A 57,671-nucleotide genomic window follows, 5' to 3' on the forward strand; every position below is an offset into this window, starting at 1 on the left:
CTTCAATCTCCGCCTTTGTATAGACGCCACCAATTTCGGTCGTGTCAGAGATATAGACCAGCTTTGGCTTCACCATATGCTCATCAGTATGCGTATCAAGCGCAGATTGAATGGCAGCTGGGTCCAGTTTCCCGCCCGGAGCGCCGGGAACGGCAATCACCTTATGACCCGTGGCTTCAATCGCGCCGGTTTCATGCACGTTAATATGGCCTGTCACGGCAGCAATCGCCGCTTCATGCGGCCGCAAAAAAGAAGAAATGGCAATCATATTGGTCTGTGTGCCGCCGACAAGTAGATGAATCGCTAAATCATCACGATTCAACAGCCGCTTGAATTGATCAATCGCGGCAAGTGAGAAGCGATCCTCACCGTAGCCGGTGTCTTGATCCATATTTGCCGCAGCGAGTGCGTCCATAATACGCGGATGCGCGCCCTCGCTATAATCATTTGTAAAACTGTACATGCCTGCCCCTGCCTCCGTTTCTCCTACCTAAAATTTTGACGAAAAAATTTTTTATTCTTTCTTTGACTATAGCACAAACAAATTGTCGACGAAATGGATGAACGATTGCTTGCATGGAACAAGACCTTGTTATATTCAACTGTTTTTTTGGGCGAATTTTTATTCAAATCCCGCTATCGGCGTTCCGTCGACCGAGCAAGCGTCTGACTACCCAAAAGCATCAAAGCGGCTGTGAACGGAAAGCCATGAGACAAAAAGGATGCCGCAAGGTCGAATTGATTCGACTTATGGCATCCATTCATCCACTACCTCATTGAGAGACCGTTGAATCAGCCGCCGTAATAGAACCCGGTTTCTTTCATCGTCAGCGGATCGCCTTCACGGTGAACACCAGCGTTTATTACTTCGCCAACATAAATAAAGTGATCACCCTTCTCGACTTTTTCCACGACTTTGCATTCGAAAAAGCTCAGCGCATCTTCAAAAATGGGGCAGCCTGTTTCCTTGAGATAGAAAGGATAGCCGGCCAATTGATTATCCTCCTGAGTAATCGACCGAAAGAAGGCCGTAACCATGTCTTTTTGTCCAGATTCAAGAATATTGACACTGAAGACACCCGATTGAGCAATTTCCTGCTGCGAGCGCGTTCCCGCTTTGACAGCTAGCGTTACGAGCGGTGGTTCAAATGACGTTTGCGTAAGAAAATTGCCAGCGAAAGCATTGACTCCAGCTTCGCCCTTCGTGCCAACCAGATAGAGTCCGTAAGTGATTCCGCGCAACGCGGTTTTTTTCGCCTGTTTATCCATGTATTGTTAATTCCCTTCTATTCATTCACATTTTGGTCACAAATAGTATAGTGCAAAAATGTGCTTTTTTCCAACAGGAAGCTGCCGCACAGTCACAGCATTATCCTAGGAAGAAATGAAATGATTCGGTGCAAATTTCTATAAATTAGGAGCAACTTTGGCTTGATTTAGTGCAATAATTAAATTTTTTTATGGGGATTTTTGACCTAACTTCTCAGATTCGGCCTAACTTTTCGTCGCTTCGGTCTAAAAATTCATTGGTTTAACTTAATTTTCCGTGAAAGGTAGTAGCAATTGTTCTATCTGTTATATATAATATATAACAGATAGAACAAAAGGAGTTGATGAGATGCAGCTGTCCGTTGATTTTCATTCAGAGAAGCCGATTTACCAGCAGATTCGTGATGGTATTGTGACTGGAATCGCGTCGGGTACGCTTCAGGACGGTGATCCGTTGCCATCGGTCCGCGCGCTTGGTATGGAGCTTGGCGTCAACCTGCACACTGTCAATAAAGCCTATAAATTGCTTCAATCCGAAGGTTTCATCGAGATTCAGCGTAGCCGGGGTACACAGGTCAAAGCAGGAAAAACAGCGCAAAATGCTGCAGAATTTCTGCAGACGTCAGGCAGCGCGTTGCGTGCTGTTCTCGCTGAAGCGATGAGGCGCGGCATTGATCGCGCCGTTCTGCATCAGATGATTGACCATTTTTATGACCAATTGGAGGGAGAAAACCATGCTAAGCATTAGCCATGCCTCGATCATTACCTTCTGGACCCTTGCCGTGCTCTTCTGTATTCAGCCCTGGTTCTCAAGGAAGAATGTACTGTTCGGTGTTGTCTTTCCGGACGCAGCGGTTTGGCAGGCGCCCGTGCCGAAGCGTATCATCCGCCGCTATATTATCGGCACTGGCCTTGCCGCTGTGCTTCTTTTTATCGTGTGGATCGTCAGCTTTTCTAGGCTTGAAAGATCTATTTCCTTCAATCTTGCAATGGCTGCGCTACTGATTGGCGATTCTGCCTTTTTTGTCCTCGCCAACCGGCAAACGCGCACCTATAAGAAAGCAGTTGTCCCAGCTGACCGGCTGACAAATAAGATGATTATTGACACGACGCAAAGTGCGCATGAACCATTGATGCCACTCTCCTGGCTGCTGGCATTGCTTCCGCTGTTTCTCGCTACGATCGCTGTTGCTATTTGGGGCTATCCATTTATGGGATCCAATATTCCCACCCACTATGGGCTGACTGGTCCGGATGCCTGGACGCATAAGTCGCCGCTAGCCGTTATGCAGCCGCTTATTTTTGACGTGCTGTTGGTAATCATTATCTTATTCACACGTCGCGCGCCGGCCGCTGTGAAAGGAAATCCGAATGCCGCACCTGGTTATGCCCTTTATCGCAAGTGGTTGAATGGGCTGCTTATCCTGTTTGGGCTTGTGACAGAATTGCTGTTTTTCCTGATGGAACTGAGTTTGATTCGGCCCATACACACGTACCTGGCACCAGCCTTGACTTGGGTATTTCCAGTGCTCAGTTCGTTTACACTCCTTTTGATCGCTTTTATGGCTTATCTTTTCTTCCGGATGGTTCGCGCGAAAGAAAGCAGCGGTCCAATTTTTGATAATGACAGGCATTGGATCTGGGGTCTCTTCTATTTTAATCGGTCCGACCCGTCACTCTTTATTGAAAAGCGTATTGGCATCGGCTACACCGTGAACATGGCGCATCCGATCGCCTGGCTAATTCTTGTCGGCATTCTTGCTGCGGTCGTCATTTCCTCCATTTACCATTAAAAAAGTGCCCAAATATTAGAAAAACCGATCCTGGCCCTTATTGGCAAAGGATGCCTCAAAATTGATTCGATTTTGGGGCATCTTTTTTTGTCCCCATTCATTCTTCTTTTTCTTGAGTGCTAGGGTATTCACCTCGCTAAGTTCTGCCTGTTAAAGGCCCCAGTCAAGCAGACAATTTTTACCATTTGCTGTCTAAATTGAAAAACTATCTTCTAAAGCAGTTAATCCCCGCTATAATTGAAGCGTTAGATCTTTTTATTCAGGAGAGGATTTATTTGCAAACACAATGGTTTTACGCAGACGGCCAGGACATTAAAGGGCCGCTTTCTGAACAGGAATTTATCGAACAGGTTAAACAAAATATAATTCAGGAAACGACACTTGTAATGGCTCAAGGAATGAGCGAATGGCAGTTGTTTCGTGACACAGTACTGTATCAGCAGCTAAACGCGCAACATTCACAGAAAGACGCCCGTAGTTTCATCAGTAGTGCGGCGGAACGGATCAATGAGATGACTGGCGAAGCGGGGTCTTTTTCTTTAAACCTCAGCACTTTATTCTCTGATGTTTTCAAGAAGCACACAAAAGAGGAAAGCGAACGGATTTTTATCGCTGGAACTGCCTACACAACGCCCGATATTGCTGATCTGACATCAGACTGGCCGAAGCCATGGCTATTCTCCCGTATTTTTCTTTCTTTTGTCTTAATTTACGCGTTACTTTTTCTTTGTCTGAACGGATTCAGTAATATTTATGCGTTGCCGGGACTAATCTTAATCGGATCATTTGCCGTCCCTTTCTCGCTCGTCATTTTCTTCTTTGAGACCAATGTACCGCGCAACATTAGCATCTTTAGCGTCGTCGAGATGTTCTTCGTTGGCGGTGTATCCGCCATGTTTCTTACACTCGTTCTCTACAGTATCGTCCACGTGAACAATTTGACGGTCTTTAGCGCTGTAATTATCGGTTTGATTGAAGAGACAGGCAAACTATTCATTGCCGCTTGGTTTATCCGGGAAATGAATGCGCGTTATCTGCTCAACGGCCTGCTGATCGGTGCAGTTGTCGGTGCCGGTTTCGCCGCCTTTGAATCAGCAGGTTACGCTTTATCCGCAGTGCTGACAAATCATACAGATCTGCTGTACAGTTTAATCGACACAAGAGCTTGGACAAGTATTGGCAGTCATGCCATTTGGACTGCCATTGCCGCTGCTGGCCTGTTGGTTGTTAAAAAGGAGCGTCCGTTTCGATTGGAACTCCTACGTCAGCGCCAATTTCTGCAATTTTTTGCAGTTGCGGTGCTGCTTCACGCTTTATGGGATATGCCGCTTTTTGATGGCTCCGATATGAAATTACTCTTTTTGATTGCCTGCGGCTGGTTCTTCGTCTTCGTGCTGATGAACAGCGGCTTGCGCCAGATCAATCGAATCGTTCGGAAAAATCAAGGCTTACGATGAAAAATTGCAAATCATCGAAGCATGGCTTGCTTTGAGAAGCTATTTCTTATGAAATATGTCATACTAGAAAAATATGAAAAAAATGAGGCGAGGAAAATGAAAGTAAAAATTAACCGCAATGCGGCAAAGGTCATGAAAGAGATGTTGACTAATGAGGACGCAAAGGGCGATATGCTGCGTGTCATCGTCAGCGAACGTCATGGAAGCCATGTACATTATGCATTGACCTACAGCAAACCAACGCCATACGATGAAGTCGTTCATACAGATAAAGACGTCGATGTGCTGGTCGATACACGCGAAGACATGCTTGACGGCATCTGGATCCAATTTTTCTACGTTCCCGAACCCGGCTTCGAGATTACAAACCCATCAAAAGGAAACGTCGGCCATCATTAAATGTATGGGTCAGCAGGCCTATCAAAGCGTTTAAATTTTGTTAGGCTCTGTTTAAAATTAATATTGATAATTCTATAAAATTTTAGAGAAAACCCAATTTCATCGGTTTTCTTCTCTCTTGGTATACAGGTTAGGTTAGATTAATAAGAGTCGACTCGTATTGCTGAATGTAGAACACGAATTGCATCAACAGAGTGGCTACCCCAATGAATTGTAAAAGTAAACTTCCACTCCCAGATGGCTTCAGAGATGTCATTTTTCTCATACAAAATTATTCCTTGTTTAACATCTTTATAGATATCCAATATGTCATCAGTCAAACTTGTCCTAACTGGCTCTTCTAATTGATAGGGATTAAAAACTTCCCAATAATCGTTGTATTGACCAAGATTAATTTGCGGTACAGTTAGAAATACGTCTACCGCTTCTTCGGATTCCGATTCAATGTCGGGCAAATGTATTGCTTTTGTGTATAAATCTAAAAGAGAAATAAGAAGGCTCATTAAGTTTTCATTTATCGGTTTGGAGTCGAAGGTATCGATCAGACTACAATAGCGTTGTGCTGATTGTAAAAATTCAATACCAGCCTGATTTTTCATTTTATCGCCTTCTTCTGCACATGTGCTCGCCTTCTATTTTGACGTTATTATCGTTTGAGTTCCCAGTAGCAGCGTTTCGGCGAGACGATTTTTTCTTCTTTTTTCAGTTTGGTCATCACTTTATTGATTTCCTTCTTGTCGATACCTGTTGCCTCGGCCACCGCGCCTGCATTGGCTGGTTCTGATGCCGCCTTGAAAAAATTTAGCACAGTTTCATAGTTTTCCATCATTGATCGCTCCCATCATTGCTTGAATAGCTCCATTATAAGTCATTCCTTTGTGCTTGACTCAGGATATATTGAGACTTTTTCGTGACTAATTGCACGCCCACTCGGCGATCTTTCGGATTTCATCCGGCGACGTTCGGCAGCAACCGCCGAGCAGCGACGCGCCTAGCTGGAACCATTGTCTGGAGGATTGCCCATAATCAACATGCGCAACTGGATGATGCCAGGATTTCGTTTGCGGATCGTACGTCTCGCCTGAATTAGGGTAGACGATTACCGGTTTATCAGTCCCCCGGCGCACGCTCGTAATCGCCTGACTCGCCCATTGAGCAGGTAGACAATTAACCCCGACAGCGGCAATTGCCTCATGCGCACCGGCCCAGGCAGCTGCTTTCTCAAGCAGCGTCCCATCGCAAAGATGTTCCGGGTCGCCAAGACTAAACGATACCCAGGCCGACGCCTCTGGAAAATCTTTTTCAAGCAAATCAATCAGCGCTTCGACTTCATCCATATTCGGCATCGTTTCAAAGGCAAAGAGATCGACATCCGCTTCCTTTAAGGCGTTCATTCGTGAAAAATGAAAAGATTGGTAGTCGCGGCGGTTCAGTGAATAGGCGCCGGTGTATTCGGACCCGTCGGCCAGATAAGCGCCATATGGACCGACACTGCCAGCAATAATTGGGTACAAGCGCGCGTCCCGTTCTGTCGCCGCAAGCTGTTCCCAAAATATTTGTCGCGCTTCGTCAGCTGCCCAAACGGCGGCTTTAATCAGGTGGTTACCTTCTTCTTCACTGATCCCAGCCTTCTGAAAGCCAGCGATAGTCGCTTGATAGGTGTCAGTAATCGCAACATCGGCGCCTGCTTGAAAATAGCGCAGATGCACGTCTCGAATCGCCATTGCATGATCACGAATCACAGAAGCCGACCAGAGCGTATTGCTGATATTGAGCCCCTTTTTTCAAGTTCGGTTGCCATCGCGCCGTCTAGAATCATCGGGTTTTTCCGTATCAAACCATCCGCGAGAATCGTTCGCCTCATTTTTCTTTTCTCCATTCTAGAATTAATTGGTGTAGCCCCTGCATTCATTGCTACATATTATCCCATAGATTAAGCCAGCTTTCGATGATAAAGAACAGGCTTAACTAATGAAAAAAGATACAAAAAACGAGGTCGTCTCATCGCTGAGAGGCCTCGTTTGTTGACCATAAAATTTTACTGCTGTGGCATGTTCAGTACACGGTTTGGAAAAATCAGATCCGAAGTTAGCTGGTTGTCTGAGATCAGCTGCTTTACTGTGGTTCCATGATCCTTGGCAATCTTCCATAAAGTATCGCCCGACTTAATCGTATATTTTTCCACCGGCGTCTTCAGAATCAATTTCTGTCCCGGATGAATCAGCGTCCCGCTCAGGTGATTGAGCTTCTGAATTTTTGTGACTGTCAGTCCCGCTGTGTGATTGGCGATCGCCCAAAGCGAATCACCAGCAGTTACAATATAGACACCATGATTGACTGCATGCGATGGACTGCTCGACACAGTCTGAACCTTGGTTGACGCCGCTTGCGAAGCGGAACTCTGCGCTTGACTCGCTGCTGGTTGATTGGCCGAAGCAACTACTGCCGGCTGATTGTCTGCAGTCTGTTCGCTAGATGTTGCGTTAGAATTCTGGTTGCTCGATTGCGATTCGCTAGATGTTGCATTAGAATTCTGGTTGCTCGATTGCGATTCGTTAGATGTTGCACTGGAATTCTGGTTGCTCGATTGCGATTCGCTAGATGTTGCACTGGAATTCTGGCTGCTCGCTGGCTGTTCGCTTGTTGTCGTGCTGGAACTCTGGTTGTTCGTTGCAGCACTCTGGCTCTGCGTTTGCGTTCCAGCGGCCGATCCACTCGTCACAATCCGTCGTGCTGTAACGAATCTCGGCTGCCAGTAACTCGATGCGCCGCCGCCAAATATTTGCGTTTCGCGGACACCGACTGCAGAGTTTTCTGAGCTAATCATTCGATTATTGCCAACATAGATACCAACATGCGAGATGCCACTCCCGGATGTATTGAAAAAGACCAAATCGCCCGGCTGTAAATTTGACGCACTGACCGGCGTCCCATAATGGGATTGTGCTGCAGAATTATGCGGCAACGTCACACCGAATTGGGCAAAAACACGTTTTGTTAAACCCGAGCAATCATTGTTTCCCCAGGAATAAGCCTGACCAATATCTGCTCGAGCGGCATCGGCGGGATTGGCGAAGGATGCCGCTTTGGCCTGATGCAGACCACTCCCCGTCACGACAAGTCCTCCTGCTATAGCAACAGTAAGAATATTTGTTTTCATGTGTTTCCCTCCATAAACAATTGAGATTCGATAGGGCCTCTTGCTTGTCCCCAAAACTGATCATAGTCTCCAAAAATTTCATTGGTATAACATGGTAGTTGCAGAAGAAATACAACTTCGTAACAAAAAATATGAATCGGATAATATTTCCGCAATTCTCTGGATCAATTGGTAAAATAAGCAAATATGTAGGTAAAGGCAAAGTCAAATGCTTCCTTGTCTTTTTATGATATAATTAGCCGTCGAAGAGATAGGTCGTGAATCAAGTGGCCTACTTTTTTGCAAGTTAAGCGCACGCGTACAGCATGTGTTGATTGCATTCAATAAGCTCGATCAAAATGATAATGGTAATAGCCTGGGTTTAACGTACAGGGGACTCCTCCTATCGAACAAAAGGTATATCTATGGAACATTTCTGTTCAGTTAAAAGCTAAACTGATACACTATCGATTAGCACCTGCTTCATATTGGAATGAACTGAAGAAAGATTTTAACAAGCTTGAGATCAGTACCAAGATCAAAATTATTGAAGAAAAGTTGCTGACCGTGCTGCAGCATCCAAACAGTTCGGAATGACCGATTCCAGCCTGATGCACGGTACTGGGAAGAAAAAAGAATGAAAGAGAGGAAGTCAATTATGAGCGAATCAAAAGCACAGGAATTCGTGCCTGAGCAAGCGCAGACGAATCATCGATGGTGGGTACTCGTTGCCGTCTGCTTTGGTCTCTTTATGTCGCTGCTAGACGTCACCATTGTCAATGTTGCATTGCCGGTTATCCAGCATGATTTGAAAGCCAGTTTTTCGAGCATTGAATGGGTAATCAGCGCGTATACCCTTGTTTTCGCCGTTGTTCTTGTCACGGCATCACGTCTTGGCGATATATACGGACGGAAAACGATGTTTACCATTGGACTGAGTATTTTTACTATCGGTTCACTTTTCTGCGGATTGTCGAGCCACTTTACCCTTTTTGGGCTTTCCCACATTCAAACCTTGAACGTTTTCCGCGGTGTTCAGGGACTCGGCGGCTCGGCAATGATGCCGCTGTCGCTTGCGATTATTTCATCGGTATTCACCGGCAAACAACGCGGCATTGCGATTGGCATCTGGGGTGGCATTAGCGGCCTTGCCACAGCGATTGGTCCGCTAATTGGCGGTTTTCTCGTTGACACATTCAGCTGGCAGTCAATTTTTTACCTGAATGTTCCGATCGGTATTCTTGGAGCTGCGCTCTCCTTATGGGCTATTCCTCAATCGAGGGATGAAGAGGCAGCAGGAAAAATAGACTGGTTCGGCTTAATTACTTTCACCGTTTTCATGTTTTGCACTGTTTACGGACTGATTCGCGTCAATGAATACGGAATCGGCTGGACATCGCCACTGATTATTTGGCTTGGGATTATCGCTGTTGTCTCGCTGACTGCGTTCATCATCGGCGAATGGCGTATCGAAAACCCGATGATCGATCCACGCTTGTTTAAAGTCCCGAGCTTCACTGGTGCCGGTATTGCAGGGTTCTGCCTCAGCGCCGGCATGTACGCTCTTCTGCTATATATTTCTATCTATTTCCAGAATATCCTCGGTTATGACGCGTTTCAGGCTGGACTCCGCCTGCTTCCATTCTGCGTGCTGTCGCTCCTGCTTGGACCGGTTGCCGGCGCATTAATGGGCAAAATCCAGCCGAAATGGTTGACTGTCAGTGGTCTGTTACTGCTTGGCATCGGCGTCTGGACAATGGGCGGGATCTCAGCGAATGATAAGCCGGTCGACTGGGTTATTCTCTTACCTGGTCTGATGATCGCCGGTTTCGGAAATGGTCTGGTCAATCCGCCGATTTCTAATCTCGCCGTTGGAACAGTCGCTCGCCACCGAGCCGGGATGGCTTCCGGTGCCAGCGGTGTCTTGCGCCAGATGGGCATTTCATTCGGTACAGCCATTTTCGGCGCAATTCTCTCCAGCCGCTACAATGCGGTGTTGACAGAGAAAGTCAGTAAGTTACACGGTCCTGCTTATTTGACCAGCGGGATCAAGCAACAAATCAGCTATGACCTTGAAAAGGCAGGTCCGCTTGCCGGAAGCACCGGATTCAACGGCGTGGTGCCGGCATCCTATAAACAGAACCCGCTATTCAGTCCATTACAGCACATCGGTCAATCGGCCTTTATGAGCGGTACCGTCACCGTCATCCACATCGCTTCGATTATTCTTTTAGTTGGCGCCGTCTGTTCGCTGTTTCTGATTCGGCAGAAAGATATGAAGCACTAATAGCAAAGGAAAGTTTCAAAAAGATCAGGCCTGAATTCGCGTGTTGGCGATTCCAGGTCTGTTTTCTTTTTTTATGACAATAACAGCAGCCCTAAAAAGTAGTTCATCGAATCGAGCCCCCAAACGCCTTGAAAACTTAACAAGAGTGAATAGAATACAATATTCCTATTTTTTAAATAATTATTTTGATAGACTATGTTAAAATAAGGTATAAATTTCCAAGACTAGAAGAAAAGGAGGAGCAAATGATTGTTCAAAAGTTGGAATCTTTTTTAACCAAAAGGCTTAACGATCACTTAATCCTGATGATTTGTTATATCTGGTCTATTGCTGCTGCTCTTCTTGTTGCTTGCACAAACGGAACGAGCAACGTCTTCACGAATATCATGTATTTACCGATCGCCTGCGCATCGGCAACTAATTCTATAAAAAAGGCGGCTGTTCACGCTTTGATCAGTGGGCTGCTCATTGGTCCACTGATGCCGCTTACGTTCGCTCCCTATCAAAACCAGAAATTGTTAAACTGGATTATCCGTCTCATCATTTTTATCATCATCTCGCTCGTCATTAGTTTCATTGCAAAATATCACAGAAAAGAATTCAACAGAAATTTGGAATTAAATAAAGAATTATCCGAAGCGCAGATGGCGACGATTTATTCATTAGTCAAATTACTTGAATCCCGAGATGCAAAAACTGGTTTTCATGTAGAACGTGTGGCCGCGTTGTGCCAACTCCTGGCGATTAAATTGCAAAAGTTACCAAAGTACCAGAAAACATTAAGTAAAACATATATTGAAAGTCTGGTACGCTCAAGCGCGCTTCATGATATCGGCAAAGTTGCGATTCCTGATCGGATTCTGCTTAAACCGGGTAAGTTGTCGCCCGAGGAATTCGAAATCATGAAAACACATACAACACTCGGCGCCGACACGTTAGCTGAAGTCTTTCGCAAATACCCAGGTAGCACTTTTTTGAAATTGGGAATACAGATTAGCCGTTTCCATCATGAACACTGGGACGGCAGCGGCTATCCAGAAGGGCTGCGCGGAGATGACATTCCGCTCTGCGCCCGAATTGTCGCTCTTGCAGATGTTTATGAAGCGCTACGCTCGGAACGTCCCTATAAAAAAGCTTACTCGCACGAAAAGTCGCTGGCTATTCTCAAACAAGGACGCGGTTCGCACTTTGATCCCGATATTGTTGCTATCTTTGATCGCAATTCCGCTGAATTTCTTACTGCTTTTGAACAATTTTAAAAATACTAATGGCGTGTTTATATGCCATCATCTAAATTGATGTTCACAGATTTTTTGTATTGAAGAAACTTAGGAATAGAGCAACACACCCTTGCTCTTTCAGAAACATCTTCCTATACTTAATCTTGCATTCTACTATACGTATGCACTTCTTTTTGAAGAACGGTGAAAAAACAATGGCGTTATTCAAGCATGATCGCACCCAATTTAACTATATTGGCAAAGGGCTAATCGTCGGCATCCTTACCGGGTTTGTAGTTAGCCTGTTCCGACTGCTCATTGAAGTCGCTCTGAAACTGTGGATGTTTCTCTATCAAAACATTCCAGCCCATCCACTGCTTATCCTTTTAATCCTCGCGCTTTGCATTGGTATTCCGCTTCTGATCGGTTGGCTCATTAAAGGGCATTCAGATGTCACCGGATCAGGCATTCCTCAAGTCGAAGGTCAGCTTATCGGTGATCTTGAAATGAATTGGTGGCAAGTACTTTGGCGCAAGTTTGTGACCGGTGTGCTCGGCATCGGCGCGGGGCTTTTTCTCGGACGCGAAGGACCGTCAATACAGCTAGGCGCAGCTGTCGGCCAAGGGATTGCGGAACAGTTCAACGAAAATCGCTCCTTCAAGCGTATTCTGATCGCCGGAGGCGCGGCATCGGGTTTGTCCGCGGCTTTCAACGCGCCAATCGCGGGTACATTATTCGTTCTTGAAGAAATCTATCATAATTTTTCACCGCTTGTCTGGATAGTCTCGCTGACTGGAGCGATCAGCGCTGATTTTGTCTCCTCATCCATTTTTGGATTACTGCCCGTGCTGCATGTCCCTGTGACCCGGAACTTCCCGCTCTTCGACTATTGGCAAATCGTGCTTTTTGGCCTGCTTCTCGGACTTTGTGGCTATATTTATCAGCGGGTACTCCTTGTCATGCCAAAGCTTTACGCGAAAATACCGAAGCTTCCACGCATCTACCATGGACTCGTTCCCTTTCTGCTTGTCATCCCGATTGGTATTTTCTGGGCTGATACGCTTGGTGGCGGCAATGCACTCATTCTAGCCCTTGGGGTTCATACGCCTGTACTCCTTATTCTAATTGGCTTATTTTTGCTTCGTTTCCTATTTTCTATGGTTTCTTACGGCTCCGGCTTGCCCGGTGGCATTTTTCTGCCAATCCTATCACTCGGCGCGCTGCTCGGCGCCATCTATGGCACGATCATGGCTAGAGTAGGCTTGCTGCCAAATAGTTTAATTGCCAATCTGATCATTTTCGGCATGGCCGGCTATTTTGCCGGAATCAGCAAAGCACCATTTACAGCGATTATTCTCATCACCGAGATGGTCGGATCCCTCGAACATTTGCTGCCACTTGCTATCGTCTCGCTGCTCGCCTATCTGATTGTTGATTGGCTTGGTGGTGCGCCGATCTACCAATCGCTACTCGAGCGAATGACATTGAAGAAAAAAGCAGATCGCTCATCCGGCCAATTGGATCGGCTCGAGATTCCTGTATTTGCGGACGGTTCATTCGTTAATCGTCAAGTCCGTGACATCCGCTGGCCCGATCGCAGTCTACTCATTGCCATCCGCCGCGGCGAACACGAGATAATCCCGCACGGAGACACACTCATTCGTTCAGGCGATCACCTCATTCTCATGATTGAAACGGATATTCGCGCCAACGTATACAATCATTTGCAGCAGATGAACACCAGCAGCCCGAAGGAATAAAAAACAGTAATGATAGGCGTCCCGTTTCGATCACCCTCAGACAGTTTTCAAAATGAACATTATGGCAACAGGACGTTTGTTTCCAATCTCCAGCTTCACGGTCGTTGAATCAGAAAACGCACTTGGGCAACTGAACGTCCGCGCTTCACAGGTTCATAGGTCAGCTGAAAAATCCCGGTTTCATTAATTTCCTCAACAGCAGGCTCAATCACGCGCCGTTTCAAGTCAACCCATCGCTCCAATTTTCCAGTGCCAACATCCATTAAATAACGAAGCTGTTCCAAAGTCAGTGGCAACTCCGTCGCTTGTTCATGAACACGTAACAATTCGTACAAACGATTGCTGTATTTGCTTTTTAGACGGGGATCACTCGTCGTATTGTCCGCTTCCATTGCTTGAAAGCGCTCATGAAGACAAGCGATATAGGGATATAGGATCGCACTCAACGAAACATCAAACTGATCCGAGGCGACGTCATAACTGACATGATCGATCCAACTAGTTAAGATTTCTGTCTTCGACCCACGCGACGCATCAGTAGGGGTGACCCAGAACGAATGGCCACGCAGCCGGCGTAAGACATCTTTTAATGCCTCCGCATCAATCGGAAGATCGGGAAGCGACGCCATTTGCTGTGAAGAGAAGCGCAAATGCGGGTGATCAGTGTCGATGGTACAGAATTTAATCAAGTAAAAAAGCAGTCGATTTTCCTCAAGCCGACCGATACGCTGGTGTGTTTCCTTAAAGAGCCGGTTCGCTTCGAGCAACCAGTGAATCCGATCTTTCAAGGGCTTCCAGGATAAATTGTCATTGTTCATATCTTCCGACGCACCCATGATTCTTGCCCCTTTATGTTCTTCATGATGTTTCCTATCTCGTGGTCAATTTTTATATTTTGTACGGTGAATCTTGACTGTTATTATTTGAGAATTTTTCCCTCATGCAACTCTATCTGTCAATCGCTTAAACTTTTTTTAATAATACCGCTCTAGGATATATATCACAAACGATACAATTCTTACGACAAAAGGGCATCTAGCCATGAGAAAACAAGGAATCAAATGGCTGCTCGCTGCATTTTTATGCGAAATAACTTTCTTATCTCTTCAAATAAACGCACGCCAAGCTGTCCTTTGCGTGCGTCTTCTTCCATCAATATTTTTTTAATCGAAAATATCGCCAAGCATATCGATCACTGATTTTTTCTTTTTCCGATGCGGCTGATAGGACTTGCCATGCTTGTCATACCGCTCGTATTGATGATTCTCGCGTTCTCTATACCGTTCGTCCTCACGATCGTACCAATTATTGAACGGTTCTCTGACTTCCTTTACCCGGTTCGAAAGCTTATCCAATTCGCCGCGATCGAGCCATACCCCCTTACAATTCGGACAAACATCAATCAGAACACCGTCCCGTTCCACTTCCTTCATCCGAACATCGTCGCACACTGGGCAATACATCACATCGCTTCCCTTCGAATGGTGTTCTAAGATTCTTTCTTTTATTATAACAAATGCAAAGCAAACGTTTCCAATCCGCCGATCAACCAAGTGACGCCATAGTGAAAGATCGCTTGAATCGGATTATCTGTCGTTTTTCCCGCACATGCATCGAAATGCAAAAAAGCCAATGACTACAAAGGTGTATTCATGTATAGTTAACGTATCGATTATCATGAGGTGTGCGTAACGATGGAAAAGACCGCTTTAATCGTGATCGACCTGCAAATCGGGGTTCAAACTGAAACAACCCCGCTCTATCAATTGGATCGCGTGCTTGACGGCGTGAACGAGAGAATCGCTTTATTCCGAAAGGAAAACCACCCGATTATTTTTGTTCAGCATCATGATCAAGGCCTCGTCTTTCATTCCCCAGAGTGGGCGTTATTTCCGCAACTTGATTTTAAACGTACGGATTATTTTCTCGATAAAACGCATGCGAATTCCTTTTATCATACCCATCTGCAGAATCTATTGCAGGAACTGGACTGCCGGCAGTTAGAAATCTGTGGTGCCCAAACTGAATACTGTGTCGATACAACGATTCGCATGGCGCATGGTTTAGGCTATCGCTTATTCATGAAAAGAGGACTGACAACTACCGTCAACAATTCCTTGCTTGGGGCTAGAACAATCATCGACCATCACGAGGCTATCTGGGCTGATCGCTTTTTAAGCTTTTTATAAAAATAACTTATGCCAATAAAAGAATGACGCGCCTTGATCCGGATTGGGACCGTGGAACGCGTCATTGTTTCATTCTTACTTATCGCTTCGCTCTAAACGGAAGACTTTCTTCCTCCTCTCCATTACTTCTCTTCCAAACAGGCATCTTTAATTTGCGAGTAACAAATAGATGAGGATTCAGAGATAATTCACCAGCGGCAACCAGAAGAAATGGATAAAAGATCAACCAACCGCTGAATAAAAGGATCACGAGGGTTGTGACGCAAGCAATCAGGGCCAATAGCCAAGCGATTGCGTCCCTTTTAATCATTTTTAAGGCAGCCAGCATGGTCAGCACATACGAAACAATGAACACAGTGCTTGTAGCTTGAATCAAGAGCCCCAATGAAGGCTGGAATACGCCATATAATAGAAAAAGACTCAGGAATGCCGCGCCCATGGCAGCCAGCACGCGAATTGGCGTTTGATTTTTCTCGTGCAGCACGCTGAAAAATTTGGGAAAATAGCCATCTCGCGCCTGCGCGTAAACCATTCTTGAAAAGCCAGCAATATTCGCGTGAACGGCAATGAACGTGATAAACAACGCAAGCAAAGTCACCAAAATCGTGCCAAGCGATCCGAAGGCGGCGGAAAGAAGCAGACTCAGCGAAGCCATACGACCGTCGCCGTATGCGTGCGTGCCAACCGTTACAAACGAGAGCAGCAAGTATAACACTGAAATGCAAAATGCGCCGAGTAACAGGCTAATTGTTAGATCGCGTTTCGGATTTTCGAATTCCTCAGATAGCGGCGTTATCATTTCCCAGCCAACAAACGAAAAGAAGATTAGCACCGAGGTGGAACCAACAGCCGCCCATCCACGAGGCAAAAACGGATGAAAGGCTTCTATGGTCACTCTAGGGAGGGACACCGTAATAGCCGCAAAGATTAAAGCGAGAATTATCAGGACAACGGGCAAGCTAACTTTTGATGAAAGTTCAATACCCTTCATATTCAGAGCCAAAGATATGAGAAGCATCGCGGCAGCTAGCGCAACAATTTCCCATTGGTTCAGGTGATACAAATTGTTCATATAAATAGCGCCCGTCAAAGCCAAAGTTGGCGCACCAACGGGTACGGAGCCGAGCATCACCCAGCTGAGCAAATAGCTGACATGTGGGCCGAACGCCGCGCGAACATATGCGGTGATCCCGCCAGCGTTTGGTATCATCGTCGACAGACGAGCCAGGGTCAGAACAATTGGAAAAGCGAACAAGGCCATGATTGCCCAGGATAAAAGCGAAGCTGGTCCGGCATTTGCCGCTGTTATCGAAGGCAGAACGAGAATCCCGCAGCCGAGCACAGCTGAGATCGTGAGCGCTGTCCCCTGAATCCAGTTGATCGATCGTTTCAATGTCGGTTGTTCCATCTTTCAATCTCCTTAACTGTTTTCCTAAATTATATAAAGTATTTTACCAATAACATATGGTACTATTTATTAATAACCGAATATAATCAATTAAACTTAATATTAATTTTATAATTTATATTAATAATTAAGGAGATAGGCTAATGGATGAAATTGATTTCAATATTCTTTCTGAATTACAGGAAAATGCGCGTTTGACAATGATTGAATTAGGCCGGAAAGTCGGACTGACCTCGCCGACGGTCACGGAACGCGTGCGGCGTCTGGAGGAGCAAGGCGTAATCAAACAATACACCACACAAGTTTCCGCAGAGAAATTGGGACGGCATGTGACAGCCTATATTCTGATGGAACCTAAGGACTGTAAGCAATACGTCCAATTTGCGGCGTCCCACCCGGATGTTATTGAATGTCATCGAATCGCCGGCATGTACAGTTATCTGACGAAAGTGGTCACAGAAACCGTGCACACACTAGAAGCCTATATTGATAGCTGCTTGACGCTTGGGAAACCGACCACACTGATTGTTTTATCCTCACCGGTGGCAAACAGTCCGATTCAGCCCGTCAAGTCTACAAGCGAATGATCTAGCCTATTATTTTCATAGACTTGGGAACTTCTTTGCTTTTGTTTCAGTAATAAGGGTATTAGAATAGATGAAGAACAACTTGATTGTTTTTACTTTGGGAGTGAATTCTTTGGACCTACAAATACCAGAAGAGATTAATTTATTTGATGAAATGGTCAAACAAGCAAAAGCGTATCCGAAAAAAGTAATCCTTGAAGACCCGATGAATAAATACACGTATCGCAAATTCTTAATTTCTGTCAATGTGATGGCCAAAAAGATTGAAGAATCGTTAAAAAATGAAAAACGTGTTGGGCTCTACCTGCCGAATGTGACCGCTCAGGTTGTCGTTCTGTTTTCGCTGTTCAAAAACGAGCAGGAACCGTGCATCCTCAACTTCACGATGGGCGCACAAAACATCATCGACTGTATTGAAACGGCGTCTGTTGAAACGGTGATCACCTCGCGTGAATTTATCAAGCAGGCCGATCTTGGCTATGTGCTCGAAGAAATGGAAAAACAGGTTCGAATTGTCTACCTTGAAGATATGGCTGCCGGTATATCCGCCCGTCATAAACTTGCCGGATTACTTGAAGCACGCGTCGCTGGATTGAAAAAACGGGAACCCGGACAAGTGATCCTGTTTACATCCGGCACCGAGTCGAAACCAAAAGGCGTCATCCTGACTCATCGAAATATTTACGCCAATATCAAACAAATTTTTGCGCATATTGAATTGAGCCCGGAAGACCGGATCTTCAACCCGTTGCCGCTGTTCCATTCATTCGGCATGACAATCGGTTCGGTGCTGCCTTTCATTGGCAATATCAAGTCGTATCTGTATCCGTCACCGCTCCGCTATAAAGAAATTCCAAAAGCAATTTATAAGGACAAGAGCACGCTTTTTGTCGGCACGAATACATTCTTTGAAAATTACGCCAAGTTTGCGACCCGAAAGCAGTTCCAATCGCTGCGGATTGTCGTTGCTGGCGCTGAAAAATTGAAGAAAGACGTTCGCGAAACGTTTCAGGATAAATTTGGTATTACAATTTTAGAGGGCTATGGCGCGACCGAAACATCACCGGTCATTTCAATCAATACACCGAAAGCCTATAAAGAAGGTTCGGTCGGTAAATTGCTGCCGCTGATGGAAGCAAAAATTGCAAAAGTCGAAGGCGTACAAGAAGGCGGAAACCTACTGCTTAAAGGTCCGAATGTGATGAAAGGCTATCTGATACACGGACGCGGCTTTATTCCATGCGGTGAATGGTACAATACCGGTGACATCGCGCAAATTGACAATGAAGGTTTTATCCATATTATCGCCCGGCTCAAACGTTTTGCGAAAATTGCCGGTGAAATGATTTCACTGAACAAAGTGGAGGAACTGGCGCTCGATTGCTTCGGCGAATCCTCCTTCTATGCCGTCAGCATTCCGGACAATCGAAAAGGCGAACAAATCGTCATGTTTACAACGAAAAACAAAATATCCGCCAGAGACCTTAAGAAGTTCATCAAAAGCCAGAAACTGTCGATGCTCTATAATCCAGCGCGGATCGAGCATATTGACGAAATCCCACTCCTCGGCAGCGGCAAGCCGAATTACTGGCGGCTGGAAAAACTAGCAAAAGGCGAATGAAAATAATAGAAATCACAAAAACATCCACGCAATGAGTGGATGTTTTTTATTCCTTTTTGCAGTTTGGGAACAGACTCTGTTGCTTAAAATACTTAATGGCCGATCTCATGCCAAGATTCGGATGATTGGGTTAAGCGCCTTCGTTCACCTGCCGGAGAATCAGGGGATTAAACAATCACCTTGATTTTTGAACTGCGAAAATTGCGTTTAATTTAAATGATATTGTTGTTTTATTACTTCAAAAACATCTTGCAAGATTTGGATATTCTGTTGGCTTACCATGAGTAAAATTCCGCCCTCAATCATGGCAACCATGGATTCTGCATTTTTTTTCGGATTAATTGATTCATCTAACTGATGATTTTCAATCATTTCCGTTAAAATTGCAGCAACCGAGTCAACCCAATGTTTAAAGAATTCTTCAATTTTTACTCGAAATTCTTCATCTTGAGCACTCATTTCGATTGCCAAATTTCCCATGGCACACCCATACTTAATTTCCATTTCTGCATGACTTGTCTCAGCCCATTGAAGCATGTGATTTAACTTAGTAACAGAGTCATCTGAAGAATTCAGGATTCCATCTAGTAACTGTCCTTCCCAATCCTTGACTAGATCTTCAACAACAGCTAAACCAAGAGCATGTTTGGATTGAAAATAATAGTAAAATTGTCCTTTACCGATATTAGTCGATGCCATAATATCGCTGACTGATGTCGCTTGATAACCCTTTGCGTGTATAATCTCTCTAGCTATTCGTATTATTTCCTGTTTTTTAGAAGGCACAATAACTACACCCTTAATCTTGATAACTTTGAATCATATTAGCCATATGCGCATAAGATCCGCCGGCACGTACTGCTGAAGCTACCATGATGGCTTCCCCAAGTTCTTCACTTGTTACACCTTGTTTGTCTGCATTTTTGGTATGAACATCAATGCAATAGGGACATTGAATCGCGTTTGCAATTGCTACGGCAATAGTTTCTTTAAATTTAGCACTTAGTTTCCCTGCTTTTGTGGCTGCCCTACTAAAGGCTAGATAGCCTTTAAAACCATCTGGTGCAAATTTGCCTAATTGGCCTAAGTTTTTTAAGTTAGATCGAAGATAAAGGGCATCTGAAGCTTCTTGATTTTTTGCATTGTGTACATGTGTACTATGGGTAACCGTACCCCCTGCTTCAACTGCAGCGGTGACGAATACCGCTTCAGCTAATTCTTCCAATGTAGCTCCTGCTTTTTTCGCAGCCTTTGTATGCGCATCAATACAATAAGGGCATTGTGTTACATGGGTGATCGCAACAGCAATGATTTCTTTTTCTTTTTTTGATAAAGCGCCCTCTTTAAAAACAGCTACATTAAATTCATTAAAAGCTTTTAACTGTTCGGGTGCAAGATTTTTTAATTGAGCTAATTCTTGTGTATTTTCTTTAGTATATAAATTTGATGACATTTTCAGGAACCCTTTCCGTTTTTATATAGTTTGTCTTAATTAATGATCATCACGAATGGATTTAACCAACCGTTCGGTACAATGATACTAACATTATCACTGTTAATGTTCAAGAATAGTGCTTTTGAAGCTTATGGGCTACTTATCCTCTATAGCCGTGAGACCTTATTTCTTGTCTATTTTGATTGATTAATATAGCAAAAACAAACTTTAATGACGAAGATTTAAAAATTGGATGAAGGATTAGCTAAATTAAGTTTCCAAAGGAAAAAGACTCAGCCGATTTCCAAAGGATTTGGCTGAGTCTTATTTTTCTAATCACTACCTGCGGCAAGCGAGTACCTGAAGCATATGCCGGAAGTATTGCGGTTCGTACTAATCGCGTGACAGAGAACCTACGCTTAAAGCCCAGCCTTCGCCAACGCCTGTTTCAGATCCGCAATCAGATCATCTGGATGTTCAAGTCCGACACTGAAACGAAGAAAACCATGTTTGCCGAAAGCTTCCGGATAGAAATCAATGCGTTCATCATCGGCGCCAATAAATACAATCAGGCTTTCATCATGTCCGAGAGAAACCGCGGAGGTAATAACCTGCAAAGCGTTCACAAATTGATTGATTGTCTCTGAATCGGCGTTAAGCCCAAAAGAAAGCATCCCTGAATAAAGTTTCATTTGTCTGGAGGCTAGTTCATGCTGCGGATGACTTGGCAATCCGGGATAAGCGACAAAGGAGACAGCCGGATAAGACTCGAGAAATTCAGCGATTTTCTGCGCGCTTTCGCTATGCCGTTCCATACGAAGCGGCAGCGTCACAACGCCGCGCATAATCAACCAGGCGTTAAATGGACTAATGCAGCCGCCAAGGTTGACCATCGCTTCTGTTTTGATTTTATCAATTAATTCTTTGCTGCCAATCACGGCGCCGCCCATCGCATCGCCATGACCGTTGATATATTTCGTCAAGCTCTCAACAACAAGGTCCGCACCTAAAGCAATCGGCTGCTGCAGATAAGGCGAAGCGAAACTGCTGTCCACTGACAGCAGTGCGCCAGCCTGATGCGCGATTGACGCAATCGCGGCAATATCGCTGATCGTCGTCGTCGGATTACCTGGTGTTTCGATATGAATCAATTTCGTATTTGGACGAATCGCCCGCTTCACCGCATCCAGATCCGACGTATCGACGAGCGTCGCCTCAATGCCGTATTTATCCGGTAAGTATTCGTTGAGAAGCCGGTACACGGCAATATAAGAAACGTTGGAGCAAATAACATGGGAATCCTTATCCAAGAAGCTGAAGAAAACACTGGACAAAGCCGCCACACCACTGGCGAGCACAACGCAATCTTCACCGCCTTCAAGCGAGGCCAACCGTTGCTGAAGATAAATCTGATTAGCTGAGGTGGTTCGGGTGTAAATCAAATTGTTTGGATCGCTCCAGTTCAGCGCCGAGGCGTCATCGGGGAGACGGTAGCAGTTAGCCATCGTGATCGGCCGGCGAATCGCTCCTGTTTCTTTGTCGACATCATTTCCTACATGAATTGCCCGCGTGCTGAAATCAGTTTCACTATAATCGGTCATGAGCAAATAACCCCCTTGATTGAAATAAAATTAACAAAAAAATCAATAAGATTTTGGCATAGTCAAATCTTTTTGGTTTCACGCTTCGGTTGCTCGCTTGCCGCGGGCGCCGCCCATCTCCTCAGACACGCTAGTATCTGCGGGGGCTCACTTGGCTCGCTTTTCCCCCAGGCGTCTCGCGCCTTCGCTCCATGCTTTTTGCAAAGCCTTATACATTCTTATTAGAAAAACTTGGCTTAGCTAAGTCCTGTTAACAATGGCTAATCCCTAGTTTTTCTGATACCTTGAATTCTTCTTAAGCGTATAAAAAAAGCTTTCTTATTCATTGAAAATAAGAAAACATCTGCTCTTGCTCGCTCCCTTATCTTTCAGATCACTCTGCTGGAATTAACACCATACACGTTGTGCTGGTTGTCGGGCTTCATTGGGCCAGTCCCTCCGCCGCTCTTGATAAGAATCATTCATTTTTCAATTGTCAACGAGATAGAAATCAATCTGATTTTTTAAGCCGTTGTTTCAATTATAATTCATTGTATTGAGGCGTCCAATAGATAAATTCAATCAATTTTCTTGACAAAAATGAGAAAATCTCCTACAGCCAAACTTGTTTGGCAACAAATATGCTTCGCTCGCTTGCTGCAAGTGTCAGAACGCCTTCGCTCTATTTTTTGCGAAAATCTGTCAGAAAAACTGGGCATAGCCAAGGCCTTTTTCAACAATTGCGCTTCGGTTGCTCGCTTGCCGCGGGCAGGACGGGAGCCTCCTCGGTCAGACAGTAATCTGCGGGGTCTCCACTTGGCTCGTTTTTCCCGCAGGCGTCTCGCGCCTTCGTTCCATTTTTTTGCAAAATCTTATACATTCTTACCTTTTTAAAAAGGATGGCTCACAAACGTGTGAGCCATCCTTAGCTTTTACTCGTGGATGCATGAAACGAGCGCTGTTTAATCTTCCACTTGCTTCTGCTGCGCGAGAATTTTCTGGTGTGACGGTAGAAAAAGTGCAACAAGCAGCAGAGCGATTGCGATAAAAAGAGCAAGTGCGAAGACAAGGTGAATGCCGTGCGCAAGTGTTCCCACGCCGACTGTTCCGACATCGCTAGGATGGCGCTTGGCATATGCGCTCAGTGCATTGTTGAATACCGTACCGAATACAGCGATTCCGATCGTCTGACCCACTGAACGCATCAGCATATTTGACGCTGTGGCCGCGCCGCGCATCTTCCAGCCAACTGCTGACTGGATGAGTACAGTCGTCGGGGTTAACGTGTAGCCCATGCCAAGACCAATTACAATCATAATGCCAATAATGAACCAGTAGGGAGAATGTAAGGATAAAGCGCTAAGCCATGCTGCGCCCAGCGTGACAAGGCTAACGCCAAAAATACTTGTTACTTTAGAGCCGACACGATACAGATACCGCCCCGCCAATGCTGCGCCAAGCGGCCAGGCAATGGACAGCGGCATCAGCGTCAATCCCGAACTCGTCGCGCTTTTCCCTAGAATTGTTTGAATCCACATGGGCAAATAAACATTTAGTCCGATAACAATACCACTGGCAAGCAGCGTGACGATATTAGAAACAAGAATAATCGGAATTTGGAATAAGGTAGGTGGAAGCATCGGTTCCTTCGCTTTCGTTTCGACATAGGCGAAAAGCACAAAGCACAAAATGGAGAAACCAATTAATGCATAAATTGGCGTTGAATTCCATGCATATTTCTGCCCTTGTCCTGCATTCAAGAGCGCATACAGCAAGGGTGAAAGACCAAGCGTGAACAACATGGCACCAAGATAATCAATTTCATGGCTGTTTTTCTTTTCAAGCTGTTCATGAAAAAATGCAGCGAGCAAGAAAAGCGACACAAAACCGATTGGCAAGTTAATGAAAAAAATCCAGCGCCAGCTCAGCTGATCGACAAAAAAGCCACCTACGAGCGGGCCAAGAATTCCGGCAATGCCCCAGACGGAGCTGAACACCCCTTGCATTTTTGCCCGTTGTTCCCCCGGATAAAGATCGCCAATAATCGTGAAGGTCAGCGGCATGACAGCGCCAGCGCCGATCCCCTGAATGGCGCGGAACTCGATCAGCTGTGTCATGGTCTGAGCGATGCCCGACAAAGCCGATCCAATAACAAATATAAGAACACCGAAAATAAAGATGCGTTTTCGACCAAATAAATCGGCTAATTTACCATAAATAGGGGTTGTCACCGAAGTCGTCAGCGTATAGATGGCGAAAACCCAACTGATTAAACGCAAGCCATTCAAGTCTCGAACGATTTTCGGGGTCGCCGTACTGACAACAGTCACATCAATGGCAACGAGTAATATTGCAACGAGCATCGCACCCGTTACCATTTTACGATTGGTTGTTTTATTAGACATCGCGATGGTCTCCTTAACGAATAAATGAAAATACATCACATACTTGTGTCGTTCTCCTTTTTCTACTATGCTGAGAATAAGTGGAGAGCATTCTCACTTATATTAGACGGAGATATCTCCGGTTGTCAAGCTATTTACTCGTTACAGAAGGGATGTAGCACGAATGAATGAGGACAGTCCTTTTCCGAAACACAGTGAGCGTCGGGATGCCGCGGCAAATCGCCAGCGAATTGTCACAGCCGCGCTTAAATTATTTGAAGAGAACGGAATCGAAGATGTGAGCATGAATCAGATTGCAACTGAAGCCAAAGTCGGCCCCGGCACGCTCTATCGACGCTACCATAACAAAAGCGACTTATGCCTGGACTTGATTCAGGACAGCATTGATCGACTGTTCACAGACATGGATTCCTATTTGGACGCAAATAGTGGGCTTTCACCCGATGCACGGCTGATGGGTTTGCTTCGCTTATTGATTCGTTTTAGGGAAAAAAAGATCGACTTATTAAAGGGTGTTGACGTATTGGTCTCGAAGAAACACACGTTCATCAACAGCCCGTTGCACGATAAATTACAAAAACTTTTTGTCGGCTTGTTTGAAGAAATGGCCGACAGTTCCTCATCCTTGCCAACGAGCGTTTTCAAAGCTGATCTGCTGATCGCAACCTTCTCCAATCAGTTCTATCTGTTTCAGAAAGAAACGCGCTGCTACTCACCTGAAAAGTTCTTAACGCAGCTGGATGCGTTATTCCTAAAAAAGTGATTAGCTATTTGTAACCATAAGCCGCTATTTATCACTTATGACGTATTTCATTAATGAATCTGGCTAAACAGTCTAAGCCAAGCCTATTATGCAAAAATTGCACTTCGGCTGCTCGCTTGCCGCCGGCCTCGTCGAACAGGCTAGAATCCAGGCTAGAATCTGCGAGTCCGTCTGGCAGTTGTTCCCGCAAGATGCCAGCGCGGCTCTACTCTGTCGATCCTCCGCCCTACTCTGTCGATGTTGCTCCCTACTCTGTCGATGCTGGCCCCTACTCTGTCGATCCTCCGCCCTACTCTGTCGATGTTCGCTCCTACTCTGTCGATGTTGCTCCCTACTCTGTCGATGTGCCGCCCTACTCTGTCGATGTTGCCCACTACTCTGTCGATCCTCCGCCCTACTCTGTCGATGTTCGCTCCTACTCTGTCGATGCTGGCCCCTACTCTGTCGACGTTCAGCCCTACTCTGTCGATCCACAGCCCTACTCTGTCGATCCACTGCCCTACTCTGTCGATGTTGCTCCCTACTCTGTCGATCCACTGCCCTACTCTGTCGATGTTGCTCCCTACTCTGTCGATCCACAGCCCTACCCTGTCGATCCACAGCCCTACTCTGTCGATGTTGCCCACTACTCTGTCGATCCTCGGCCCTACTCTGTCGATCCTCGGCCCTACTCTGTCGATCCCGTGCCCTACTCTGTCGATCCTCCGCCCTACTCTGTCGATCCCGTGCCCTACTCTGTCGATCCCGTGCCCTACTCTGTCGATGCTGCTCCCTACTCTGTCGATGCTGCTCCCTACTCTGTCGATGTTCGCTCCTACTCTGTCGATGCTGCTCCCTACTCTGTCGATGCTGCTCCCTACTCTGTCGATGCTGCTCCCTACTCTGTCGATGTTCGCTCCTACTCTGTCGATCCATAGTCCTACTCTGTCGACGTTCAGCCCTACCCTGTCGATCCTCCGCCCTACTCTGTCGATCCTCCGCCCTACTCTGTCGATGTTCGCTCCTACTCTGTCGATCCATAGTCCTACTCTGTCGATCCTGGCCCCTACCCTGTCGATCCACAACCCTACTCTGTCGATCCACAGCCCTACTCTGTCGATCCTCGGCCCTACTCTGTCGATCCACAACCCTACTCTGTCGATCCACAACCCTACTCTGTCGATCCACAACCCTACTCTGTCGATCCACAATCCTACTCTGTCGATCCACAACCCTACTCTGTCGATCCACAACCCTACTCTGTCGATCCACAACCCTACTCTGTCGATCCACAACCCTACTCTGTCGATCCACAACGCTACTCTGTCGATCCACAACCCTACTCTGTCGATCCACAGCCCTACTCTGTCGATCCTCGGCCCTACTCTGTCGATCCTCGGCCCTACTCTGTCGATCCTCGGCCCTACTCTGTCGATCCCGTGCCCTACTCTGTCGATCCCGTGCCCTACTCTGTCGATCCCGTGCCCTACTCTGTCGATCCACAACCCTGCTCTATCGATGTTGCTCCCTACTCTGTCGATGTTGCGTTCTTGTTTGCATTGAATGTGCTCCGGCTGCTCGCTTGCCGCGGGCACCGCGCATCTCCTCAAACAGACTAGAATCTCGGGATCTCACTTGGCTCGCTTTTCACGCAGGCACCAGAGCGTCTGCGCTGCATTTTTTTAGGCAAGATCAAAGCTTTCTTTGCTATACAAAAAAGGGCGAGGAACAAGCCACTGATTCGTGTGGCCGTTCATCGCCCGATCGTTGTTCGTCTACTAATTTAATTGTTAACCGTGAATTACTTTTGAGCCTCTTTGCTGAACGTCTGGAACTTCTCTTTTATCGTATCAGCTGAATGTTTGAATTTCGCTTCTTCAGCTTCAGTCAGCGGCAACGTGAGTACTTCTTCCACACCGCGCTTGCCAATGATCGCCGGCTGCCCAACATAGGTGCCATATTTTTCACTGTAACAGGAGCAAATATAAGCAGCATGAGCATCAGAAAGAACCGCCTGGCTGAGTTTCACGGCGCATGTCGCAATCGCCCAGTTTGTATAATGCTTGCCGGAATAAACTTCCCAGCCGCCACGACGAGCAGCCTCCTCAAGTTCAACAAGGTTCAGGTTCTGCTGTTCCGCCAGTTTTGTAATAGCCAGTCCATTCACCTGCACCGTCGACCAGGCAGTGAACTGCGATTCGCCGTGCTCGCCGTACACATAGCCAGACACATTTTTCGGATCACAATTAAATTTATCCGAGACAACCTTCTGCATCCGAGCTGTGTCAAGGAATGTTCCTGTTGCAAATACTTGTTCGCGGCTCAGTCCCGTACTTTCCTGGAAATAATGCGTGATTGCGTCGCACGGGTTCATCGTATCAATGACGACACCATGGAAACCAGATGCTTTAACTTTAGGTGCGATATCCTGCACAATATCCTTCGTATATTCGAATTCAGCCCAGCGGTTGCCTTGCGCCTGTTTTTCCTGATAAGCAGTAATTTTGCCTGCTGTAATAAATAAAATGTCGGCGTCAGCCAATTCATTATAATCGTTAATCTTAATGATTGTTCGCGTATCAACGCGTCCCTGCATATCCTGCAAGTCAAGCTGTTCCGCACGAGCAAGTCCTTCATTTTTGTCAATAATCACGAGTTCGTCAGCTATGCCTTTCGTCACTAGCGTATAAGCAACAGCCGCGCCAACATGACCAATACCAATAATTCCATACTTTCTCATATATCCAACCTCGCTTCTCTATATATTTTCATCATCCTTTTACATAGTAGCATAATAACGTCGAACTGAACGTCATAAACACTAATTTTTCGAGATTTTCAAATAATTTATTATTAAAAAACGAAAATTGCGCTTCGGCTACTCGCTTATCGTGGGCGCCGTGCGTTCTTCTCTATCAAAACGTTATTCGTTTAACAGGGCTACCCGATTCCGGCCGCTATTTTTCGCCTGATAAAGCGCTTGATCAGCGGAGGACATCATTTGTGACAACGTATGATTTGTGGCATGTAAAACCGTCACGCCAATGCTAACCGTTAGAAAAAGCCGCGTCTTGTCAGACAACTCGATACGGCACAGTTCTATATTCTGTCGCACCCGCTCAGCGATGCGCATTGCCTCCAAAGAATCGGTGTGGGAAAGAAAAACAGCAAATTCCTCCCCGCCGATGCGTCCAAACAGATCATCCGCACGCAAAGAGCGCCGGCAAGCTTCTGTCACACGCTGCAGTGCCTGATCACCAACCGGATGACCGAATGAATCATTGATGCGTTTGAAATGATCAACATCAACGATAAAGAGGGCACAAGCCTCCTTTTCCAGTAAATGATGCTCAAGGGCATTAGTGGCCTGATGTTCAAATGACCGCCGATTGTGAATACCGGTCAGTACATCCGTCTGAGCCAGTTTTAATAATTCGTGTTCCAACCGATCCGAATAGCGGCGATAATAAAAAGAAGCATAGGATAAGCCGACAAAATTGGCAAGAAGATTGCAAACATAAACAAACAGCGTCATTGAATAACGGGTCTCCGTGATTGGCAGATGCGTCCGTGAATAATGATACAAAAAGAGCGTGGCAAGGAATAGAGAACCTGAGACGATTAGCCGCGCGGAAAAACGGCATCTAGAGTAGAAGACAATTGGCACTAAAGCAAGTAAATAATAGCTGTAGCCCTGCGCCCAGCCAAAGACAATGACACAGAAAAATGCATGCAGCGCAATCTCGCACGCCCAGATTAACAACCTGCCATGCCATTTTTTGTAGTTCGCCCACAAACAAACCATATCTAGAAAAACAGCGATGATATTGTTGGTGAATATGAGCGGATTGCCTAACAGATAGAAAATGGGGATAAAAAGGATATGTCCGAAAAGCGCGAAGGCAAACATATTCCGGCAAAAGACAAAAAATTTCCGGTCACTAACGCGATGATCATATGCAAATAATTGTTCATTACCTCTAAAAACATCCGCCCAAAAATGGGGCATACATTTCACTTCATTCAATAGTTTAATTTCGGTTAATAAGTAAGTGTATTAGTAGAAAACGTACTGAGAATGCGTTCTTAAGTGCAAATGTCCTATGACTTTTTCATTATACCTTATTACCTGCTTGACACAAGATAACAACAAAAATCGTTCATTTTTTCAAAAAAAACCAGCGTTTTTCTGAATTTTAAGGGGCTTTGGTTTTTTGTAATCACGCGGAAGATTCTATACGCATCTTGAAGAGACCTAGTTAGCTGATTGGCTAACAAGTTACTGCGGTCAATCCTACTCGTTGCCCCCCTCGAAACACGGAGCTACCGGCGTGTATTTTATTAATAGCAAAGCATGTCCTTAATCAGCCACTGATTCATTTACGAGAGCCACACAATTTCTTCCATTGCTTTTTGCCCGGTAAAGCGCTTGATCGGCAGAAGACATCAGTTGCGATAAACGATTATTGGTTGCCCGTAAAACCGTGACACCGATACTGATCGTTAGAAAAAGCTGTGTCTGATCAGTCAACACAACCCGGCATAATTCTACATTTTGCCGTAACCGATCGGCGATCTGCATCGCTTCAAGCGCATCGGTATGTGCGAGAAAAATAGCGAATTCTTCACCGCCAATTCGTCCGAAAAGATCGTCAGCGTGCAGCGATTGGCGACAGACTTCCGCCACACGTCGCAAAGCCTGATCACCAGCTGCGTGTCCAAATGAATCATTGATTCGTTTAAAATGATCAATATCGAAAATCAGTAACGCGCAAGCTTCTTTTTGTATCGAATGGTTCTCAAGTGCGTCATGCGCCTGCTGTTCAAAGAAACGTCGATTGTGAATGCCAGTCAGCACATCTGTGTGCGCCAACTTCAGTAATTCGTGTTCCAGCCTATCCGAATAACGACGATAGGGATGTTATTGAAATGTTATGTTTAAATTATTCAATTTATCAGCAGGGTAGCGTTCGCAAATCTTTTCAAACAAAAAATAATGATCTAAACTAGCTTCAACGAAGAGAACAAGCGCTTACTCGAAGTCTAGTAAATTGTTCTAACGCTTATCCAGTCTTTTGAAAATAGAGGGATGATCCTGTGCTGAAAATGGGTATCTATGAACAAATCATCAATAAAGCGATTAGAGATGATCTGAATAAGAATCATGAGAATTGGCTGACGCAAACCACCCCAATTGACAGTGAAGAAGCTTCACAACTGCTATCAAAATATGTCTCTTCCGTGATTGAAAAAGGATTGGCTCATTTGAAAGATACCGGTGGTGATCTGCACGCTCAAGTCCATCTGGTCAATCAAATTGTCCATACCATTTTGCAAGCAACTGATGAACAAGCACTTGACACACTGACCGTCGATCAGAAAGCGGAACAATTACTTGCGTTAATCGATAAAAGAAATAATATTTATGCACTCAATGAAAAGTCAAAAATAATACGTCCAGAAACGTCCGTCGCTGAGAGTTCTTTGTTTACCGGTGCAAGGCATGAGCCAAATATGTTTACCGAGTTAAAAAAGGAGATTCTCTCCTGCGATCGGATTGACTTGCTCGTTTCGTTTATCAAGTGGAGTGGTCTTCGGCTAATCATCGATGAGCTTCGTTCTTTCACGCAAAAAGGCGGTCAATTACGCGTGATTACTACCTCCTATATGGGTGCCACTGATTTGAAAGCCGTTGAAGCGCTCGATCGTCTGATTCATACAGAGATTAAAATCTCATATGATACAAAACGCACACGATTGCATGCCAAAGCTTATGTCTTTTATCGTTCAAACGGATTTACAACCGCCTATGTCGGTTCATCCAATCTATCAAACGCAGCGCTTTCCAGCGGTCTTGAATGGAACGTTAAAATAACAGCAACCGATCTCCCTTCCACAATTGATAAAATAAGTGCGACATTCGAAAGCTATTGGAATTCATCCGAATTCGAACCCTATACAGAGATTGAAAAAGCAAGGCTCTCACAAGCCTTGCAAATGGAGCAGCATTCAAGTTCTAATATCCAGCCCTATTTATTTGATATCGCGCCCTATCCTTATCAACAGGAAATTCTCGATAAACTCGATGCCGAGCGTAAGGTACGCAACTGCTGGCGGAATTTGCTTGTTGCCGCAACCGGAACGGGAAAAACTGTCGTCGCTGCCTTTGATTATAAACGATTTCGCCAGAAGAACAGTGGCAAGCCGTGTCGGTTGCTTTTTATCGCGCACCGAGAAGAAATTTTGAAACAAAGCCTTGCCTGCTTTCGCAGCGTGTTACGTGATAATAATTTTGGCGATTTATTTGTGGGGAAAATTCGGCCGGAAGCCATCGACCAACTTTTCATCTCCATTCAAACGTTTAATTCGCAATCACTGACTTCCCATACTTCCCCTGATTTTTATGATTTCATTATCGTCGATGAGTTTCACCATGCGGCAGCAAGAACCTATCAAACGCTCTTATCCTATTATCAGCCGCAAATATTGCTTGGACTGACGGCAACCCCGGAACGTATGGATGGCCGAGATATCCTTTCTTATTTTGATCATCACATCGCCGCGGAAATTCGGCTACCAGAGGCGATCGATCGCAAATTACTTTGCCCCTTCCAATATTTTGGAGTGAGTGATGACGTTGATCTTTCCAAAATTAAATGGACACGGGGTGGCTATGACCGAACGGAGCTATCGAATGTGTACACGCTCAATCGAGCTGCAGCTGACAAACGTGCCAAGCTGATCATTCAATCGACGTTAAACTATGTAACAGACATTGATGACGTAAAAGGACTTGGATTCTGTGTCTCTATCGCTCACGCAAATTATATGGCTGAGCAGTTCAACACGAACGGCATCCCCTCGATCTCTTTAAGTGGCCAATCGCCTGATGAAGAACGTAACCAAGCAAAACAATGGTTGATCAGCGGCAAGATTCGATTTATTTTCGTCGTTGATCTTTACAATGAAGGGGTCGATATTCCGGAAATCAACACGATCCTCTTTCTGCGCCCAACAGAGAGCCTCACCGTGTTCCTTCAGCAGCTCGGACGCGGTCTGCGTCTCGCTGACGATAAAGAATGCCTGACCGTTCTAGACTTTATCGGGCAAGCCAATAAGAAATACAGCTTCACAGATAAATTTACGGCATTGCTTACCCGTGCGACAACAGGACTGAAGCGTGAAATTGAAGAGGGATTCGTCTCCTTGCCAAAGGGTTGCTTTGTCCAATTAGAGAAGAAAGCACGCGCTTCGATCCTTGAAAATATACGCCAGTCATTTGGTTCTCGTTCCGGCTTTATTTCTCGGATCGCCGCTTTCGAAAGTGATTCCGGCAAGAAATTAACACTTGAAAATTTTATTGATTATTACCATCTCGACGTGCGCACGATTTATAAAAAAGCGAGTTTTTCGCGACTCTGCGCGGATGCTGGTGTTCGTAGCAATTTTGACGACCCGCTTGAATCCATGCTGACAAAAGCTTTCCTCCGAATCTGTTCGATCGACTCTCGCCGCTGGCTGACCTTTTTGATCGATACATTACCGAAAATAGATACAATACCTCTATCGTCACTGTCAGATGCCGAGCGACGCATGCTGCGGATGTTTTCCTTCACCGTTTGGTCCAAAAAAGCAGAAGGCAGCGAGGACACGCAGCTTCAAGAGACGCTCATACAGCTAAAAAATAACCCTGTGCTTTTTAATGAATTGCTCGAGTTATTGCGCTACCAACTGCGCCAAATTGACTTTGTCGATGAACCTGTACCGCTCGGCTTCGATTGTTCGCTTGACCTGCATTGCAGCTATACGCGCGATCAAATCCTCGTCGCGCTTGACTTTATGCGTCCGTCGACGGTGCGCGAAGGCGTGAAATACTTACCCGATAAAAAAATCGACGCATTCTTCATCACGCTTAATAAGTCCGATAAAGATTATTCACCCACAACGATGTACCGTGATTATTCGATTAGTGACCGACTGTTTCATTGGCAGAGCCAAAGCACAACAGCTGACAATTCGAAAACAGGTCAGCGCTATATTCATCACCATCAGCTTGACAGCAACATTTTATTGTTCGTGCGTGACTATCGCAGTGATCTGGGAGGAACCGCTCCGTATACTTTTCTCGGTCTGGCCGATTATGTGAAACACGAAGGCAGCCGGCCAATGAACATAGTCTGGCGATTAAGAAAATCGATTCCAGCAAAATTCCTGAAGAAAACGAATAAATTGATTGTCGGTTGATCAGGTTTCTTGAATGCGAAACGGACCTACACCTTATGCCAACTTTTGCTTTTTGTTGTTAAGGCACTGTTCGTAATGATCAAAGAAAGTACGTCTCAAACTATTCAAGTATAAGAAAAGGTACCACAGTGACAGCTCTGTGGTACCTCAATTTTTTTATCTTTGAACAAAAACACATTATGATTATTTTTCACGTTTTCAAAGAACATGACTGGTTAATAACTCAACCATCTTCGGATCATAATGTGAGAAAAAAAGGCTTTTGCCAGTATCCAATCCAGATATTTTCTCCATTTCGTCTGCGGTCAGTTCAAAATCAAACACGTTGAAGTTTTCTTCCATTCGGTCTTTATGCGTCGATTTTGGGATGACCACCACGCCGCTTTGAATCAGAAAGCGCAAGGCCACCTGCGCTACAGATTTAGTGTGCACTTCGCCGATTGCTTTTAAAATTGGATTCGTAAACAGATCATTTCTACCTTCTGCAAAAGGTCCCCAAGATTCAATCTGCGTCTTGTATTTTTTCAAATATGTTTGTGCTTCCGCCTGCTGATTGAATACATGCGTCTCTACTTGATTCACAGCTGGAACCACTTCACTGAACTGAACAAGATCAACGTATCTGTCGGGATAGAAGTTGCTAACACCAATCGCCCTTATTTTCCCTGCTTTATAAAACTCTTCCATCGCGCGGTATGTCCCATAATAATCATTAAACGGCTGATGAATCAGTAGGAGATCCAAATAATTCAGTTGCAGCTTTTTGAATGATTCTTCGATCGATGCCTTTGCTTTCTCATAGCCTCCATTGGAAACCCAAACTTTGGTTGTAATGAATAATTCTTCTCTCGGCACACCACTTTTTTTAATTGCGCGGCCTACAGCTGCTTCATTTCGATAAGCCTGCGCCGTATCAATCGAGCGATAACCGACGTCGATCGCATCAAGAACGCATCGCTCACATTCGTCCTGATCTGCAATCTGGTAAACACCATAGCCTAAAACCGGCATCTTCACCCCGTTATTCAACGTCACATAGTCCATATTTTTTGTCCTCCTGTTCATTTACCGCGCAGTATTCCGGAATCTAGCGGGACATTCAATATTTCACGATCCTTTTTAGCTCAATTTTCCATAAACCTCATCAGTAACGGCCTCCAGCCATTCGTTAGAGGCCCCTTCTGCAGGGACTTCAATCGCCAGATGTGAAAACCAGCTATCGCTTGCGGCGCCGTGCCAGTGTTTTATTTCCGGCGGAATATTGACTACAACGCCCGGATGTAGCGCCACAGCTTCTTTTCCCCATTCCTGATATTAACCACGCCCTCCGGTGACGAGCAAAATCTGACCGCCTTTATGATGAATATGCCAATTATTTCGGCAACCCGGCTCAAAAGTCACATTTCCGATTGTCACTCCGGTCGTTGTCAGCATCTTCAAATAGGCCTGTCCAATAAAATTACTGCTGAATTGTTTCGGAAGTTTGTCCCCAATCGGAAAAATAACGCCTTTGCTTAAATTCTGAGATTCACTCATGTTCACTGCCCCTAGCTTTTTCATTTGTTCGTTCGCGTTTATCCTGATTAGCTGCTTCGTTGACACAACGAAGCGCATTCAAGCTCCTTGGATAGCCTATATATGGCAAGCATTGGGAGATGACTTTTATTAAGAATTCTTTATCATTGCCGAGACGGATATTTGCTGCCGCATGACTGGTCAGTTGCGGCTCACAACCACCCTGTGCAGATAGAAAGCAGAAGGTGATCATTTCGCGTTTTTTATAGTCAAGCCCGTTCCTTGTGTAATAATCCCCGAAGCAATTGTCTGCCAACCAATGATTGATATGGCGTGATTCAGCAGGTCCAGACTTATAAAACTCTGCCATCTGAGGTCCGAAGATAGCAACCTGCGCCTGAACTCCCTTTTCCAGCCGGTTCTCTGTCGTTGTTGTCGCCTGTTGTTCCAACGGCAGTTTGACGCCTTGCTCCGTCAACACCTGATTAGTCGCCTGCAGAAAATCAAACACTCTGCCGATGCCGAGGTAAGCTACTGCTTGATAGACACCCTCTTTGACTTCAACCGGAGTGACGCCAAATTTCAAAGCGGCTTTCATCATTGCCTTGTATTCATTCACACACTGGGTCCCAATCAGTGTTGCCAAAATCGCCAGTATCCGTGTCCGGTCATCCAAGTCGTCGCTGTTTACGACTTCGTCAAAAGCAAAGTTGTCAAAGCGTTCAATAAACTCAGGATCTGTTTCTAAAAAGTTTGATTGATAGCCTGGAAACAGCCGTTGATGATAATTTCTAGCAAACTCTGTGATTGCCATGTTGTCCTCCATTATCAATTCCCCGCTCTTTTTGCGAATTCTGCGGGATAGCGAGCGCCCGATAGTTCAATTTTAGAAAGTGCATCGTTCAAACTTCGAAGTTCTTCATTTGTTAGCTCAATGTCTGCCGCACCTAAATTTTCTTCCAGACGCGCCAACTTCCGTGTTCCTGGAATTGGAACGATCCACGACTTTTGCGCAAGTACCCATGCAAGCGCGATTTGAGCAGGCGTTGCATTTTTAGCTGATGCGACTTCCTGAATCAGATTGACCAAAACCTGGTTGGCTTCGATATTCTCTGAAGTGAAGCGAGGCACAATACTTCGGAAGTCAGAGCTGCCAAAAGTGGAATGCTTATTGATGCTTCCGGTAAGAAATCCTTTTCCTAACGGACTAAATGGTACAAAGCCAATTCCCAGTTTCTCAAGCGCAGGCAGCAGTTCATTTTCAGGCTGCCGCCACATCATCGAGTATTCGCTTTGCACGGCAGTAATTGGCTGAACCTCATGGGCACGGCGGATCGTCTGAACACCGGCTTCAGAAAGTCCCCAATATTTGACTTTCCCTTCCCTAATCAGATCCTGTACCACGCCAGCTACTTCCTCAATCGGCACATTTGGATCCACACGATGTTGATAGAGCAAATCGATGGTTTCAACTTTGAGCCGTTTAAGCGATTCTTCAACGGATTTCCGGATCTGCTCCGGCTGGCTGTCAAGCACCTGCCGGCCATCCACCATTTTTATTCCAAATTTGGTAGCGAGGACCACTTTTCCTTTGTATGGCTCAAGGGCCTTGCCCACCAATTCTTCGTTTAGAAAAGGTCCGTAAATTTGCGCGGTATCAAAAAATGTAACCCCGCGATCAATGGCAGAATGAATGAGAGCAATCATTTCTTTTTCGTCTGCGGCAGGTCCATAGCCATAACTCATGCCCATGCAGCCTAACCCAATTGCAGAAACCTCAAGACCACTTTTTCCTAATTGGCGTTTTTTCATTTTAAGCCCTCCCATTTATTAAATTGTTGCTGCGCTTTAAACACCTTTACAACGCCCTATTGAACACGCTCTATATTTTCGCTTATTCAAAAGGTTTCAGCTTTTTTTCAGCAGCAACCATATGGCTCTGATAGTTTTCTATTTTAAAATTCAAACGATCGAGCGCATGCTGCATGACGTCAATCCGATCTTGAAGGTCATTGCGCTGTTCACGTAAGAGATCAACTCTTGCCTGAATGGTACTGTCGCCGATACGGAAAAGCTGCAAATATTCAATTAACGCTTCGATAGGCATACCTGCGTCACGCATGCATCGACTAAAAGCTATCCAGCGCAGGTCTTCATCATCAAAGTCACGAACACCATTTTCATTCCGCTTAACCGGTGGGATTAAGCCAATTCGCTCATAGTAGCGAATCGTATCGGCTGACACATTCGTCTCTTTACTTACCATTTTGATATTCATAGTCTTCATTCCTTTTAATAAAAAATGATTTTGCCTAAGTAAAACTTGGCTTAGCCAAGTTCTATTTGTAACGAATGCGCTTCGGTCGCTCGCTTGCCGCAGGCGCTGCATTCTTACGCAAAAGCCATACAAAATTTATGACTCTGCTGATGTTACGCTCTACTCTGTCGGTGTCGCGCCTTGCTCTGTCGATGTCGACCCCTACTCTGTCGATGTCGACCCCTACTCTGTCGATGTCGACCCCTACTCTGTCGATGTCGACTCCTACTCTGTCGATGTTACGTTCTTGTTTGCATCGAATGTGCTCCGGCTTCTTGCCGCGGGCGCCGCGCGTCTCCGACAAGCTGGGGCCGGAGGCTTCCGCTCCATTTTTTGCACAAAATACTATACTTTCTTGTCAAATTTTTAAAAATCATACTTGTTGCATGGTTGGACGGACGATGATTTCATTCAGTGATGTATCCACCGGAGCATCGATTGCAAAAGCGATCGTTTCCGCGATACGCGTCGCGCTAATGGCAACCGCCTCGTATAACTGATCGATGCCGGGCTTCAAGTCCTGATCCGTAATACTATTCGGCAACTCTGTCGCAACAGCACCCGGAGAAACAATCGTTACACGAATATTGCTCTGTGCGACTGCCTCTTCTTGACGTAAAGCTTCGCTAATTGCGCGGACAGCATATTTTGTCCCGCTATACACACCGCCGCCTGGATGCGTTTTATGTCCGGCAACCGATGACAGGTTGATGAACTGACCACTCTTACGTTCCCGCATCGATGGTAGAGCGGCTGCAATACCGTATAGAACACCTTTAATATTGACATCAACCATTCTTTCCCACTCATCAACCTTTAACTTATCAAATGTTGAATGGGGCATGAGACCGGCATTATTCACCCACACATCAATTTGTCCATATTCATCCAGGGCAAGCTTTGCCAACGCTTCAACCTCTGATCGAGAAGTGACATCCGTAACATGATAGATGGCGGAACCACCGGCACGCTTGATCTCTTCGACCAATTTTTGCAGGCGTTGTTCACGACGGGCACCGAGTACCACTTTATCTCCGCGCTCGGCTAAGAATTTAGCTGTTGCTTCGCCAATACCACTTGACGCGCCGGTTATAACGACGACTTTACTTTCTGTATGTGCCATTACTACCCCTCATTTCTTTTAAGGTTCTTTGATTTGCGAAAGGAACCTTTTAATAAATTCACCTTAAACCTTTGAGTGAACTCCAAGTCAAGCGGTGAGCGGTTTCGGGTTTCGTTCGTGCGCTTTTCCCATTTTTTTGAGCGTAAAATGGATAGCGAAGAAAAATATAGGCTAATCAAACAAATAACACCGACGATTTCGATTCATACAATAAACGAAATATTTGATTACAGTATAAATCACAGATCAGTCGATATGATCGGCTTCTCACAGTTGATTAATTACTATACCATTCACATAAAAAGAGAATGTACAGAGCGGGAACTCAGGAATATTCGCTTGAGTAGTTATCATTGATTTTGAAAGCAATATCCGTACCAAAGAGGCTGTCTCAAAAGTCGATTTTTCGACTTTGAGGCAGCCTTTTTTTATTCCTTATCAAGTAAAAGAGCTCCGATTTACTATTCGGAGCTGAACAAAATTAAGTGTTATTAAGTTGTTTTACAAACATGTTAATTGTGTAAGCTGTATTGTTATAAGACCCCCTAAGATTAAATATTTGGAGCTTTAGAGTGTTCCTTGTAATCATATGATTATCTAAAATGAGATTGCTGTCGTGGATAGTTCCTTTAAGATATTGCCTGAAAGTTGAAAGGTAATCATTGGCGTCTTGAGATAATGATCGACCATTTTGCTTACGATAGGAATCCACTTCAGCTATCAAGTTTTTAGTCAATTGCTTCTGCGAAGCGATATCATTGTATGAAAATTTGTAATGCTTTTGTAAAAGCCATTTTTGCTTTAGATACTGATTTGTTTCATCAATTAATATTTGTGTATCTTTGTTTAAATGTGCTGTTCTTTGAAGCGAGTGAAGTTTATTGACTTCTTTTTTTTGTTCTTGAACGACGTAGTGATCGGAGGTAATAGACACTTGATGCGTAACGTTAAAAAAAGAAAACGGATAAACAAAGCCAAGTATTAAAAAGACAAGGATTAATAAAGCTAGTATTCCCGATATTATAATATAAGCTTTTTTCATAGGCTACTCCCAGTTTTATATATTCATGCTAACATCTACATAAAACTTGCTATAGTGTGATTCAACAGAACCAGAAACGTTCTCCAGCTCGGCGTAGTCCATGTGCAAGAAAACGTGCGCTCATTATCTTCTCTATTTCTTTCAGAAAATAGCAATGGTCAGAAGGATTGTATTACCAGCCATCCTCCAAAGATTCAAAATAACTATTGGCGAATTGTCCTTTTTCTTTTAAAGATTGATAGTTAAATTGCAGTTGATTTCTCGGTTTTACCCCTTCTTTTACCGCCGTTTCGTATTCTCTCAGCCATAAATTTTTCTGATCGTATTTTTCAAGCATATGAAGCAGGATATACAGTGAGATTTCTTTGGATCTCTCCAGGATATTTTCTTTAAAATAGCTGATTGCTGAGTCATAGTCGCATAAATTGATCTTAAGCCTGAAAATAGTTTCGACGATATCATTTATTTTTTCTTTACGTCGATACTCGCTATCTTCACTTTCCCATGATTTCTTTGCCGGTGTTGCCTTTTGTTTCTCTAGTTCCTGTTTTAACTGAATGCACTGCTCGATGGCAATTTCTTTCGTATCAGCGATTTTCAGATTTGATATGAATACATTAATCAGGAACGATCGTAGGGTTTCCCTGCCTAGAGAACAATTAATTAATTGCTTAATGGCAGATTTTATTGTTTCCCTGTCCATTCCCACAGCAAATTTTCTTTTAAGTACTGTATCAAATAAATTATCTTGTTCAATCCCTACCGATCGGAACGGATCGTCTGTGTTAAATATTATATACTCAGATGCATAGCACAGCATTTCATATAGTTTTTCAAGAAGCGTTGTCGCCCGTTTTCCTTCCGCACTGTCAACAGGTATTTGCTGTAAATTTTTTATGTATGATCTGACGACGAATCGCCACTTTGGACGATCTTTTTTCTTAATAGACTGATTTGGCGCAAGATAATTTTGGTCATAGGCGTTTTGAATAAATTCCGTTATTTCATGTTCCAAATCATTGACACTGACATTTTTAGATTCTTTTCGTTTCCTTTTTTCAGCTTCTTTGAACTGCTGAAAGTCTGCCAACATCGTGTCAACCGCTTTTTCATCACGCAATTTTTTAGGAATGATTTTATATAAGTCAACAACTATCTGAGACAGGTCATCCTGATTGTATTTTTCGAGTGCATTTCTCAGTTCCGACACACGCATTTAGTGACACCTCGTTATATTTATAAAACCTCTGCATTTTGATAGTACTATCATCTGGTTGATGATTACAACACGTGGTTTTGGAATTACAGGTCATTCGTGTGACTAAAGAGACGAGAATTTCCTACGCAAAGCGTAACACAGCGGTCTTTTTAAAAAATTTTTCATTGAGCTGTTTTGATATTCATCATATTTTATAACCCACACCTAGTTATGATGTGGGTTATTTGATGCTTACCTTATAGAAACAACGATAGCGCACAATAAACAAGTAGCAGAGCCATGATGGCGTTGATCGCTTTTCGATAGTTGTTAAATAACTTTTCAAAAACTGCGCCGAAAACGGCCCAACAGAGACAACCAGAAGTACCAATGGCGGACAGCAACAGAGCAAAGAGTGCAATAGTGGCCACATCGTGATGATGAGGCAGAACATACGAGGACATCGCGGTGATGCCATAAAGAATAATTTTCACATTGACAAACTGTAACAGCATCCCAGAAATAAAGGAATTGGCCTGCGTGATCCCGCCTTTCCCTTCGTGCGGCTTGTCCCGCCAGATCGTCCATGCGAGCCAAAGAATATAAACCGCCCCGACAACGAGCATCATCGGCTGAATGGTCGGTATGAAGGCATACAACAATGAGGAAAAAGCGGCGCAGGCAGCCATCACGACAATAAAACCTGTGATGATGCCGAGTAGAAATGGGAGCGTCCGTTTCAGACCGTCTCTGCCCGCATTGGTCATCGACACAATATTGTTCGGACCGGGCGTATAGGCCGTTAAAAGAGTATAAGAGAGAAATGCTGAGATGTTCATGTTTCGATAACCTCCAATGATAGATACCACGCAGTGCCGTCACCGCATGAAAAGGCTCATGAAAATGGATTCCCAAACTTGAAACCAACCATTGCATGGACGCCTTATGCATGCTATCATACCGTCAGAAGTTCATTCATTCAAATTGAAATTGTTAAATTTTTAGTTCAATAATATTAAAGTATTCGAGAGGTGAATGCTATGGATCTCAAGTATCTGAATACATTCAAAACAATCGTGGAAGAAGGCGGGTTTGCAAAGGCCGCGGATAAGCTGAATTACACGCAGTCGACGATCACGTTCCAGATTGGACAGTTGGAGCAAGAGCTGTGTGCTCAGTTATTTGAGAAGATTGGCCGACGGATGGTACTGACAAAGGCGGGAGAACAGCTCGTCCCCTATGTCGACGACGTCCTTGCGTCAGTCAATAAAATGCGCTGCTTTGAAAATGATTTGACGGAATGTCGGGGGGATTTACAAATTGGCATTGCCGAATCGCAGCTCTGCTACCAAATGCCGTCTATCCTCAGGCAATTTCATCAGCAAGCGCCAAAAGCCCGTCTGTTTCTCCGCTCGATGAACTGCTATGATATTCGCGATGAATTGATTAACGGCACGCTCGATTTGGGCGTGTTTTATCAAAATGTAGGCGGCTTCGGTTCGAATTTGACAACCTATTCATTGGGTGACTATCCGGTCCTCTTAGTAGCCTCACCGCAAATAAAGGAGCGCTATCCCGATTTCATCACAGCTGATCAACAGCTTTCGGTTTCCTTTATCATCAATGAGCAGAATTGCATATTCAGGCAAATTTTCGAACAATACCTTCGTGAAAAATCGATTCGGCTTGATCATACAATTGAGTTATGGAGCATTCCTACGATTAAGAATCTGGTCAAAAGCAATGTTGGCATTTCATTTCTTCCTAAATTTACGGTACAAGAGGAACTGGACCGTGGAGAGTTGGTCGAAATCCCAACCGATCTGAAAAACCCACAGATTTCTGCCGTCTGCGGTCATCATAAGAACAAATGGATCAGTCCATTAATGCAAGCCTTCATTGATTTGTGCGTGAAAACAAAGTAAGACGATTAGATAGACTTGGCTATACCAAGTCCTTTTTTGCGCAATGCGCACCGATCGCTCGCTTGCCGCGGGCGCACCGAGAGCCTCCTCAGACAGACTAGAATCTGCGAGGCCCGTCTGGCACGCTGTTCCCGCAGGCGTCTCGCGAACTTCGCTGTATTTTACGTGCAAAGTCTTATACTTACCTTTGCAAAAAGTGAGGCACCGTAAAATATTTGGAATTAGCTAAAAAAACGCAGCCAAAGTGCTGAAAGTGGCATGACAAGGATTAACCCTGGGAGCATATTGGCAACTGGAAAAGACTTGATTCCGCTGATTCTTAGGCCAGTAACTAGCATGATAATACCGCCTAACGCCGAAAAGTCATTAATTAAATGATTGTTTACCAGCGGCAAAATGAATCCGGCGCTTAAAAATAAACCGAGAAGGATAGCGAATTGCGGCACAGCAATTGTCATGACCATATAACCTAATGCCGTGGCAAATATTGCGGCTGTGAAAAAATCAAGAATGGATTTTGAAAAGAGAATAGACGCATTGCCGGTCATCCCTTCATTCAAAGCGCCAAAAATCCCTGTCCCACTGGCGCAAAATAAAACGACGATGCCAACGAATTGTTCCAAGAAAAACTTGGGCGTCATTGAATTATTGCTAGAGAATAATTTTTCAATCGGTCTGCGCACTTTATTGGCGCACCATTCAATCCCTTTTTCCAATTGAATCAGCTCACCTATCGCACTGCCTAAAACCAAGGCAAGAACGACTGCCGGGAGTGTCTCAACTTTTACAATCAGTGCAATTCCCATACCCATGGACGCAGCCCCAAAGGTCATCGGCATGGCCACTCGAAGCCTCTCAGGAATTTTATCACCAAAGAAGGCGCCAATGAGGCTACCAACGAGTACAGACAATACATTTACGATAACACCTACGGGCATTTTCATATCTCCTTTAAAGCTCTCTTATTTCTTATACTGTTTTCAATTTAATCGGCGTCTTATTAGAGGCTCATTCTTTGCGGACAGAGTCGTTTGTTCCAGTTGCCGAGTTAAGTGAGGATGGAAAGTTGAGAATAACTTGGCGGAGACAAGTCTTTTTTTTGCAAAAATTGCACTTCGGCTGCTCGTTTGACGCGGGTCTCGCGCCTTCGCTCCATTTTCGCACGATATCTTATACATTCTCAAGCCTATAAAAATACGACCTGTTCATTATAGAACAGGTTTTCCTTTTTTTCTGATCTTTTTAATGTCGATAACGATACTTTAGTCGCCCAAATTATGTGAAATTGATATCATACTCTGCATGATGCATGACCACTTATCTGATAACCGTCCATTCCTTTCAACTTTTTGAAAACTATGGACATATAATGATAGGGCTAAAAATGGATACCGCCCCGCTTATCATAATTAAAATTAGAGCCACTTTCTTTTAGACATTGTTTTGGTTTAGCACATCAATAATTTTTGCTGCAGATAAATCTAATTCACGGATAACTTTATTAGCAAAGGATTTTGCGTTGGTTCTATATCCTGTGTTTCCCGTTTGAATCGCCATACATCCTTCTCGAAGTTGCACCCATGACATATGTCGCTCGCGCTTAATTTGCTTTATCCTATTCCAAACTTTGTCCTCACTACCATCGCTGAATGAATCATTACCCTGTTGATGTTCGATTGTGGAATGACCTATTTTACTCAATAATATCGGTGGCCGCCCATCTCTTAATGGATGATGAAGCTCTGGCCTTTCCCCTAGATCTTCACCTGTGACCATACAGTGATCCACAGCTGAACGACATAAATCTCTGGCAGCACCTCCAAGTAAGAAACGGTCTGTCGCTGCTGATTCAGCGGATACCCATTGTTTTAAAGCATTAAGAAGCAACGAAAAAGCTCTAAAGTCATCTGATAACAATTCTTTCATTTTTGGGGGCAATGGATTAGCTTCCAAAAAATTTTTTACATCCCCATCTTCATGAGCCAACTTATTAGCCTGCATGTTTAATAACGTACCGATTTTATCCAAAATGGGTTCAAATACTTCACGAGCAATTTTTACATTAAGTACATCGATTCCTTGTTTCGCAATCAAATTCTCATAATAACTGATATATTGAGCAATGAGTTCTTCTTTTTCTTTCTTTGATAAAGTTACATCGCTTTTGTACCGCCTGTATGTCATCAATTTTCCCTCTTTATGAAAAGTAATTTTCCAATAAGTACTACTAGAATTACTTCGTATATTTATCGAACAGCTACAAATCAAAGAGACAACAGGGTCATGCCTATTTTTATATAAGGATAATGGTCATTCAAAAATTAAGCTAATATTCCAACAGCACAAGTATAAACCTCTTTGACGGCTTAATTAAAGATGCGAAAATAAATACTCATCGAGGTTTCTTGCAGGACTTATGCAGCACTTTCACTTAAATTACTTTGTTTTGCATTTTCTTCACTTCTTAACTAATAGTAACCTTCGTTAAATCGGCGCCCATGCCTTTGAGCGCGGCGTAAGTAAGCTTATCCATCATCGCGCCGTCAAAGGAAATTGTTTTAATCGCACGGTAGTATTTATTAGTAAAAGTAAATGTCGGACGGAAAGATACGTTTTTAAGTGTTGCACCCTTAAACGTCACTTCGTTCAGCGCCGTCTTGTCAAACTTGACACCAATAAAGGTCATTCCGTCCAAGCGCAGCCCGCGCATGTCACAGTATTTGAAATCCACACCGTTGAAGGTACAGTTTTCAAAGACCGTCTTTCTAAGGTCGGTCATCGTCAGCTTGACGTCGCGTAGTTTTATGTCGGCGAATGTTGCGCCCACTAGCCCCGATTTACTGAAGTTGGTGCGCACAAGAATTGATTGATGGAAGTGCGCGCCTGCAAGGTCATTGGTGGTCAGTTCGCAGTCGGTTAGATTTGCGCCGTCAAAATTTGCTTCCCGCACATCGCTGCTCTTGAACGAACTGCCGGTTAAATCAGCGCCCGCAAAATCGGATCCACGCAACGCGCTCGCTGTAAATTTTCCTTTATGCGCGATAACACCCGCGAAGTCGCTCTTTGTCAGATCACTTGCGCTAAAGTTTGTCACGACCTGACGTTCTAGAGAGCGGGAGAGATTTGCAACATCCTGTACTGTTTGCTCAATGTCACCAATGCTGTCGATGGTCATCTCAAATGCGGCTTCATCATCCTTGCCCTCAGCTTTGAGTTCACGGAATCGCTCCTGCAAATCGGAAAGTAAATCAGCCTTTAGTTCAGCCACGCTTTTTACGCCATCGTAAGGGGCAAAAACGCCATTTAAATAGTTTGTTAATTTCTCATTCATACTATCAAACTCCTTTACAATAAGTTATCGAGCACGCGCTTTGCGTACGCCCAATTGCTTTTATTGTTGACGTAAGTGGCCTTGCCCTTTTTGGTAATCCGAAAATACTTACGCCGTCCGCCCTGAGATTCGTCGCCCCAATACCATTCGATATCACCATCCGCCTCAAGCCGCCGAACACTGGAGTACATGGTGGCTTCCTTTAATTCGTACTCACCGCCTGATCGCTCAGCTATCAGCTTAACAATTTCATAGCCGTATCGATCAGCTTCGGATAGAAGTCGTAATATCATCGTATCGGCGTGACCACGCAGCAGGTCGGATGTGATTTTGTTCTCACCCATCTCATCACCCCTATAACCATTTTGCATTATATTACTATTACTGTCAATGTATTTTGTTTACTTTATTACCTTGCCTTAAAAACTCGTTGCTATGATTCCTGAAACAATAAAAATAAGGCCTTCTCACATTGGCACCTCCGGCAAAATTGCCGCAAGAAAATCGCAATGTTTGAAGACCCTTTGTTTATGGACACTTTCTACCTGTGGCATTAATACAAATACTTATCCTAATCAATGCACGCCAATTTTACTCTCAGTAAATCTATTGGGTGGGCATAGTCCAAAGGGCCACACATTAAAAAACTGTTAGCCCATTGGTTAAGTTAAAGAGGTTAATACAATTATTTGGTAAATATGTTTTAATCTTCCACGATTTGCCCTAAAATACTACGGTCAATTGTTTTTCTAAATTCTTAATTTGCTCATCGGTTAATTTCTTTTGCAACTGAAGTGAAGGTTCGATCACCTAAGACTAACAAAGAAGTAATATTGGGACCTCGGTTTTTACTTGAGATCTTTCTCTTTCAATCTATAAACCCTTTTTTCCTCATTATACTCTAATACCTCATATTTAGTTCTCGCACGATATATGTGACCAAAAAAAGATCCATCAACCCCGCTTTTAGAAACTAAAATGTATATTGTTGATTATTTTCTAAATGATATTAGATAATCCGGATTTTCAACACTAGTTGATCTTATCAATTGCATTTTTTTAACTATCATGCTATTAGTAAATTCAATGTGCTTCTTGACATAATGATCTCTTAACAAAGCAATATACCCACTAGCTATCGCTGTAGCTTCTGATGTTCCTGAAGAATACGAAATAATATATTTCTTGTTTGAGCCAATCCTCCATGAAATAGTTTTAATTTTTTCACCTGGAAAAGCAGCTACAGCAGTGGGAGAGATATTTGATGAATTCCAAATTTTGTTTTTTTTGTTCTTTGCCTCTATGGATATAACCCCTTTCATACTTGCCGGAAAGAGCAAATCCTTATTCCCATAATCTCCTGCAGCTGCAACAACAGATATGTGATTCTTTATTGCATTGTTAATTTGGTATTTAATTTTTTTATTTGATATAAACGATCCAAAACTCATGTTTATTACTGAAACTTTTTTTGACACAGCATATTCTATTGCATTTGCTATACTTTCTGGTTTAACTGTTCCATTTGCACCGATAGCTTTTATAATTATTACATTTGCTTTTGGAGCAATTCCCCAAACTCCATGTTTCCCATTTCCAATAACTATACTTGTCATTTCAGTCCCATGTCCATTTTCATCAGTTACATTTGAATTTTTTTCCAAACTATTATACGTACCAATAATTCTATCTTTATACAATTTTTTTGCATAATTAGATATGCCTGTATCTATTATTGCGATAGTTTGTGATTTACCCTTTGAATATTTCCAGAGTTGTTCAACATTTATACTACTATAATACCAATTTTTATTATTAATTGATTGATTGCCACATGATGATATAAAAATTAATGTTAAAATTAAAATGCACATTTTAATTTTTTTCATTGTGATTGCACTGGGATGATATTAAGTGCTATGCCTCCCCCAAAAAATATTTAGTAAATTAATATTCCTGCCGTCACAATATCCGTTATTAATATAATCGCAATTAGACTTAAGAGAAGTACTTTATTAGTTTTTAAGTTTATTTTATTTTTAAAAAAAAACACAAGAACAGCGAATAAAATTGGTAAAATGGCGAACATAAAAACATACTTATTATTACTATCCAACATGAATTTTAATCTATCAAACATTTTTGACCACTCCTCAGTATTATTGTTTTTTTACATGGTAAACTAACGCCCAAGTAAAAGATATTTTAATTCCTCTATTTGATAAACTGTTTACATAAGAAATATCATTTGCAGCCCATGCCCAATAACCTGAAGAAAGCCCACCCACAACTCCGACTGGCCAAAAGCCGAATAGGGTAATTAGTCCCGATGCTGTACCTCCTAGAATAGCAGCTCTATTTAAATTTCGAGCAATACGATTTGCCTGTGAAACACTTGCATATCTTTCTAACCCCCACCAATGCCATACAACTTTGTTAACATTACCACCTTGAATAGCAATATCATCATCATTACTTTCATATACAGTCCCATTATCCGTTATAGTAACTTCACCATTTTTAGCAAGCTGATTTACATTACGAATTCCTTCAATCATTTTATTGACTTCTTCACGACCTAGTTCATTAATTACATTTGTAGGTATATGTTCAATATCGAATTTCCCATCATCAGCATTCACATACTTATCTAATGTATTTATTATTTCGTTACTATCACTGTTTGTTTGATTTATGTTCTGTTGAACTGACGAACCAGCAAAAGCACTACTCGGGAAAAATGGTATAAGTAAAATGGCTATGATAAAAATTGAAACTAAAACTTTTAGATACTTTTTTTGGGGACTTATTATCACCATACAAATTCCTCCCTATAATTACTCATATCTTAGTTTTCTAAAATAGAATAACATAATGGGAAAATTTATTATATATATAATTTTCTACACTAATTTATATTTTTCGACTTTTCCAATTTTTAAATGGGTATAAATCAGAATTACCATTAACTAGGTATTTACACATTTCTCAAAACCCAAACACCACTCCCCAGAAGATTATCATGCCAGTAACATCATGAAACTTCCATCCTCTCCCCGTCAACTTTAGCTGCTCAGAAAGATCCAGCACGATTTTCTCTCGTCTGCATCGTTGTGGTTGGGGTTAAAAGTATGATCACAGGTGAAAACATCAGGTCTACCATTCCAGCTAAAGACGGTTGTATTCTGAGTTATTCTGTTATGTTCAATATCCTTGCGTTAGTCTCCTTAGCAAGCGCTTGTTATTCTTCATCGGCAATTTCTCTTCGAATTCTACAACGATGAGCTCGTTTTATCATTATTAAAATTATCAATTTGTATCTTTATGATGGATTTTTTTTTAGCGTTTTGATCCGGATGAGAAGACGTTTATCCAGAACATCTCTAAATTTCTTTGATGAGATTAATTGCAACTAAAGAAGAATTGGACAAAGATTCATCCACTCGAGTTAACGAACAACAATTGAATGAATTATTCAAAGAAATCGAGAAGGTCATAAAGCATTCAACTCTGAATGATGAAATACTTTACAGATTGATCAAAAGAAATAGGAATAAAAAAAGATGGTGGTCCGAGAATTTATTACCGATTCTCAGATCCCCATCTATCTTTTTATTTCTTTCAGCTTGTAGAATGACCCTTCACAGCCTAAAATGCTTAATAATCCTATTACGACAAAATTAATTGGACGACTGATTCAAGATGCGTAGAGTACAGTGTGTAGTAAGTTTTTGAATACTTACGTTAGTGGAATTCGCCTTAATTTTCCTTACAAAAGTAAGACACTCATCAAACAGGAGAGTGTCTTTTTTTACTCCAATTAAAATCTAGTCCACACTTTAGTATTAATTTTTTTCGGAAATATACCTTAGAGCCTAAACCCTAAGAAACACTATTTATCGGGGTGACCTGAAAGAAGATTACGAAGGTGCTGCCGCCGAGTGTGTCATAGGGCAGATTGCGGCTCCAGATCGTCTTTTTCTCTTTGCCGAACAAAGTTATCAAGCAATGCACGCACTTCATCTGTTGACTTTGTATGCATCAATTGATTTCTTAATTCACTTGCCCCGCGAAAACTACGGACATAGATCTTAAAAAAACGTTGAAGCGCTGTAAACGGACGTAGCTCTAATTTTTCCGCATACTTATCATGGAGATCCAGATGCAACCTTAACAGATCGAGCAGTTCCTTACTGCTATGATCTTTCGGTTCCTTTTCAAAGGCAAATGGATTGGTAAAAATACCACGCCCAATCATTAGCCCATCGACACCGTATTGATCAGCGAGTTTCAAGCCGGTTTGACGGTCTGTGACATCGCCATTGATCGTCAAAAGTGTATCCGGTGCCACTTGGTCACGAAGTTTCTTAATCTCCGGAATCAGTTCCCAATGGGCATCTACTTTGCTCATTTCCTTTCTCGTACGCAGATGAATGGTAAGATTCGCAATGTCCTGTTTCAATATGTGTGTCAGCCAGTCGTGCCATTCATCTACAGCCGTGTAGCCCAGCCTTGTCTTCACACTGACAGGCAATCCCCCTGTTTTTGTTGCTTGGATTATATCTGCTGCGACTTCGGGACGCAAGATAAGACCGCTTCCCTTCCCATTCGCTGTCACATTCGGTACGGGGCAGCCCATATTGATATCCAAACCGCTAAACCCTTGTTTCGCCAGACCCATACTCATTTGCCGAAAGCATTCAGGTTTATCGCCCCAAATTTGAGCGACAAGCGGTTGTTCATCGTCTGTAAAAGTCAAACGCCCACGCACACTATGGATCCCCTCTGGGTGACAATAACTCTCCGTGTTTGTAAACTCTGTAAAAAACACATCAGGTCTGGCTGCTTCACTCACCACATGGCGAAAAACAACATCCGTCACTTCTTCCATTGGTGCTAGCGCAAAAAAAGGTCGTGGCAAATCACGCCAAAAATTATCGATCATCGTTAAATTCAAATCCTCACATTATGGGATACCTTTCCAAAAACCTTATCCCCAAATTACTTTCTTAACACTTATAGCATGTTTAAACACTTTAAATCAAACTATACATAACAAAATCAATCAAGAAAAGGTCGTTTACGACCTAGAAATACATATATTGATTCAAAAAATTTTTTTAGTTAGAAAAATTTCTCTCCAGCAGTGCGACCGTCTATCGTGGCACGAGTTTTCATTATTGATGTCGATGTTCTAGGGAACAGGTCAACCGGTTTTTGGCCCTTTAATGGTATGTAGAAACATATCAACGGTTTATAGGTAAATCCCAAAAGCCCGTGAATGCCTTTTTTGGATTGTATCACCTTTAATTACTGAGGCGATTTTGCTTTAATCAACCAAGCAATACTTCTGACATTCTATCTTGATGCTCTTTTATGTCTTCAAAATTCCATTCCTGTCCCACTCCACGATAATTTTGATTGTCTTTGCATTTCTGCATCATAATCATAAATTTTATAGATGCCACACTTACCTGCTTAATCTTTCCAGAAGCATCTAAGTAATGATCGAGCTTTGTTTTAGGACTCCAATTTGAGCCGGAACTATTTGCTTCACTACCAATCATGGCGTAGTTACCCAAACAATTTATTTGATCTTCATTCACCGCACCATTATTTCCATTAGCGTTGGCTTGAGGGTAGTAATGTTCTAAACTCCTGCGCGTTCTCGAAAAATAAAACTGTTCGAATACTTTCAAGCCAAAATCAGCACATCCAAGTGCGGTAAAAAATTCGTTCCGTTCTTTACTGTCTTTTTTTGTTTTCTTGCCGCGAAACTCATTAGCATATTTCTCCCACAGTTTATAGTCAAGATAGTTGAAAACGAACAAAGGAATTCCCTTCGACATTATCGTGCCATCTCCATAGATTGCGGCAAAATCAAAACTGCTATTGTGCGGTGTAATATCAAGTGAATTATCGCGAAGGATGGCGTTATCAAAACTACCGGGTTTCGGTGTATTGATTTCGTTAAGATTATCCGCCACCAAATATACATCTTTGAAGTATTTATCCGCCAGTCCCAATAAAAATTCGTAATACTTGCCAATATCCCAGTCGTCAGAGCGGAACAGGTGCAGCAAGCAGTAGAAAAGGTAATTTTTCCTTTGCCTTGCCGTAAATGATACCTCGAACATCGAAAGCAGCTGCACCAATTTATTCTGTGTATCGCTTTCACCGTCAAGATTTTTTAGATACCCTTTTTTGCCTTCTTTTTGCCAGTATTGTAGCTTCCAAGGATTGCTCTCAATAGTGTCATCTTCATTTGAATGATGCACGAGATAGTTGTCCAATAGATATTTTGCCATCAGTAAGTTGAAACCGAACCTTTTGACAAATTTCTTGTCAACCTGCACCTTATCAAATTCATGAATCAATTCTTTGTCGTCGAGATTAAAACTCGTAGGGTCAAATCCGCTTTCTTCCATGTGGGTGAGCTTCAGCACAATAAGCAGGAAGTTTGAAAAATCAATAATTGGCTGAAACGTATCAATTTTGTCCTCTTCATCCTGCGGGGTTTCTAAGCCTTTATAGTTGATAAGTTCGCTGATTTTAAGCGTATTGGTGTTGTCTTCGACATCCGGCAAAGCATCAAAATCCATAACATAGCCAAAATCACCGAGAGACTTCCCGAAAATCTGAGTCGCACTGTTCCTGTCGCTGCTGTATTTTTGCTGAATATAGACATTCATCTCGCTGCAATATTCCCACAGGCGATTGAATTTCGCTTTATCAGCATTATTCAGTTTTTCGATAAGGCGTGCCTTAATAATTTCATGCTTTTCCAGTTGCTCGCCTCTGGAATTCATGATTTCAAAGTAGTGGTTTAAGTCTATGTCTTTCGGCACTTGGTAGTGAACTAAGTGAACGCTGTGCTGAAAATAGTTTTTGAACCCATCTTGGCATGCTTTCGGAACTATCTCATTAATGGCGTCCTTGGCATATTTAAAGCCTTTTACGATTCCATAGTCTTTTTCTTCAATCTCAAAACAAGGGATGCTTTGAATGGTGTCGTTCGATTTTTTACGTGCCCGATAAGTCAGTTTGTTTTGGATGGAAACTCCCAATGCTCCCAGCACGAGATTAATTGTGGTTAGCCGCTGTTGGCCATCAATCACTTCATAAACTTGATCTCCTTTATGGAAGGACACCAACGTCCCGATAAAGTACGTCTGCTTTTTGGCGGTGTACACATCATAGACGTCCTGAATCAGTGCGGAAATCTCATCTTTTTCCCACGCATAGTTTCTCTGGTATATCGGAACTTCATAAGTTGCTTTGTCGCCGTTATAAATTTCGGCGATGGACAGTTCTTTGAGCGGCAAAGTTTTAGTTTTCATTTTCGTCCTCCAAGAATTTGTTTATTTTGAAATAGTGGAGATAGTTTTGATAAATGCCTTCTTCGTCCAGCTCGTCCACATTATTTTTTTTCGCCACTATGTAGGCAATCGGTACCGGATTCATCCTGTCGGAAAGTGTGCTTAAAAGCGAAACCGGGGAATCTGCTTCGGTTATGATTTTATATATGTTGAAAGAATTCGTAACATCGTTGCCCATAATGTAGTTTTGCGCCGACAGCCAACCGACATTATAATACTGTGCTCTAAGTGAATAAGCCCAGACAAAGTCAAACACCACAAATTGGTCTAACATTTCCAAGTCCATTTTTGCAGGTCGTTCGGGGCAGAACCTATCAACATAGAGCAAAATAGCGGTGTCAAACAACAATCGTGTGATTCGGTTGCCAACACCATTTTTGTATGTTCTCAGGTCAAGTGTTTTTATAATGTCGTTATCATTAATAAAATAGCCCTCATATTTGTCGTTGTTCTGAATGTCTTTAAGTATTTCAAAGTAGTGTTTTGCATAATCAAAAAACGGCTTGCCCGCCACAATTGGCGTGTCCAACTGAAACGGTTTAAGATTCCGTATGCCTGAAACAAAAGGCATTGCGGAATGATTGACCGTATCAGCATAGGCAAATGCCCCTTTGTAAAATTGAGCGTAAGGGAAGTTGTCCCGCCGGGTGATACCCTTGAATTTATGTATATTATGCTCGGTGAGTTCCCAAGCCTTGTTGCCTTTTGTCCATTCTTTCACGCGATAGAGATAATCACTGAACAGTGCCGAGAGTTCTTTTTGGTCTAAATCCTCCCAACCTTTTACAACCTCCTCAGTTTCCGCTACATCCAAATCGTTCATCTCACGAAGATGATAAGCCTTCAGCAGATCATGAGGGTAAAGCTTTTTGCCACGAGCATTTTGCGAATCAAAGAACTGGAAGGCCTCGGATATGTTTTTTGTAATGACAACGATGAGTTCGCAGTTGTTTTCGATATAATCCAGCAGTTCTCCTCTATCCCTGTCGTCGATTATATTATTTGCACGTCTTTCCAGTGTGCGGAAGTTGTTGGGTATATTACGAGTATTATGTGGGTTATTTGCGAGGGGCTGCTCTAGGAAACTTATTGAATCAGCACAAAGAGCCTTAAGTAGCAACGAAAAGGTAATCGTTCGCTGTTGCCCGTCGACGATGTTATATGTTGATTCTCCCTCTTGGTGGAGGATGAGTGTCCCTACTCGATAGATTTCTTTATTTTCGTTTTTAGCATCAATAATGTCGTCAAGCAATTGAATTGCATTTTTTGCTGTCCATTTATAGGGCCGCTGATAATTCGGTATTACCAAATTAATGTCAGTAATGGAGTTACCGTCTTTATCCTGCGTTACTTTATCGTGCAACAATAAGTCACCGATTTTAGTTATTGCGAGTTTTAAGCAAGTGGTCATATTATCGACTCCTTTTAGAATTAAATACTATATAATTTCGTATCCTCGCCCATCATCATTTTGTAGTGCTGTTCCTATTCCAAGTCCTCAAAAATCAGCTTGAACAAATTCTTGTATACTTTATAAGCCCTTATTATCGAGCATTTCGAGAATATCACTTTCTGATAAGCCTGTGTCCCTAATTACAACATTTGCAAAAGATTTAGCTCCCGATCGGCAATTGTAAACAGAATAACCAGATTAATAGTTCTGCAAATTCTGATGATGATAGAGACAATGTTGTCTGGAAAACTGTAAAACAAATAAGAACTAAGAAAGGCCAGTCGTGGGCACAGCTTAGAGAAGATTGTAATGCTATATTAACCGGAAGTTATGTCCTTTTTTACTTAACAAAATTGGAGGTCTGCCATCTCTAAGCCGATGATACAACTCAGCATAAATCCTGGCAAAAACCCAATCTGGATGACTTTCAATATAGGAAGTATAATACTCTATCTGCGTTTCGTAGCTGGTTTCCTGTTCATCGCTGTCTGTAGAAACTCGTCAGTAAGCCGCTACTCTTATTTTCTGCACTTTGTCGTTAGTCTTTTGTGTACCGTAGTTTCCTTAACTCACAAGGCAAAAAGCAGTTCTCTAGCCTCAATCCAGCAACGCTTTTTCCCCGGGGCTACTATTGAAAGATAAAAAAATAAGGCTTCTAGCAAACGGTTATTATTACCGAAAGTCTGAAAACCTTTGATTTCAAGCCATTTGGGGCCTATTTATTTATCTTTGCGTGACATCAAGACAACCGTCTCCACATGCGTCGTCTGCGGAAACATGTCCACTGGCTGAATTTTCTTCACCTGATACAGGCCATCAGCTGTGAGTGTTTTCAAATCGCGGGCCAGGGTGGCGGGGTTGCAGGAAACGTAGACGATTCGCTGCGGCTGCATCGCGCGCATCGTGTCAAGCAATGCAGCGTCGCAGCCTTTGCGCGGTGGGTCGACGACGATCACATCGGGCGCGATGCCTTGGGCGCGCCAAGCGGGAATCACTTCTTCAGCTTTTCCCGCTTCGAAGCTAGCGTTGGTGATGCCGTTCCGCTCGGCGTTTTGCCGGGCGTCGGCAATCGCTTCGGGAACGATTTCGACACCGTAGACGTGTTTCGCGGCCTTGGCGAGGAACAGCGAAATCGTACCGATGCCGCAATAGGCGTCAATCACCGTTTCCTTGCCGGTCAGAGCAGCGAACTCAAGCGCTTTTTTGTAAAGTACTTCGGTCTGAGACGGATTGACCTGGTAAAAGGAATGTGCAGAGATCGCGAAGGTGATGCCGCCGATTTTGTCATAGATCGCGTCGCGGCCCCAGATCGTCCGGCTTTCTTTGCCGAGAATCGCATTGGTTCGCCTGTTGTTGACGTTGTGGACAATCGATTTGATCTGCGGGTAGCGGCTTGTGAGTCCGTCGATGAACGCCTTTCGGAATGGCAAGTCATCCGTTTTCGTGACGAATACGACCATCACTTCGCCGGTTTGTTTTCCGATCCGTGCCATGATGTGGCGCAGCGACCCGCGGTGACGCTGTTCATCATAGGGCTGGATGCCTTTTTCCTCAGCAATCTGACGTGCCGTCTGAACGATTGCGTCAATCAGCGGATCGGTAATTGGGCAGTGTTCCATCGGCACAATCGCGTGACTGCGCTTGCGATAGAAGCCGAACGCGAACGCACCGTTCTGCAGTGCGACCGGCACTTGGATCTTATTACGGTAATCCCACGGATCGGTCATACCGAGTGTCGGCGCCGTGTCAGTCGCATCGAGGCCGCCGATCCGCGTCAACGCATGGCGAACGATGTCGCGTTTGAACGCAAGCTGAGCGTCCGGGGCGAGGTGCTGGATCGTGCAACCGCCGCATGTATCGAAAATCGGGCATGGCGGTGCGACTCGGTCGGGACTCGTTTCTGTCCGTTCAAGAATTTTTGCGTAGCCATAGTCTTTATTCGTTTTGACCACTTGGATGCGGGCGTGTTCACCGGGCAAACCATCGGGCACAAACAAGGTGTACCCATCGACCTTGGCGACGGCGGCACCCTCCTGCGTCAAATCGGTGAAGACGACGTCGTATGTTTCATTTTTCATAACGGGCAATGCTTCAGGCATAGATAAGGCTCCTTAACGATCCTCGCGGATTAATTCCTTTGTGACTTTGAGAAATGCGTCCATTTCCGCATCGGTGCCGATGCTGACGCGCAGATGATCGGAAATCCGCGGCTGATTGAAATAGCGAACGAGAATGCCGCGGGCTTTAAGGTTGCGGAATAATTGTTCCGCGTCATGTTCAGGATGTGAAATAAAAATAAAGTTTGATTCAGACGGTAGGACATCGAAACCCGCTTCTCGCAATTCGGCGCTGACACGTTCGCGAGTCGCAATCACGCGGCGAGCCATCTCCTCGGAGTAGGCAAAGTCTTCAACTGCTGCCTGAGCGCCGGCCAAAGCGACACGGTCTAGCGTATACGAATTGAGCGAGTTCTTCAGCCGGTTGAGGCCGTCAATCAGTTCTGGTTGACCAATTGCGAAGCCGACACGAATCCCGGCCAGGGCAGCGAATTTGGATAGTGTCTGGACAACGAGCAGATTCGGATAGTCTTTCACGAGCGAGACAGCTGAGGTCCCGCCGAAATTGATGTATGCTTCATCAATCACAACGACACGGTCTGGATCAGCTTCAATAATTTTGCGAAGTACATCGATCGGCAAACCGCGGCCAGTTGGCGCGTTCGGATTCGGCAATACGACGCCACCGCTTGTTTCGCAGAACGCGTCGACCGGTATTTGGAATGCATCATCGAGCGGAATGCTCCGCGGATCGAGGCTGCAGAGATTGGCGTAAACTTTATAGAAACTGTATGTA

The 57,671-nt window shown here is 43.8% G+C and carries 51 protein-coding genes, 1 pseudogene and 1 riboswitch (2 of these 53 cut by a window edge); of the genes and pseudogenes, 13 read left to right on the forward strand and 39 right to left on the reverse strand.

Annotation, left to right across the window (positions count from 1 at the left end; genetic code table 11):
* Together JOC27_RS04685 and JOC27_RS04690 are read right to left on the reverse strand one after the other, a co-directional pair.
* Positions 1-463, reverse strand: partial view of a threonine aldolase family protein gene (locus tag JOC27_RS04685; protein WP_205005857.1) — the 5' portion only. It extends 590 nt beyond the left edge of the window; the window shows 463 of its 1,053 coding nt (coding positions 1-463); it begins with the start codon at positions 461-463; its stop codon lies beyond the left edge, outside the window.
* Positions 464-792: 329 nt separating this feature from the next.
* Entirely contained in the window at positions 793-1,269 is a 477-nt protein-coding gene (locus tag JOC27_RS04690; protein ID WP_205005858.1) for a flavin reductase family protein, read from the reverse strand.
* Positions 1,270-1,618: 349 nt separating this feature from the next.
* Here JOC27_RS04690 and JOC27_RS04695 point away from each other — a divergent pair, with 349 nt between their 5' ends.
* The 4 genes from JOC27_RS04695 (at position 1,619) to JOC27_RS04710 (ending at position 4,918) form a co-directional block, all read left to right on the forward strand.
* On the forward strand, positions 1,619-2,017 hold the full coding sequence (locus tag JOC27_RS04695; protein ID WP_205005859.1) for a GntR family transcriptional regulator: 399 nt from the start codon (positions 1,619-1,621) through the stop codon (positions 2,015-2,017).
* Positions 2,004-3,062, forward strand: coding sequence for a DUF5808 domain-containing protein (locus JOC27_RS04700; protein ID WP_205005860.1), 1,059 nt, complete (start codon positions 2,004-2,006; stop codon positions 3,060-3,062). The genes JOC27_RS04695 and JOC27_RS04700 overlap by 14 nt, the downstream gene beginning before the upstream one ends.
* 275 nt (positions 3,063-3,337) lie before the next feature.
* Positions 3,338-4,519 carry a PrsW family glutamic-type intramembrane protease gene (locus JOC27_RS04705; protein ID WP_205005861.1) on the forward strand — a complete coding sequence of 394 codons (1,182 nt, stop codon included), beginning with the start codon at positions 3,338-3,340 and terminating at the stop codon, positions 4,517-4,519.
* A 96-nt stretch (positions 4,520-4,615) separates the two neighbouring features.
* A complete protein-coding gene (locus JOC27_RS04710) occupies positions 4,616-4,918 on the forward strand; it encodes an iron-sulfur cluster assembly accessory protein (protein ID WP_205005862.1) in 303 nt (100 codons plus the stop codon).
* Positions 4,919-5,058: 140 nt separating this feature from the next.
* Here the strand turns inward: JOC27_RS04710 and JOC27_RS04715 are convergent, their stop codons facing one another.
* From JOC27_RS04715 to JOC27_RS04730, 5 genes are all read right to left on the reverse strand, one after another.
* Positions 5,059-5,517 (reverse strand): DUF5063 domain-containing protein, encoded by a 459-nt coding sequence (locus JOC27_RS04715; RefSeq protein WP_205005863.1) that lies wholly within the window; start codon positions 5,515-5,517, stop codon positions 5,059-5,061.
* Between the two features lie 47 nt (positions 5,518-5,564).
* Positions 5,565-5,744: a MarR family transcriptional regulator gene (locus tag JOC27_RS04720; protein ID WP_205005864.1), complete on the reverse strand. Its 180-nt coding sequence runs from the start codon at positions 5,742-5,744 to the stop codon at positions 5,565-5,567.
* A gap of 88 nt (positions 5,745-5,832) precedes the next feature.
* The gene (gene mmuM, locus JOC27_RS04725; protein ID WP_338062771.1) at positions 5,833-6,660 is read right to left on the reverse strand and encodes a homocysteine S-methyltransferase; all 828 of its coding nucleotides are present in this window, start codon (positions 6,658-6,660) and stop codon (positions 5,833-5,835) included.
* Positions 6,657-6,782 carry a hypothetical protein gene (locus tag JOC27_RS13525; RefSeq protein WP_275587779.1) on the reverse strand — a complete coding sequence of 42 codons (126 nt, stop codon included), beginning with the start codon at positions 6,780-6,782 and terminating at the stop codon, positions 6,657-6,659. The genes mmuM and JOC27_RS13525 overlap by 4 nt, the downstream gene beginning before the upstream one ends.
* A gap of 174 nt (positions 6,783-6,956) precedes the next feature.
* Positions 6,957-8,078 carry a LysM peptidoglycan-binding domain-containing protein gene (locus JOC27_RS04730; protein WP_205005865.1) on the reverse strand — a complete coding sequence of 374 codons (1,122 nt, stop codon included), beginning with the start codon at positions 8,076-8,078 and terminating at the stop codon, positions 6,957-6,959.
* Between the two features lie 637 nt (positions 8,079-8,715).
* On the opposite strand from JOC27_RS04730, the gene JOC27_RS04735 reads away from it, so the two are divergent.
* From JOC27_RS04735 to JOC27_RS04745, 3 genes are all read left to right on the forward strand, one after another.
* Entirely contained in the window at positions 8,716-10,344 is a 1,629-nt protein-coding gene (locus JOC27_RS04735) for an MFS transporter (RefSeq protein ID WP_205005866.1), read from the forward strand.
* A gap of 245 nt (positions 10,345-10,589) precedes the next feature.
* On the forward strand, positions 10,590-11,603 hold the full coding sequence (locus tag JOC27_RS04740) for an HD-GYP domain-containing protein (protein ID WP_205005867.1): 1,014 nt from the start codon (positions 10,590-10,592) through the stop codon (positions 11,601-11,603).
* Between the two features lie 176 nt (positions 11,604-11,779).
* Complete coding sequence (locus JOC27_RS04745; protein WP_205005868.1) at positions 11,780-13,324, forward strand: ClC family H(+)/Cl(-) exchange transporter; 1,545 nt, start codon at positions 11,780-11,782, stop codon at positions 13,322-13,324.
* A gap of 95 nt (positions 13,325-13,419) precedes the next feature.
* Here JOC27_RS04745 and JOC27_RS04750 read toward each other — a convergent pair whose 3' ends face one another.
* Positions 13,420-14,160, reverse strand: a complete 741-nt coding sequence (locus JOC27_RS04750; RefSeq protein ID WP_205005869.1) for a replication initiation protein — start codon at positions 14,158-14,160, stop codon at positions 13,420-13,422.
* Between the two features lie 327 nt (positions 14,161-14,487).
* Complete coding sequence (locus tag JOC27_RS04755; RefSeq protein WP_205005870.1) at positions 14,488-14,787, reverse strand: TFIIB-type zinc ribbon-containing protein; 300 nt, start codon at positions 14,785-14,787, stop codon at positions 14,488-14,490.
* Between the two features lie 231 nt (positions 14,788-15,018).
* On the opposite strand from JOC27_RS04755, the gene JOC27_RS04760 reads away from it, so the two are divergent.
* Positions 15,019-15,513 carry a cysteine hydrolase family protein gene (locus JOC27_RS04760; protein WP_205005871.1) on the forward strand — a complete coding sequence of 165 codons (495 nt, stop codon included), beginning with the start codon at positions 15,019-15,021 and terminating at the stop codon, positions 15,511-15,513.
* Positions 15,514-15,592: 79 nt separating this feature from the next.
* Here the strand turns inward: JOC27_RS04760 and JOC27_RS04765 are convergent, their stop codons facing one another.
* Complete coding sequence (locus JOC27_RS04765) at positions 15,593-16,921, reverse strand: APC family permease (protein ID WP_205005872.1); 1,329 nt, start codon at positions 16,919-16,921, stop codon at positions 15,593-15,595.
* 143 nt (positions 16,922-17,064) lie between these two features.
* On the opposite strand from JOC27_RS04765, the gene JOC27_RS04770 reads away from it, so the two are divergent.
* Positions 17,065-17,508 (forward strand): Lrp/AsnC family transcriptional regulator, encoded by a 444-nt coding sequence (locus tag JOC27_RS04770; protein ID WP_205005873.1) that lies wholly within the window; start codon positions 17,065-17,067, stop codon positions 17,506-17,508.
* A 112-nt stretch (positions 17,509-17,620) separates the two neighbouring features.
* Positions 17,621-19,129 (forward strand): AMP-binding protein, encoded by a 1,509-nt coding sequence (locus JOC27_RS04775; protein WP_205005874.1) that lies wholly within the window; start codon positions 17,621-17,623, stop codon positions 19,127-19,129.
* Positions 19,130-19,336: 207 nt separating this feature from the next.
* Here JOC27_RS04775 and JOC27_RS13585 read toward each other — a convergent pair whose 3' ends face one another.
* The 4 genes from JOC27_RS13585 to JOC27_RS04795 form a co-directional block, all read right to left on the reverse strand.
* A complete protein-coding gene (locus tag JOC27_RS13585; protein ID WP_205005875.1) occupies positions 19,337-19,915 on the reverse strand; it encodes an LmrA/YxaF family transcription factor in 579 nt (192 codons plus the stop codon).
* A 13-nt stretch (positions 19,916-19,928) separates the two neighbouring features.
* A complete protein-coding gene (locus JOC27_RS04785) occupies positions 19,929-20,582 on the reverse strand; it encodes a carboxymuconolactone decarboxylase family protein (RefSeq protein WP_205005876.1) in 654 nt (217 codons plus the stop codon).
* A 401-nt stretch (positions 20,583-20,983) separates the two neighbouring features.
* Entirely contained in the window at positions 20,984-22,165 is a 1,182-nt protein-coding gene (locus tag JOC27_RS04790) for a trans-sulfuration enzyme family protein (RefSeq protein ID WP_205005877.1), read from the reverse strand.
* A gap of 358 nt (positions 22,166-22,523) precedes the next feature.
* A riboswitch (SAM riboswitch) is annotated at positions 22,524-22,622 on the reverse strand.
* 484 nt (positions 22,623-23,106) lie between these two features.
* Entirely contained in the window at positions 23,107-24,549 is a 1,443-nt protein-coding gene (locus JOC27_RS04795) for an MDR family MFS transporter (RefSeq protein ID WP_239529740.1), read from the reverse strand.
* A 163-nt stretch (positions 24,550-24,712) separates the two neighbouring features.
* Between JOC27_RS04795 and JOC27_RS04800 the strand changes: the two genes are divergently transcribed.
* Complete coding sequence (locus JOC27_RS04800) at positions 24,713-25,312, forward strand: TetR/AcrR family transcriptional regulator (protein ID WP_205005878.1); 600 nt, start codon at positions 24,713-24,715, stop codon at positions 25,310-25,312.
* Positions 25,313-25,464: 152 nt separating this feature from the next.
* Here JOC27_RS04800 and JOC27_RS04805 read toward each other — a convergent pair whose 3' ends face one another.
* The 4 genes from JOC27_RS04805 to JOC27_RS04820 form a co-directional block, all read right to left on the reverse strand.
* Positions 25,465-26,886 (reverse strand): methyl-accepting chemotaxis protein, encoded by a 1,422-nt coding sequence (locus JOC27_RS04805; protein WP_205005879.1) that lies wholly within the window; start codon positions 26,884-26,886, stop codon positions 25,465-25,467.
* 206 nt (positions 26,887-27,092) lie between these two features.
* Positions 27,093-28,031: an L-lactate dehydrogenase gene (locus JOC27_RS04810; protein WP_205005880.1), complete on the reverse strand. Its 939-nt coding sequence runs from the start codon at positions 28,029-28,031 to the stop codon at positions 27,093-27,095.
* A 183-nt stretch (positions 28,032-28,214) separates the two neighbouring features.
* On the reverse strand, positions 28,215-29,300 hold the full coding sequence (locus JOC27_RS04815) for a GGDEF domain-containing protein (protein ID WP_205005881.1): 1,086 nt from the start codon (positions 29,298-29,300) through the stop codon (positions 28,215-28,217).
* A 351-nt stretch (positions 29,301-29,651) separates the two neighbouring features.
* Positions 29,652-30,164 (reverse strand): GGDEF domain-containing protein, encoded by a 513-nt coding sequence (locus JOC27_RS04820; protein WP_205005882.1) that lies wholly within the window; start codon positions 30,162-30,164, stop codon positions 29,652-29,654.
* A gap of 224 nt (positions 30,165-30,388) precedes the next feature.
* On the opposite strand from JOC27_RS04820, the gene JOC27_RS04825 reads away from it, so the two are divergent.
* A complete protein-coding gene (locus tag JOC27_RS04825) occupies positions 30,389-33,535 on the forward strand; it encodes a DUF3427 domain-containing protein (RefSeq protein ID WP_205005883.1) in 3,147 nt (1,048 codons plus the stop codon).
* 198 nt (positions 33,536-33,733) lie between these two features.
* Here JOC27_RS04825 and JOC27_RS04830 read toward each other — a convergent pair whose 3' ends face one another.
* The 10 genes and pseudogenes from JOC27_RS04830 to JOC27_RS04875 form a co-directional block, all read right to left on the reverse strand.
* Positions 33,734-34,579, reverse strand: a complete 846-nt coding sequence (locus JOC27_RS04830) for an aldo/keto reductase (RefSeq protein ID WP_205005884.1) — start codon at positions 34,577-34,579, stop codon at positions 33,734-33,736.
* A gap of 75 nt (positions 34,580-34,654) precedes the next feature.
* Positions 34,655-35,071 (reverse strand): annotated as a pseudogene (locus tag JOC27_RS04835) (cupin domain-containing protein).
* Positions 35,064-35,864 carry a carboxymuconolactone decarboxylase family protein gene (locus tag JOC27_RS04840; RefSeq protein ID WP_205005885.1) on the reverse strand — a complete coding sequence of 267 codons (801 nt, stop codon included), beginning with the start codon at positions 35,862-35,864 and terminating at the stop codon, positions 35,064-35,066. Before JOC27_RS04840 ends, JOC27_RS04835 begins: the two are co-directional and overlap by 8 nt.
* Positions 35,865-35,878: 14 nt before the next feature.
* The gene (locus JOC27_RS04845) at positions 35,879-36,862 is read right to left on the reverse strand and encodes an aldo/keto reductase (protein WP_205005886.1); all 984 of its coding nucleotides are present in this window, start codon (positions 36,860-36,862) and stop codon (positions 35,879-35,881) included.
* Between the two features lie 82 nt (positions 36,863-36,944).
* Positions 36,945-37,328 (reverse strand): MerR family transcriptional regulator, encoded by a 384-nt coding sequence (locus tag JOC27_RS04850; protein WP_205005887.1) that lies wholly within the window; start codon positions 37,326-37,328, stop codon positions 36,945-36,947.
* A 61-nt stretch (positions 37,329-37,389) separates the two neighbouring features.
* Positions 37,390-37,671 carry a hypothetical protein gene (locus JOC27_RS04855; protein WP_205005888.1) on the reverse strand — a complete coding sequence of 94 codons (282 nt, stop codon included), beginning with the start codon at positions 37,669-37,671 and terminating at the stop codon, positions 37,390-37,392.
* Between the two features lie 69 nt (positions 37,672-37,740).
* Entirely contained in the window at positions 37,741-38,490 is a 750-nt protein-coding gene (locus JOC27_RS04860) for an SDR family oxidoreductase (protein ID WP_205005889.1), read from the reverse strand.
* Between the two features lie 481 nt (positions 38,491-38,971).
* The gene (locus JOC27_RS04865; RefSeq protein ID WP_205005890.1) at positions 38,972-39,532 is read right to left on the reverse strand and encodes a hypothetical protein; all 561 of its coding nucleotides are present in this window, start codon (positions 39,530-39,532) and stop codon (positions 38,972-38,974) included.
* A gap of 172 nt (positions 39,533-39,704) precedes the next feature.
* On the reverse strand, positions 39,705-40,748 hold the full coding sequence (locus JOC27_RS04870) for a hypothetical protein (protein ID WP_205005891.1): 1,044 nt from the start codon (positions 40,746-40,748) through the stop codon (positions 39,705-39,707).
* A gap of 239 nt (positions 40,749-40,987) precedes the next feature.
* Positions 40,988-41,569: a LysE family transporter gene (locus JOC27_RS04875; RefSeq protein ID WP_205005892.1), complete on the reverse strand. Its 582-nt coding sequence runs from the start codon at positions 41,567-41,569 to the stop codon at positions 40,988-40,990.
* Between the two features lie 201 nt (positions 41,570-41,770).
* Here JOC27_RS04875 and JOC27_RS04880 point away from each other — a divergent pair, with 201 nt between their 5' ends.
* The gene (locus JOC27_RS04880; protein WP_205005893.1) at positions 41,771-42,655 is read left to right on the forward strand and encodes a LysR family transcriptional regulator; all 885 of its coding nucleotides are present in this window, start codon (positions 41,771-41,773) and stop codon (positions 42,653-42,655) included.
* 221 nt (positions 42,656-42,876) lie between these two features.
* Here the strand turns inward: JOC27_RS04880 and JOC27_RS04885 are convergent, their stop codons facing one another.
* The 11 genes from JOC27_RS04885 to hisC form a co-directional block, all read right to left on the reverse strand.
* Positions 42,877-43,593, reverse strand: coding sequence for a DUF554 domain-containing protein (locus JOC27_RS04885; protein ID WP_205005894.1), 717 nt, complete (start codon positions 43,591-43,593; stop codon positions 42,877-42,879).
* 493 nt (positions 43,594-44,086) lie between these two features.
* Positions 44,087-44,839, reverse strand: a complete 753-nt coding sequence (locus JOC27_RS04890) for a hypothetical protein (protein ID WP_205005895.1) — start codon at positions 44,837-44,839, stop codon at positions 44,087-44,089.
* A 280-nt stretch (positions 44,840-45,119) separates the two neighbouring features.
* Positions 45,120-45,986: a pentapeptide repeat-containing protein gene (locus JOC27_RS04895; protein ID WP_205005896.1), complete on the reverse strand. Its 867-nt coding sequence runs from the start codon at positions 45,984-45,986 to the stop codon at positions 45,120-45,122.
* Between the two features lie 14 nt (positions 45,987-46,000).
* The gene (locus JOC27_RS04900; RefSeq protein WP_205005897.1) at positions 46,001-46,330 is read right to left on the reverse strand and encodes a PadR family transcriptional regulator; all 330 of its coding nucleotides are present in this window, start codon (positions 46,328-46,330) and stop codon (positions 46,001-46,003) included.
* Positions 46,331-46,978: 648 nt separating this feature from the next.
* A complete protein-coding gene (locus JOC27_RS04905; protein WP_205005898.1) occupies positions 46,979-47,875 on the reverse strand; it encodes a S8 family peptidase in 897 nt (298 codons plus the stop codon).
* 270 nt (positions 47,876-48,145) lie between these two features.
* Entirely contained in the window at positions 48,146-48,805 is a 660-nt protein-coding gene (locus JOC27_RS04910; RefSeq protein WP_205005899.1) for a hypothetical protein, read from the reverse strand.
* 1,127 nt (positions 48,806-49,932) lie between these two features.
* A complete protein-coding gene (locus JOC27_RS04915) occupies positions 49,933-50,931 on the reverse strand; it encodes a tRNA dihydrouridine synthase (RefSeq protein WP_205005900.1) in 999 nt (332 codons plus the stop codon).
* A gap of 388 nt (positions 50,932-51,319) precedes the next feature.
* Entirely contained in the window at positions 51,320-53,326 is a 2,007-nt protein-coding gene (locus tag JOC27_RS04920; protein WP_205005901.1) for a DUF262 domain-containing protein, read from the reverse strand.
* A complete protein-coding gene (locus JOC27_RS04925; protein WP_205005902.1) occupies positions 53,316-54,776 on the reverse strand; it encodes a DUF262 domain-containing protein in 1,461 nt (486 codons plus the stop codon). Before JOC27_RS04925 ends, JOC27_RS04920 begins: the two co-directional genes overlap by 11 nt.
* Positions 54,777-55,537: 761 nt before the next feature.
* Positions 55,538-56,917, reverse strand: a complete 1,380-nt coding sequence (rlmD, locus tag JOC27_RS04930) for a 23S rRNA (uracil(1939)-C(5))-methyltransferase RlmD (protein WP_205005903.1) — start codon at positions 56,915-56,917, stop codon at positions 55,538-55,540.
* Positions 56,918-56,929: 12 nt separating this feature from the next.
* On the reverse strand, positions 56,930-57,671 hold the 3' portion of the coding sequence (gene hisC, locus JOC27_RS04935; RefSeq protein WP_205005904.1) for a histidinol-phosphate transaminase. 326 nt of this gene lie beyond the right edge of the window; the window shows 742 of its 1,068 coding nt (coding positions 327-1,068); the start codon falls outside the window, past its right edge; the stop codon is at positions 56,930-56,932.

The organism is Sporolactobacillus spathodeae, from assembly GCF_016908935.1.
In the GTDB taxonomy this organism is placed as follows: Bacteria; Bacillota; Bacilli; order Bacillales; family Sporolactobacillaceae; genus Sporolactobacillus; species Sporolactobacillus spathodeae.

Excerpts from the sequence above, each read along its gene's own strand:
- JOC27_RS04915 (WP_205005900.1), bottom strand. The coding sequence starts at position 50,931 with ATGATCGATAATTTTTGGCGTGATTTGCCACGACCTTTTTTTGCGCTA.
- JOC27_RS04925 (WP_205005902.1), bottom strand. The coding sequence starts at position 54,776 with ATGACCACTTGCTTAAAACTCGCAATAACTAAAATCGGTGACTTATTG.
- JOC27_RS04850 (WP_205005887.1), bottom strand. The coding sequence starts at position 37,328 with ATGAATATCAAAATGGTAAGTAAAGAGACGAATGTGTCAGCCGATACG.
- JOC27_RS04735 (WP_205005866.1), top strand. The coding sequence starts at position 8,716 with ATGAGCGAATCAAAAGCACAGGAATTCGTGCCTGAGCAAGCGCAGACG.
- JOC27_RS04790 (WP_205005877.1), bottom strand. The coding sequence starts at position 22,165 with ATGACCGATTATAGTGAAACTGATTTCAGCACGCGGGCAATTCATGTA.
- rlmD (WP_205005903.1), bottom strand. The coding sequence starts at position 56,917 with ATGCCTGAAGCATTGCCCGTTATGAAAAATGAAACATACGACGTCGTC.
- JOC27_RS04710 (WP_205005862.1), top strand. The coding sequence starts at position 4,616 with ATGAAAGTAAAAATTAACCGCAATGCGGCAAAGGTCATGAAAGAGATG.
- JOC27_RS04760 (WP_205005871.1), top strand. The coding sequence starts at position 15,019 with ATGGAAAAGACCGCTTTAATCGTGATCGACCTGCAAATCGGGGTTCAA.
- JOC27_RS04755 (WP_205005870.1), bottom strand. The coding sequence starts at position 14,787 with ATGTATTGCCCAGTGTGCGACGATGTTCGGATGAAGGAAGTGGAACGG.
- JOC27_RS04810 (WP_205005880.1), bottom strand. The coding sequence starts at position 28,031 with ATGAGAAAGTATGGAATTATTGGTATTGGTCATGTTGGCGCGGCTGTT.
- JOC27_RS04905 (WP_205005898.1), bottom strand. The coding sequence starts at position 47,875 with ATGAAAAAAATTAAAATGTGCATTTTAATTTTAACATTAATTTTTATA.
- JOC27_RS04795 (WP_239529740.1), bottom strand. The coding sequence starts at position 24,549 with ATGTCTAATAAAACAACCAATCGTAAAATGGTAACGGGTGCGATGCTC.
- JOC27_RS04695 (WP_205005859.1), top strand. The coding sequence starts at position 1,619 with ATGCAGCTGTCCGTTGATTTTCATTCAGAGAAGCCGATTTACCAGCAG.
- JOC27_RS04765 (WP_205005872.1), bottom strand. The coding sequence starts at position 16,921 with ATGGAACAACCGACATTGAAACGATCGATCAACTGGATTCAGGGGACA.
- JOC27_RS04890 (WP_205005895.1), bottom strand. The coding sequence starts at position 44,839 with ATGACATACAGGCGGTACAAAAGCGATGTAACTTTATCAAAGAAAGAA.
- JOC27_RS04720 (WP_205005864.1), bottom strand. The coding sequence starts at position 5,744 with ATGGAAAACTATGAAACTGTGCTAAATTTTTTCAAGGCGGCATCAGAA.
- JOC27_RS04870 (WP_205005891.1), bottom strand. The coding sequence starts at position 40,748 with ATGCGTGTGTCGGAACTGAGAAATGCACTCGAAAAATACAATCAGGAT.
- JOC27_RS04700 (WP_205005860.1), top strand. The coding sequence starts at position 2,004 with ATGCTAAGCATTAGCCATGCCTCGATCATTACCTTCTGGACCCTTGCC.
- JOC27_RS04785 (WP_205005876.1), bottom strand. The coding sequence starts at position 20,582 with ATGTCATCAAATTTATATACTAAAGAAAATACACAAGAATTAGCTCAA.
- JOC27_RS04745 (WP_205005868.1), top strand. The coding sequence starts at position 11,780 with ATGGCGTTATTCAAGCATGATCGCACCCAATTTAACTATATTGGCAAA.
- JOC27_RS04770 (WP_205005873.1), top strand. The coding sequence starts at position 17,065 with ATGGATGAAATTGATTTCAATATTCTTTCTGAATTACAGGAAAATGCG.
- JOC27_RS04860 (WP_205005889.1), bottom strand. The coding sequence starts at position 38,490 with ATGGCACATACAGAAAGTAAAGTCGTCGTTATAACCGGCGCGTCAAGT.
- JOC27_RS04900 (WP_205005897.1), bottom strand. The coding sequence starts at position 46,330 with ATGGGTGAGAACAAAATCACATCCGACCTGCTGCGTGGTCACGCCGAT.
- JOC27_RS04880 (WP_205005893.1), top strand. The coding sequence starts at position 41,771 with ATGGATCTCAAGTATCTGAATACATTCAAAACAATCGTGGAAGAAGGC.
- JOC27_RS04690 (WP_205005858.1), bottom strand. The coding sequence starts at position 1,269 with ATGGATAAACAGGCGAAAAAAACCGCGTTGCGCGGAATCACTTACGGA.
- JOC27_RS04920 (WP_205005901.1), bottom strand. The coding sequence starts at position 53,326 with ATGAAAACTAAAACTTTGCCGCTCAAAGAACTGTCCATCGCCGAAATT.
- JOC27_RS04730 (WP_205005865.1), bottom strand. The coding sequence starts at position 8,078 with ATGAAAACAAATATTCTTACTGTTGCTATAGCAGGAGGACTTGTCGTG.
- JOC27_RS04875 (WP_205005892.1), bottom strand. The coding sequence starts at position 41,569 with ATGAACATCTCAGCATTTCTCTCTTATACTCTTTTAACGGCCTATACG.
- JOC27_RS04800 (WP_205005878.1), top strand. The coding sequence starts at position 24,713 with ATGAATGAGGACAGTCCTTTTCCGAAACACAGTGAGCGTCGGGATGCC.
- JOC27_RS04910 (WP_205005899.1), bottom strand. The coding sequence starts at position 48,805 with ATGGTGATAATAAGTCCCCAAAAAAAGTATCTAAAAGTTTTAGTTTCA.
- JOC27_RS04740 (WP_205005867.1), top strand. The coding sequence starts at position 10,590 with ATGATTGTTCAAAAGTTGGAATCTTTTTTAACCAAAAGGCTTAACGAT.
- JOC27_RS04885 (WP_205005894.1), bottom strand. The coding sequence starts at position 43,593 with ATGCCCGTAGGTGTTATCGTAAATGTATTGTCTGTACTCGTTGGTAGC.
- JOC27_RS04865 (WP_205005890.1), bottom strand. The coding sequence starts at position 39,532 with ATGAAAAAAGCTTATATTATAATATCGGGAATACTAGCTTTATTAATC.
- JOC27_RS04845 (WP_205005886.1), bottom strand. The coding sequence starts at position 36,862 with ATGAAAAAACGCCAATTAGGAAAAAGTGGTCTTGAGGTTTCTGCAATT.
- JOC27_RS04840 (WP_205005885.1), bottom strand. The coding sequence starts at position 35,864 with ATGGCAATCACAGAGTTTGCTAGAAATTATCATCAACGGCTGTTTCCA.
- JOC27_RS13525 (WP_275587779.1), bottom strand. The coding sequence starts at position 6,782 with ATGAGGCGAACGATTCTCGCGGATGGTTTGATACGGAAAAACCCGATG.
- JOC27_RS04895 (WP_205005896.1), bottom strand. The coding sequence starts at position 45,986 with ATGAATGAGAAATTAACAAACTATTTAAATGGCGTTTTTGCCCCTTAC.
- JOC27_RS04830 (WP_205005884.1), bottom strand. The coding sequence starts at position 34,579 with ATGGACTATGTGACGTTGAATAACGGGGTGAAGATGCCGGTTTTAGGC.
- JOC27_RS04815 (WP_205005881.1), bottom strand. The coding sequence starts at position 29,300 with ATGCCCCATTTTTGGGCGGATGTTTTTAGAGGTAATGAACAATTATTT.
- JOC27_RS04715 (WP_205005863.1), bottom strand. The coding sequence starts at position 5,517 with ATGAAAAATCAGGCTGGTATTGAATTTTTACAATCAGCACAACGCTAT.
- JOC27_RS04750 (WP_205005869.1), bottom strand. The coding sequence starts at position 14,160 with ATGGGTGCGTCGGAAGATATGAACAATGACAATTTATCCTGGAAGCCC.